The organism is Ruegeria sp. YKSF070 (assembly GCF_059612725.1).
Genome location: NZ_JBXWRD010000031.1, coordinates 1 through 54535 on the forward strand (window position 1 = coordinate 1; position 54535 = coordinate 54535).

50 protein-coding genes and 2 pseudogenes are annotated in these 54535 nt (G+C 59.9%); 21 read left to right on the forward strand and 31 right to left on the reverse strand.

Annotated features, from left to right (window positions below):
• The 5 genes from AC2FL1_RS15210 to AC2FL1_RS15230 form a co-directional block, all read right to left on the reverse strand.
• A partial coding sequence (locus tag AC2FL1_RS15210; RefSeq protein WP_496877510.1) for an IS110 family RNA-guided transposase occupies positions 1-532 on the reverse strand: 532 nt, incomplete at its 3' end.
• A gap of 130 nt (positions 533-662) precedes the next feature.
• The gene (locus AC2FL1_RS15215; RefSeq protein WP_496877552.1) at positions 663-1370 is read right to left on the reverse strand and encodes an IS6 family transposase; all 708 of its coding nucleotides are present in this window, start codon (positions 1368-1370) and stop codon (positions 663-665) included.
• A 9-nt stretch (positions 1371-1379) separates the two neighbouring features.
• Complete coding sequence (locus tag AC2FL1_RS15220) at positions 1380-1787, reverse strand: hypothetical protein (protein ID WP_496877511.1); 408 nt, start codon at positions 1785-1787, stop codon at positions 1380-1382.
• 118 nt (positions 1788-1905) lie between these two features.
• Positions 1906-2748, reverse strand: a complete 843-nt coding sequence (locus AC2FL1_RS15225; protein ID WP_496830947.1) for a transglutaminase-like domain-containing protein — start codon at positions 2746-2748, stop codon at positions 1906-1908.
• 34 nt (positions 2749-2782) lie between these two features.
• Complete coding sequence (locus AC2FL1_RS15230; protein ID WP_496877512.1) at positions 2783-3523, reverse strand: hypothetical protein; 741 nt, start codon at positions 3521-3523, stop codon at positions 2783-2785.
• Here AC2FL1_RS15230 and AC2FL1_RS15235 point away from each other — a divergent pair.
• On the forward strand, positions 3501-3773 hold the full coding sequence (locus AC2FL1_RS15235) for a hypothetical protein (RefSeq protein ID WP_496830941.1): 273 nt from the start codon (positions 3501-3503) through the stop codon (positions 3771-3773). The two genes, AC2FL1_RS15230 and AC2FL1_RS15235, sit on opposite strands and share 23 nt — an antisense overlap.
• A gap of 10 nt (positions 3774-3783) precedes the next feature.
• Here the strand turns inward: AC2FL1_RS15235 and AC2FL1_RS15240 are convergent, their stop codons facing one another.
• The 3 genes from AC2FL1_RS15240 to AC2FL1_RS15250 are packed head-to-tail and all read right to left on the reverse strand — an operon-like array spanning position 3784 to position 4951.
• The gene (locus tag AC2FL1_RS15240; RefSeq protein WP_496830939.1) at positions 3784-4257 is read right to left on the reverse strand and encodes a hypothetical protein; all 474 of its coding nucleotides are present in this window, start codon (positions 4255-4257) and stop codon (positions 3784-3786) included.
• Positions 4254-4640 carry a hypothetical protein gene (locus AC2FL1_RS15245; protein ID WP_496830937.1) on the reverse strand — a complete coding sequence of 129 codons (387 nt, stop codon included), beginning with the start codon at positions 4638-4640 and terminating at the stop codon, positions 4254-4256. Before AC2FL1_RS15245 ends, AC2FL1_RS15240 begins: the two co-directional genes overlap by 4 nt.
• Positions 4637-4951, reverse strand: a complete 315-nt coding sequence (locus AC2FL1_RS15250) for a hypothetical protein (protein WP_496877513.1) — start codon at positions 4949-4951, stop codon at positions 4637-4639. The genes AC2FL1_RS15245 and AC2FL1_RS15250 overlap by 4 nt, the downstream gene beginning before the upstream one ends.
• Positions 4952-5224: 273 nt before the next feature.
• On the opposite strand from AC2FL1_RS15250, the gene AC2FL1_RS15255 reads away from it, so the two are divergent.
• The 3 genes from AC2FL1_RS15255 (at position 5225) to AC2FL1_RS15265 (ending at position 6463) form a co-directional block, all read left to right on the forward strand.
• The gene (locus AC2FL1_RS15255) at positions 5225-5650 is read left to right on the forward strand and encodes a hypothetical protein (RefSeq protein ID WP_496877514.1); all 426 of its coding nucleotides are present in this window, start codon (positions 5225-5227) and stop codon (positions 5648-5650) included.
• A gap of 26 nt (positions 5651-5676) precedes the next feature.
• Positions 5677-6060 (forward strand): hypothetical protein, encoded by a 384-nt coding sequence (locus AC2FL1_RS15260; RefSeq protein ID WP_496877515.1) that lies wholly within the window; start codon positions 5677-5679, stop codon positions 6058-6060.
• Positions 6061-6274: 214 nt separating this feature from the next.
• Positions 6275-6463, forward strand: coding sequence for a hypothetical protein (locus AC2FL1_RS15265; protein ID WP_496877516.1), 189 nt, complete (start codon positions 6275-6277; stop codon positions 6461-6463).
• Positions 6464-6521: 58 nt separating this feature from the next.
• On the opposite strand, the gene AC2FL1_RS15270 is transcribed toward AC2FL1_RS15265, so the two are convergent.
• Complete coding sequence (locus tag AC2FL1_RS15270; RefSeq protein WP_496877517.1) at positions 6522-7256, reverse strand: Crp/Fnr family transcriptional regulator; 735 nt, start codon at positions 7254-7256, stop codon at positions 6522-6524.
• A 148-nt stretch (positions 7257-7404) separates the two neighbouring features.
• Between AC2FL1_RS15270 and AC2FL1_RS15275 the strand changes: the two genes are divergently transcribed.
• Entirely contained in the window at positions 7405-7641 is a 237-nt protein-coding gene (locus AC2FL1_RS15275; RefSeq protein WP_496830925.1) for a hypothetical protein, read from the forward strand.
• A gap of 148 nt (positions 7642-7789) precedes the next feature.
• Here AC2FL1_RS15275 and AC2FL1_RS15280 read toward each other — a convergent pair whose 3' ends face one another.
• Complete coding sequence (locus AC2FL1_RS15280) at positions 7790-8494, reverse strand: IS6 family transposase (protein ID WP_496877518.1); 705 nt, start codon at positions 8492-8494, stop codon at positions 7790-7792.
• 516 nt (positions 8495-9010) lie between these two features.
• On the opposite strand from AC2FL1_RS15280, the gene AC2FL1_RS15285 reads away from it, so the two are divergent.
• Genes AC2FL1_RS15285 through AC2FL1_RS15295 form a run of 3 tightly spaced genes read left to right on the forward strand, consistent with a single transcriptional unit; the run spans position 9011 to position 17230 of the window.
• Positions 9011-15892 (forward strand): GAF domain-containing protein, encoded by a 6882-nt coding sequence (locus AC2FL1_RS15285; protein WP_496877519.1) that lies wholly within the window; start codon positions 9011-9013, stop codon positions 15890-15892.
• The gene (locus AC2FL1_RS15290) at positions 15889-16212 is read left to right on the forward strand and encodes an Hpt domain-containing protein (protein WP_496877520.1); all 324 of its coding nucleotides are present in this window, start codon (positions 15889-15891) and stop codon (positions 16210-16212) included. Before AC2FL1_RS15285 ends, AC2FL1_RS15290 begins: the two co-directional genes overlap by 4 nt.
• Complete coding sequence (locus AC2FL1_RS15295; protein WP_496877521.1) at positions 16205-17230, forward strand: adenylate/guanylate cyclase domain-containing protein; 1026 nt, start codon at positions 16205-16207, stop codon at positions 17228-17230. The genes AC2FL1_RS15290 and AC2FL1_RS15295 overlap by 8 nt, the downstream gene beginning before the upstream one ends.
• 167 nt (positions 17231-17397) lie before the next feature.
• Here AC2FL1_RS15295 and AC2FL1_RS15300 read toward each other — a convergent pair whose 3' ends face one another.
• The 7 genes and pseudogenes from AC2FL1_RS15300 to AC2FL1_RS15330 form a co-directional block, all read right to left on the reverse strand.
• Complete coding sequence (locus tag AC2FL1_RS15300; RefSeq protein ID WP_496877522.1) at positions 17398-18102, reverse strand: IS6 family transposase; 705 nt, start codon at positions 18100-18102, stop codon at positions 17398-17400.
• Positions 18103-18167: 65 nt separating this feature from the next.
• Positions 18168-18401, reverse strand: a pseudogene (locus tag AC2FL1_RS15305) (NAD(P)-binding domain-containing protein); the annotation flags it as partial.
• A complete protein-coding gene (locus tag AC2FL1_RS15310) occupies positions 18401-19912 on the reverse strand; it encodes a sugar ABC transporter ATP-binding protein (RefSeq protein ID WP_496877523.1) in 1512 nt (503 codons plus the stop codon). The gene AC2FL1_RS15310 and the pseudogene AC2FL1_RS15305, both read right to left, overlap by 1 nt.
• Positions 19909-20910 carry an ABC transporter permease gene (locus tag AC2FL1_RS15315; RefSeq protein ID WP_496877524.1) on the reverse strand — a complete coding sequence of 334 codons (1002 nt, stop codon included), beginning with the start codon at positions 20908-20910 and terminating at the stop codon, positions 19909-19911. Before AC2FL1_RS15315 ends, AC2FL1_RS15310 begins: the two co-directional genes overlap by 4 nt.
• 13 nt (positions 20911-20923) lie before the next feature.
• Positions 20924-21898, reverse strand: a complete 975-nt coding sequence (locus tag AC2FL1_RS15320) for an ABC transporter permease (protein WP_496877525.1) — start codon at positions 21896-21898, stop codon at positions 20924-20926.
• Between the two features lie 31 nt (positions 21899-21929).
• Positions 21930-22727 (reverse strand): SDR family oxidoreductase, encoded by a 798-nt coding sequence (locus AC2FL1_RS15325; protein WP_496877526.1) that lies wholly within the window; start codon positions 22725-22727, stop codon positions 21930-21932.
• A gap of 80 nt (positions 22728-22807) precedes the next feature.
• Positions 22808-23764, reverse strand: coding sequence for a sugar ABC transporter substrate-binding protein (locus AC2FL1_RS15330; protein ID WP_496877527.1), 957 nt, complete (start codon positions 23762-23764; stop codon positions 22808-22810).
• A gap of 312 nt (positions 23765-24076) precedes the next feature.
• Between AC2FL1_RS15330 and AC2FL1_RS15335 the strand changes: the two genes are divergently transcribed.
• From AC2FL1_RS15335 to AC2FL1_RS15380, 10 genes are all read left to right on the forward strand, one after another.
• Entirely contained in the window at positions 24077-25807 is a 1731-nt protein-coding gene (locus AC2FL1_RS15335) for an ABC transporter substrate-binding protein (RefSeq protein WP_496877528.1), read from the forward strand.
• Between the two features lie 22 nt (positions 25808-25829).
• On the forward strand, positions 25830-26639 hold the full coding sequence (locus AC2FL1_RS15340; protein WP_496877529.1) for an SDR family NAD(P)-dependent oxidoreductase: 810 nt from the start codon (positions 25830-25832) through the stop codon (positions 26637-26639).
• Between the two features lie 67 nt (positions 26640-26706).
• Positions 26707-28005, forward strand: coding sequence for a M24 family metallopeptidase (locus tag AC2FL1_RS15345; protein WP_496877530.1), 1299 nt, complete (start codon positions 26707-26709; stop codon positions 28003-28005).
• Positions 28006-28079: 74 nt separating this feature from the next.
• The gene (locus AC2FL1_RS15350; protein ID WP_496877531.1) at positions 28080-29075 is read left to right on the forward strand and encodes a thiamine pyrophosphate-dependent dehydrogenase E1 component subunit alpha; all 996 of its coding nucleotides are present in this window, start codon (positions 28080-28082) and stop codon (positions 29073-29075) included.
• 11 nt (positions 29076-29086) lie between these two features.
• Positions 29087-30082, forward strand: a complete 996-nt coding sequence (locus AC2FL1_RS15355; protein ID WP_496877532.1) for an alpha-ketoacid dehydrogenase subunit beta — start codon at positions 29087-29089, stop codon at positions 30080-30082.
• On the forward strand, positions 30072-31349 hold the full coding sequence (locus AC2FL1_RS15360; protein WP_496877533.1) for a biotin/lipoyl-containing protein: 1278 nt from the start codon (positions 30072-30074) through the stop codon (positions 31347-31349). Before AC2FL1_RS15355 ends, AC2FL1_RS15360 begins: the two co-directional genes overlap by 11 nt.
• Before the next feature lie 15 nt (positions 31350-31364).
• Entirely contained in the window at positions 31365-32789 is a 1425-nt protein-coding gene (locus AC2FL1_RS15365) for an NAD-dependent succinate-semialdehyde dehydrogenase (RefSeq protein WP_496877534.1), read from the forward strand.
• A 10-nt stretch (positions 32790-32799) separates the two neighbouring features.
• A complete protein-coding gene (locus tag AC2FL1_RS15370; protein WP_496877535.1) occupies positions 32800-33678 on the forward strand; it encodes a 2-oxo acid dehydrogenase subunit E2 in 879 nt (292 codons plus the stop codon).
• Positions 33679-33688: 10 nt separating this feature from the next.
• On the forward strand, positions 33689-35068 hold the full coding sequence (gene lpdA, locus AC2FL1_RS15375) for a dihydrolipoyl dehydrogenase (protein ID WP_496877536.1): 1380 nt from the start codon (positions 33689-33691) through the stop codon (positions 35066-35068).
• Between the two features lies 1 nt (position 35069).
• The gene (locus AC2FL1_RS15380) at positions 35070-35831 is read left to right on the forward strand and encodes an SDR family oxidoreductase (RefSeq protein WP_496877537.1); all 762 of its coding nucleotides are present in this window, start codon (positions 35070-35072) and stop codon (positions 35829-35831) included.
• A gap of 289 nt (positions 35832-36120) precedes the next feature.
• On the opposite strand, the gene AC2FL1_RS15385 is transcribed toward AC2FL1_RS15380, so the two are convergent.
• Positions 36121-36753, reverse strand: coding sequence for a tyrosine-type recombinase/integrase (locus AC2FL1_RS15385; protein WP_496877538.1), 633 nt, complete (start codon positions 36751-36753; stop codon positions 36121-36123).
• 426 nt (positions 36754-37179) lie between these two features.
• Here AC2FL1_RS15385 and AC2FL1_RS15390 point away from each other — a divergent pair, with 426 nt between their 5' ends.
• Positions 37180-37620, forward strand: a complete 441-nt coding sequence (locus AC2FL1_RS15390; RefSeq protein WP_496877539.1) for a tetratricopeptide repeat protein — start codon at positions 37180-37182, stop codon at positions 37618-37620.
• A gap of 18 nt (positions 37621-37638) precedes the next feature.
• Positions 37639-38244, forward strand: a complete 606-nt coding sequence (locus tag AC2FL1_RS15395; protein ID WP_496877540.1) for a hypothetical protein — start codon at positions 37639-37641, stop codon at positions 38242-38244.
• A 497-nt stretch (positions 38245-38741) separates the two neighbouring features.
• Here AC2FL1_RS15395 and AC2FL1_RS15400 read toward each other — a convergent pair whose 3' ends face one another.
• The 13 genes from AC2FL1_RS15400 to AC2FL1_RS15460 form a co-directional block, all read right to left on the reverse strand.
• Positions 38742-39308 (reverse strand): DUF3833 family protein, encoded by a 567-nt coding sequence (locus AC2FL1_RS15400; RefSeq protein WP_496877541.1) that lies wholly within the window; start codon positions 39306-39308, stop codon positions 38742-38744.
• A 279-nt stretch (positions 39309-39587) separates the two neighbouring features.
• Positions 39588-40244 carry a DUF3299 domain-containing protein gene (locus tag AC2FL1_RS15405; protein WP_496877542.1) on the reverse strand — a complete coding sequence of 219 codons (657 nt, stop codon included), beginning with the start codon at positions 40242-40244 and terminating at the stop codon, positions 39588-39590.
• Positions 40245-40264: 20 nt separating this feature from the next.
• Positions 40265-41641 (reverse strand): ABC transporter permease, encoded by a 1377-nt coding sequence (locus AC2FL1_RS15410; RefSeq protein ID WP_496877543.1) that lies wholly within the window; start codon positions 41639-41641, stop codon positions 40265-40267.
• Positions 41641-42273 carry an ABC transporter ATP-binding protein gene (locus tag AC2FL1_RS15415; RefSeq protein ID WP_496877544.1) on the reverse strand — a complete coding sequence of 211 codons (633 nt, stop codon included), beginning with the start codon at positions 42271-42273 and terminating at the stop codon, positions 41641-41643. Before AC2FL1_RS15415 ends, AC2FL1_RS15410 begins: the two co-directional genes overlap by 1 nt.
• Positions 42274-42526: 253 nt before the next feature.
• A complete protein-coding gene (locus AC2FL1_RS15420; protein ID WP_496877545.1) occupies positions 42527-44161 on the reverse strand; it encodes a M81 family metallopeptidase in 1635 nt (544 codons plus the stop codon).
• A 72-nt stretch (positions 44162-44233) separates the two neighbouring features.
• A complete protein-coding gene (locus AC2FL1_RS15425; protein WP_496877546.1) occupies positions 44234-45556 on the reverse strand; it encodes a metal-dependent hydrolase family protein in 1323 nt (440 codons plus the stop codon).
• A gap of 112 nt (positions 45557-45668) precedes the next feature.
• Entirely contained in the window at positions 45669-47168 is a 1500-nt protein-coding gene (locus tag AC2FL1_RS15430) for a serine hydrolase domain-containing protein (protein WP_496877547.1), read from the reverse strand.
• Positions 47169-47298: 130 nt separating this feature from the next.
• Entirely contained in the window at positions 47299-48297 is a 999-nt protein-coding gene (bla, locus tag AC2FL1_RS15435) for a class A beta-lactamase (RefSeq protein ID WP_496877548.1), read from the reverse strand.
• Complete coding sequence (locus AC2FL1_RS15440; protein ID WP_496824389.1) at positions 48294-48425, reverse strand: hypothetical protein; 132 nt, start codon at positions 48423-48425, stop codon at positions 48294-48296. The genes bla and AC2FL1_RS15440 overlap by 4 nt, the downstream gene beginning before the upstream one ends.
• Positions 48426-48456: 31 nt before the next feature.
• On the reverse strand, positions 48457-50016 hold the full coding sequence (locus tag AC2FL1_RS15445) for an amidohydrolase family protein (RefSeq protein ID WP_496877549.1): 1560 nt from the start codon (positions 50014-50016) through the stop codon (positions 48457-48459).
• 229 nt (positions 50017-50245) lie between these two features.
• The gene (locus tag AC2FL1_RS15450) at positions 50246-50911 is read right to left on the reverse strand and encodes a DUF3299 domain-containing protein (protein ID WP_496877550.1); all 666 of its coding nucleotides are present in this window, start codon (positions 50909-50911) and stop codon (positions 50246-50248) included.
• Positions 50912-50942: 31 nt separating this feature from the next.
• On the reverse strand, positions 50943-52592 hold the full coding sequence (locus AC2FL1_RS15455; RefSeq protein WP_496824395.1) for an amidohydrolase family protein: 1650 nt from the start codon (positions 52590-52592) through the stop codon (positions 50943-50945).
• Between the two features lie 29 nt (positions 52593-52621).
• Positions 52622-54178 (reverse strand): amidohydrolase family protein, encoded by a 1557-nt coding sequence (locus AC2FL1_RS15460; RefSeq protein ID WP_496877551.1) that lies wholly within the window; start codon positions 54176-54178, stop codon positions 52622-52624.
• Between the two features lie 175 nt (positions 54179-54353).
• On the opposite strand from AC2FL1_RS15460, the pseudogene AC2FL1_RS15465 reads away from it, so the two are divergent.
• Positions 54354-54535: pseudogene (locus tag AC2FL1_RS15465) on the forward strand (AraC family transcriptional regulator); the annotation flags it as partial.

Below are 54535 nucleotides of genomic sequence, written 5' to 3' on the forward strand. Positions count from 1 at the left end.
GAGCGAGAGCTGGCAGGTCCAGCCCGTCGTCGGGATCGCTCAGGCGCCGGACGAGGTCGACAACCTTCCGTGGGCCCTGCGCGGTGATCATCCCGAACTCCGCCAGATGTGCTCGGAGTGCGTTGAGGATCATCGTGCGCTGCCGCATGAGCAGGTCGCGCGACCGGTGCAGCACCAACACGGCCTGCTGCTCCACGGTCTTGATCGGCACAAAGCGCATGTTCGGCCGGGTCGCCGCCTCGCAGATCGCTTCGGCGTCGGCCGCATCATTCTTTTGACGCTTCACGTAAGGCTTCACGTACGCGGGCGGGATCAGCCGCACGTCATGCCCGAGCGCCGCGATCTCCCGGGCCCAGAAGTGCGAGGTCGGACAGGCTTCCATGCCAATCAGGCACGGCTCAAACCTTGCGAGAAAGTCAAGCAGGGCCCCGCGACGCAGCTTCTTCTGCAACACCAATGCCCCGTTGGCATCCACGCCATGAAGCTGAAAGACGGACTTGGCGAGATCGATCCCGAGTGTTGTAATCTCCATGTGGTCGGCTCCTTCCTTTGTTGGCTGTCACACTGCACCAACATGGCACATTGCGATGCCGTCGGGGTGGAGCCGTCCACACCATCAGACGGATTCTAACCAGTCTCAGTTTCCCCGGAACCGCGAGAACTTAGGCGGCGCAAAGCTGGCGCCACTCGGCGAGAGCGGTGGCGCGGTTGAGCTTGAAATTCTGTCGGCTGGTGAGGCTGCGTTCCGAGTTGAAGAGGTTGTAAATCGAGGCATGGACGGCGGCGAATTTCTGTAAACTTCGCATGCGCCGAAAGCGTTGCATCGCCCGTTCTCGTCGTCGAAACGGCAGGTGCGAATTTTCCGCTCTGTTGTTCAGCCAGCGACCTGTCTCATGCCGGTCCGTAGCTCCGACCTCCTTCAGCGCGGCGCCGTAGGATCGAAGCTTGTCTGTTACGAAGACGTGCGGCCGACCGTAGCGCTTCATTGATATCCTTTTGAATTTCAACGCGGCTTTCTTGTCCCTCGTTTTCGTGACAAAGCTCTCCAGGACCTCGCCCTCGTGGTCGACGGCCCGCCAAAGGTAGTGCCGTTCTCCGTTGATCTTCACGAACATTTCGTCCAGGTGCCAACGCCACTGCGGCCAGGACCGAAGTCGATCCGCGCGCTTCTTGCGGATCTCGGATGCAAACATCGGACCGAACCTGTTCCACCAGAACCGGATCGTTTCGTGGCTGACGTCGACGCCGCGCTCGTGAAGCAGATCCTCGACATTGCGCAGCGACAGTGGAAATCTGACGTGCAGCATCACTGCCAGACGAATGATCTCCGAGCTGCTGTGGAGGTATTTGAACGGATCACGTTTCGGAATGTTCAGAGGCTACGAGACCACCCTGCCCGCCTCAACCGGAGTCCTTCTGACACCGCGGAGATCACGGAGCTCGGCCTCGTTCACCCCGTCCGCCTGCACGACAAGACGGATCATCGGGTCAGCCAGCATCTCCTCAAGGAAGTAGTCCTTAAGAGCCTTGCCGGTGAGCTTGTCTTTGGCCACTGCGCTCTCCAGTTCGGCAAGCGGCACGGTGAGCGTTCGGCCGAGCCCGGGGTGCGAGACGCGCGGATGGAGATGCACGAGAACGGACGACGTCCAGGTGCCCGGTTCGATCCAATCCACGGGCTCGAGCAACTGGGTCTCGATCTCGTATTCGCCGGGTGGCAGGGTCTCGTTGAAACTCGGAAGCTGGAAGGGTCGGAGAAATACGGCGGTCGTCTTGATCAAGGCGGTCATCTCAATTCTCCCAAATGGTTTCATGGTGCGAACTCGCTCACACACAGGCGGACCAACCATCCCGTCTGCGAGCCGAGGACGGGCAGACCGACAAGAACCGGCGTTGACGCGCGCGGCGCTAGTTTCGAGAACCGGAAGGCGCCACTTCGGGATCGTCCTCGGCATCCCATGTCCAGACGTCGAATTGTGTCAGTGTATTCGGCCCGAATGTCTGAGTCAGAGGCACATCAGCGGCGTCCCGTCCGCGCGCAATCAGAATCCTCCCCTTGCGCGGGCTGTTATTTCTTGGATCGAAGACCCACCATTGTCCGTCGAGAAAGACCTCCATCCAGGCCGCGAAGTCGTCCGGGGCGTGGGGCTCGGGTTCGCCGAACTCGCTCAGATAGCCGGTGCAGTAGCGTGCCGGAATGTTCATGCAACGGCACAACGCGATCGCGAGGTGGGCGAAATCCCGGCAGACCCCCTGTCGCCCGGCCAGCGTTTGAGAAGCCGTACGCGTCGCGCTTGCCTGCATATAGTCGAACGAGACGGTTGTGTGCACGAAATCGCAGATCGCCTGCACGCGCGCCCAGCCCGGCGATGTGGTCTCGAACTGGCGCCATGCCTCTTCCGACAGAAGATCCGTGTCGCAGTAACGACTGCCGAGAAGATAGACCAGCGTCTCGAAGGGCAGATCTTGGATAGCCGCTTGCGTGGCGTCGGGCGCGACCGGATCGGGCAATCCGCAATCCCGGAAAATTCCATCGGTGGACACGGTGAACTCGCCAGCTGGCGCCACCATTCGCGTGCACCAGTTTCCGAAACCGTCGCGATAGCTTTCGAGCGGCACACTGGGCGAGGTCACCAGATAATCGGCGCGCTCTAGGTCGCCGAAGCGCGAGTAATGCACGTTCAGCATGGCGATGAGAGGCGTCGGTTGTGTCAGTCGGTACTTGAGGCGGCATCCGATCCGCATCCGGATGCCGGGGGCGTCGCCGTGGTCTAATCGGGGCGCTCTATCGTCCAAGAACGCACGCCCCATCCGCAAGTTGAAAGCCAAGATCGCAGCGCCATGTGTTTCCGGATCGATCGAGATGCGCGTGTGCCGGAAGGTCGATCGCGACACAGGCGGTGTCGACGTTCTCAAATCCCCGCTCACAGCGCCATCCCGGCCCGTAGGACGCCGGGTCCAGAAAGGCGTTCGCGGGAAGCGCGACAGCATCGCAACGGCCATCGATTTCAAAGAATCCCCTCTCGCAAGCCCATTCGTCGCCGTAATCCGCATTGGTGAGATACCCGTTTTCAGGAACGGCTATCGGAACGCAGTCGCTTGAACTGGCCGTGAAACCGCGGTCGCAGGTCCATCCGGAACCTGAGGGGTCGTCGGTGAGATAGGCGTTTTCAGGCAGGACGATTGGAACGCAGGTCTCGCGATCTTGCCGGTACCCGCGATCGCACTGCCAGTCATAGCCGGAGGATCGCAGGAACGCATTGTCGGGCACCGAGATCGCTTCGCAGGAGGTCCCTCCCGCTTCTTCGTACCCGCGTCGACACGCCCAGCCCGAACCGTAGGACCGGCCGGTTGCATACGCATTCTCCGGGATGTCGATGGCGACACACTCCTCGCCCGCCACCCGGTATCCGAGCGCGCAATTCCAACCGCCGCCATAGCTCCGGGCTTCTGCGTTCTTGGGCATCGGACCGGTGCCGTCCTTCGCAATGACGGGGACGGCCATGGACGCGATCACACCGGCCACGGCTGCCATCCTCGCGATCAGCTTTGAAAGTGGGCGTGTCGTTGGTTCTCTGTGGTGTTTCATCGGCATGTCCTTTGCAGACTGGAATCCGTCGGTCGCCACGCGTGTTTTCGACAGCCCAAGCATGAGCGTTCCTGTGACCCGTCGGGTGGGCACGATTGGTGGCCTGGAGCCCTTGGAACCTGGTCCCGGCGGCATGCCTTCGTTCTCAGCCACCTGGATCGAGAAGTCCTGCGGAACTGTCGGATGAGTGCTACCGGTCATCGGGGCGACAACTTGTGCAAGGCCGCAGCGGCAAGAGCATGTTCCTTCTGGTGGTAGTCGCCGCGGAACTTGCCATCGACCCGCACCTCCCAGATGCCGTTTCTTTCGTGTACCTGAACCCCGCCTCGCTGCTTTGGCCGGTTCATGGAAGACTCCTGTGCTCCTTCGCGTCTCGGCGGCTCGGGCTGCTTGTCGGTCACTTTCGGCTCCTTCGCTTTGGGCGCGCGCACTTCTCCGAGGAGCATCACCGCGCGAATGAACTCTTCCGCGTAGTCATCGGTTTCGCGGTGATCGTGTTCATGCCGCGCCATGCTCATCGGTTCGACGAACCGTTCTCGTAGGTGGTCGATGAAACGTGGCTCGGTACGGGCCATGTAGGCGATCAGGGCCTGAAGCACCTTTTCGTGGGCGAGCACACGCCGTTCGAGATCGGTTGTCTCGGGTGACGCGATCGGCATGGCGCGGTTCATCCTTCATCGACCGCGCTTTCCGCGCGCTCCGGGGATCGATCGACATCAAGGGCTGCCAGGCAGGCTCGCGCAATGTCTCGGTCTGGGGCATCGGTTCCTGGCATCGTCGCCCAGCCTGCCGCCATTAGTGCGTCGCGCCTCTGGTAGGTCGAGGCGGCCCGGATCGTGGCCAGCCTGGCCGCCCGTGCCGGGTCGGAGCGCGCCATGTCGAGGCAGACGGGCACCATGGAGGCGACGACATCAGTTCGGGACATCGCCATCGCCCTGTCATTTGCGGTTCCGCCTGTCACCCAGCCGCCCCACGAAAATCCCACGACGCCGACGAAGGCAGCGCCGATCACGGCACCATAGACAGCGGGTTTGAGCCATTCGGGAGTGTTCATTTCAAGTCCTCCTGCGGGGAAAGCGCCGCTTCGCTATGATTGTTCGTTTCGGTTGTAGCCGCATCCCGGCTCAGCGCCTCCTTCAGGTCGTTTTCGGAAATGGCCCTCAACTCGGTACGTCCGGCATCACTGTCCCTGCCTCGCACCGTCAAGTAGGTCGCCGTCCGTCGGTAAGCCTCGAAGCTCAGCGCCTGCAGCAGCTCCTCCTCCACGAGAACTTCGTAGTCGCCCGCGGGTAAATCGCCCGGGTATCCTGACAAGGTGAACGGCTTAGAAAACGTCACCGTCGATCTGGTCGACCGCATGGTCATCTCTGGTCTCCGCAATGTTGGCAGATCCGTCGCTCGCCACTGTTGACGGCACCTTGGAGTCCGGGCCTGACCAGTCGAACGATTTCTCCTTTTGTATATCATGATCGTTAGCCTGACGCTGACACATGTTAGTCCCTGGGGCCGCGCCAGTTGTGAACTCCCCGGGAACAGTCGCCGGCACTGACCTGTGTAAGGGCGCTGGGACCTACCCGCGCTTAAACTTGGGAAAAGAGGGGGCGATTTGCTTTCCTGCAACCAAGGGATGGAATGACAATGGCCGACCCCAATGTACTCAACCCGCACCCGCCCGAGTTTGATCGGTTTCTCTATGCGTCGGTCGGCGAGGATCGAAAAGGATATGTCGTGACCGTTCTCTCCACGTTCGCGCGGCTCGGCCTCGATCCATGGAATGAAACCGCTGAGCTGGTCGCGCTGGGGCGCGATGCCGCGCGATCACGGCTGGGAAAGCTGCTTGCTCGATTTCCGGATGTTCCCACGCTCGAAAGCGATCACCGCAGGGTCGCACGGGACTTGAGCCAACTGCTCCCAGATTGTCCGATGCCGGGCACCCTGAAGCAAGCTGCCTCGACGGTGGCCGTTGGCCGCCCAGGCACAAGCGGCGCGATCGGGGCCGTGCTCGCGATCATCTTTTTGCTGTTTCAGATGTTTACGGTTGGCGGGTCGGGGTCTGTCGAATGATCGTTTCCACTCATACATCAACGCCAATGGGTCATTCTGCGCACAAGACCGGGACGCTTTCGCCGCGCGAACAGGGCGTTCTCTGGGACATGGAGCAACATTTCTGGACCGGTGGCGCCGACAGCGCACGGGCGACAACAGCAACGAATGCCGTCATGATCTTCCCCTATCCGCCGGGCATCCTCCAGGGTGACCAGATCTGGACCCATCTAAAGCAGAGCACCGGCTGGCGCTCCGTCGTGATGGCTGAACGTCGCGTCACGCGGTGTCGCGACATCGCCATTCTCACCTATCGCGTCTCGGCAGAGAAACCCGATGTGCCGATCTACAAGGCGCTCTGCGCCTCAACCTACCTATACGATGATGACACATGGCTGAGGGTTTCCCACCAGCAAACCGTAGTGACGTGAGTGCCATGACGTCAATCGACCTGCGACAGGCGCCGGGACTAACCTGCGTCAGTGCGGAGGTGCGTTGATATCGGCTAGGTGAGATGTGCCCGCCGAATATTTGGTGGGGCATTTTTTCCGAGTACCTGAGAAGCGTGTGGGCGTGCCGAACCCCAAAAGGTCGGCATGTTGGCACGCTTCTTATTCTCGGAACGTCCATGAAAGAACATTCCCAATGACTCCCGAACAAGCAAAAACCGCCGACAAGATGAAATCCGTCAAGGCCACGTGGGACAAGGCGCCCGCTGGTCCGAAGAAGGACGCCGCTCTGAAGCATTACCAGGCGGCCGAGAAGGCGCACACGGCGAAGAACGACGCCGAGACCAACAAGGAACTCGATGCGGCGACCCACGCCCTCGCGTGACCTCCGGCGTCTGACCTGATCACCGGGGCCGCCTGCCAAACAAGGGAGGGCGGCCCTCTCATATCAGGAGCGGTCCGGTCTGGTCCAGATATGCCGGATCGAACTCGGCAAGGTCCACCAGCCCGCCATAGTCGTGAAATGTCACAAGTCCGTCCCGAAAGGTCACCAGTCCACTCTCGCGAAGCTGGCGCAGGACGCGGTTTACATGGACCGCGCTCAACCCCAGCGTATCGGCGAGATGATACTGCGTCAGCGGGCAGTCGTAGCCGTCCCTGCTGCCCATCCCCACCAGCGCCAGCCTCGATCCCAGCTCCAGTAGGAAATGCGCCATGCGGGCGTCCGCATCACGCCGACCAATCCCGACGAGGTGCTCCACGACCATCGCTTCGTCCCTTGACGCCGCCCAGAGCACGGCGGTCGCCAGGCGTGGGGTCTGCGCGAACGCATCGAGAAGATCGCTCGTCAGCACTTCGGCAGCCTCGATATCCACGATGGGTTCGAAACTGTGGTCCGAGGTGCGCAAGAGAACGCTCCGCAACCCCAGAAAATCCCCCGGCACCTGGAAATCCACGATCTGCCGCGTCCCGTCGGCCTGTAGCTTGTAGGAACAGACCCAACCCGCGGAAAGAATATATGCGGCCTGAGCCGTCTGGCCCTGATGCACCATATCGCGCCCCGCGACAAAGGATCGGCGGCGCTGGTGCAGTCGTGCAAGCACGGCCAACTCGACATCAGACAGGGCGACGAAGGCCGAGAGCTTGCGTGTAAGGGGGCTGTGTTCAACTGATGTCATGGGGCCTCCCGGCGTGTCGTGACCCAAGAGCGGAAATCGGCCCGGACACTGCTCTGGATCAGTCCAGCATAAGGCACTTCCTGCGAGAAGTACGGATGTATTTGAACCTCATCTTTCCCGGTTCACGATGCCAAGAAAGGAACCCCGGATGTCCACGGCGAGCGAACATGCAGGCGAGGCCGCCCTATCGATCTGCGAGGCGCTCCTGCTTGCCTTGAAAGATCGCGCGCTGCTGCCGGAGCACGAGATCCTGGGGGTTCTGCGCGACGCCGCAGCGACGCATGAGAACGCGGTCGGGACCGACCTCGAAACGGAAAGGCACCGAGCCGTCGCAAACTTGATCAACGCGATCATTGCTGGCGGCAACTCTGTTCGGCGCTTGTGACGTCAAGCTCCAACAGTGGGCGGGAGCATTTATGGATATGCACTCATGGAACGCAAAAAAGATATTCTTTGAGGCGCTATTGCAGAACCCCTGCTGGTGCTGCCAGACGAATGCGAACCAGTCTCTCCAAGGGCAGTATGGCTGTCCCTTATGCCGCGCAAAGACCGCGCCACTCGGCGAGAGCGGCGGCGCGGTTCAGCTTGAAAGTCGTTCGGGAGGTGAGGCTGCGCTCCGAGTTGAAATGGTTGCAGACCGAGGCGTGGACGGCGGCGAATTTCTGCAAACTTCGCATCCGCCTGAAGCGCAGCATTGCCCGTTCTCGTCGTCGGAATGGCAGGTGCGAGTTCTCGGCCCGATTGTTCAACCAGCGACCCGTTTCTTGGCGATGACTGGCACCGATTTCCCTTAGAGCGGCACCGTAGGACCTGAGCCTGTCGGTTATGATCGCTTCCGGGCGACCATGCTTACGCATTGCTTTCCTTAGAAATTTCAGCCCGGCTTTCTTGTCCCGCTTCTTCGTGACGAAGCTCTCAAGGACTTCGCCCTCGTGATCCACAGCCCGCCAAAGGTAGTGGCGTTCGCCATTGATCTTCATGAACATCTCGTCGAGATGCCAGCACCATCGGCTGGATTTCATACCCTCGACCCGCCGCTTTCGGATCTCTGCAGCGAACATCGGGCCGAAGCGATGCCACCAAAATCGAACCGCCTCGTGGCTCACGTCGATGCCGCGTTCTTGGAGCAGGTCTTCCACATTTCGAAGCGACAGCGGAAACCGAACATACAGCATCACCGCCAGGCGGATGATTTCCGGGCTGGTCTTGAAATAGCGAAACGGGGATCTTTTGGTCATGCTGGACGCTACAGAACCGCCCTACCCGCCTCAAGCCAGTTTGCTTTGACAGCGCCGTTCATAGAGATGGCGCGTGGTTTGACGGGCCATGAAAATGCGGAAGCCAGGCTCGAGGCGTCTGCGGCTTCAAGAACAGCTCAGATAGAACGGTAGCATAGTTCCAAAGTCGGCTTATGCTATGAATACACTGCGCTCTTTCGTATCTGTTTTGCTGCCCGATTGCATGCGCTGTTTGCAAACGCGGCAGAGATATGAAGTAGATTGAACTGTCTGGTATTCACTGTCCGAAGCGACGCACTGACGGTTACGGTCGGCGTGAAAACCGGCCTTACTGCTTCCCAAGGAAACCAGCTCATGTTAATCCTAAAACTATTGAAAACTGTGGACTTCTGCGTCGTCTATCTGGGGTTTGCTGTCTTTGTTGATTGAAAGCCAAGCGCCTTGAGCACACCGAAAGTAAACTCTGCAGAGCAAAGCAAATCAAAGCCTCGGCAAAGCAGTGCGATGGCGGGCGGGATGGCTGCACAACTGGCGGCGGTGACTGAAGTCATGCGGGTCCTGGGCCGATCGCGGGACGACGACGGCCCCGTTTTCCAGACGATTTTGGCCAACGCCGTTGCTCTGTGCAACGCCCAGATGGCGGGTCTGATCCTCGCAACGACGCAGGACAACGCCCAGACGCTTGCCGCGCATATCGGCATGGCTCCAACGGCGGTTGAGCTTTTCGAAACGGGCGGCATGAAGATGGACCCGGACTTGTCTTACGCGGCGAGGTCTATTGTCGAGGCCCGACTGATCGCGTTCGAAGACATGGGGAAAAGCGAACTTTATTCCGCCGGCAGCCCGGTTGTGCGGTCCATGGTGGATGACAGCGGCATTCGCAGCGTTCTCTTTGTCCCATTGGTCGGGAGCCAGGGGGCAATCGGCGCAATCACGCTGTTCCGAGAAAGACGCGCGCCGTTCTCGTCAAACGAGATTGCGCTCGTGGAGGCCTTTGCGCTGCAAGCGGTGATCGCCATCGAAAACGTGCGGCAGTTTCGCGAGGTGCAGGAGCGGCTGGAACGCGAAGCGGCCACCTCGGAAATCCTGTCGGTCATCAGCCAAAGCCGCGATGACGCCGCGGCCGTGTTTCAAACCGTTCTGGAACAGGCAACCGAAGTGTGCGGCGCAGATCAGGCGGCGTTGGCGTTATACGTGCCAGGCAGTAAGAATTACCGTCTTGCGGCCAATTGGGGCCACGCCAATCAGGTAAGCAAACCCGGCGATGAATGGCCGCTGAGCAGTCCGCATTCTGCGGCCACGGCGATTAGGACGGGCGAGGTCATCCAGATCCACGATCTCGCTGATACGGACGCCTACCGCAGCGGCGATCCCACAACCGTGTCGATGGTTGATCGAGAAGGCATCCGCTCTCGGGTTGCCGTGCCTTTGATGCGAGACGGGCGGGCAATCGGGGCCTTTGCGCTAAGCCGCCGCGATGTGCGCCCGTTCTCGTCTGCTGATATCGCGCTGATCGAAAGCTTTGCAAAGCACGCCGTAATCGCCATCGACAACACCCGCCAGTTCACGGAGACGCAAGAGGCGCTGGCACAGCAGACGGTCACAGCGGACATCCTGAGTGTCATCAACCAAAACCCGGGCGATTTGCAGCCCGTGTTCGACAGCATCGCAATCTCGGCGTTGGAGCTTTGCGGCGCCAAATCTTGCTTTCTTTGGCGCGTCGAAGATGGGATGCAGCATCACTGCGCGACAGCTGGTTTTGAAGGTGCTGACCTTGACGAGTATTTGGCGCAATTTCCTCGGCCCGCAGGTCCAGATACCCTCTCGGCGCAAGTGGTTGCGTCTGGCGAGGTGCAGCGCATCGCCGATGCACAGGACCCAAGCTATAAAGATCATAAATTGGCAATAGAATACGGATTTCGCGAAATCGTAGGCGTTCCGATTGTGGTAGGTGGCACGAGTTGGGGCACCATCATTCTGGCCTGGCCAGAAAGCACCGCCCCAACGGACACCCATATCAAACTGACCCAGACCTTCGCCGAACAGGCAGCCATCGCCATAGAGAACGTGCGGCTTTTCAATGAGACGCAAGAAGCCCTTGAGCTGCAGACCGCCACGGCGGAGGTTTTGAAAACGATCAGTCAGGATGCGTTCGATCTGCCTACGGTATTGCAGGCGCTGATCGATACGGCGGCGCGTCTGTGCGATGCGTCGATCTGCATTCTGTTCGAAAACCGGGGTGGCGCGATGCACATGGGCGCCAATTTCGGCTGCACGCCGGAAATGCTTGATTGGCACGCGGTTAATCCAAACCCGATTGACCGCGGGAACGTTGCGGGGCGCGCTACCCTGGATCGCGTGACGATTCACATACCCGACATACTGTCGGACCCGGAATATGCAATCCCACAATCCGTGAGCCTCGGTGGCTGGCGCTCGATTATCGCGGTTCCGTTGATACTTGATAACGAAGTGATTGGCGTTCTGGACCTTGCACGTCCCACGGTCGGCCCCTTTAGCCCCCGCCAGATTGAACTGGTGGAAACCTTCGCCGATCAAGCGGTGATAGCGATCAAGAACGCCAAACTCTTTGAGCAGGTTCAGCATCGCACGAGTGAGGTCGAGGAGGCTCTTGAGCGGCAGAAAGTCACCTCGGAAATCCTGCGCGCGATCAGCCAGTCGCCCACAGATGTACAGCCGGTGATGGAGACGATTGTCAGCAACGCAACCCAATTGATCCACGCCGATATGGCGATCTTTCACCTGCGCTACGAAGACCATTATTACCCATCGGCCGGCTCGGGGCCGAAAGGCGTATTGATCACCGACAGGATACTGGAAGGTGCGCGCAAACTGGCGCATAAATTCACACCTGACGGCTTGCCGTTGCACCCTCTGGCCCCGGACGACAATTTCCCCTCCCGCGCGATGGTCACGGGTGAAGTGCAGCACATCATCGATTGGCCGAACACAGAAATTCCTTCGCACGAGGTTGAGCGCGGCAAACAGCTGGGGCTAAAGTCCGCGATCTATGTTCCGCTGGTGCAGGGGGGCATCAGCATTGGCTCTCTGGCCATAGGGTCGACGGAACAGACCGCGTTCTCGGAGCAGGATATCGCCTTGGCGCAGTCCTTCTGTGATCAGGCGGTCATCGCGCTGCGCAACACGCAGCTGTTCATCCAGACGCAGCAATCGCTGGAACAGCAGACAGCAAGCAACGAAATTCTCAGTGTGATCAGCCAGTCGGTCGAAGACACACAGCCGGTCTTTGATCTGGTGGTACAGAAGGCAGCGGAGCTTTGCGGGGCATCGTTCTGTGTGCTCGACCGGTTTGACGGAGACGCTTATCATTTCTGTGCGCAGTATGGTTTCCCGCCGGACCTCGCCGCCGAGTTGATGTCCGACTACCCGTTTGCCAGAGCCGAAGGCCACATGTCGGTAAAGGTGGTCGAAAGCGGGGACGTGGCACATATCGAGGACGCACAGGACGGGTCAGTCTACTACGCACCCGACTTGGCAAAGGCCGTTGGATGGCGGCGTATGCTGGGGGTGCCGATCCGGGATGAGGACCAGATCTGGGGTGCCGTCGTTGTGGCTTGGCCGCATACCGAACCACCGTCTACCTCCACAATCGAACTGATCCAAAGCTTTACCGCCCAAGCCAGCATCGCCATTAAGAATGCACGGTTGATGCAAGAGACCAAGGCCCGCACAGCGGAGGTGGAGGAGGCGCTCAAGCGGCAAACCGCGACCTCCGAGGTGCTTGAGGTTATCTCCAACTCGGTCGAAGACGCAGATCCGGCGTTTCAGGCCATCCTTGCCCGAGCGGCGGCGATTTGCGATGCGCCTTTGGTGAGCCTCAATATACTCTCCCCTGATCGAAAAACGGCGAAGCTGGTCGCGCATTGGGGCGATAATCTGAACTATTTGAAGGTGGGCGAAACGGTTTGGGATGTGGAAAACCCGAGCGCCACGACCCTTGTGTTCCATACCAAAAAGCCGAACCATGTGCACGATCTGAAGGACACCGACCGTTACCGCGCAGGCGATATGCTGCGTCGTCGCGTCGTAGACGACGAAGGGGTGCGAACGTTTCTGGCCGTCCCGCTCATCCACAACGGCGAGGTGACCGGCAACATTGCGGTTTACAAGCGCGAGGTCAAACCGTTCTCGGATAGAGATATCGAATTGCTGGAAACCTTTGCAGATCAGGCTGTGATCGCGATCCAGAATGCGCGGCTGGTCAACGAAACCCAGACGGCTTTGGCACGGCAGACGGCGAGTGCGGATATTCTACGCGTCATCAGCGGTTCGCCCGATGATGTGACCCCGGTTTTCGAGCAAATCGTGAGATTGGCCGTGTCTTTGGTGTCCTGCGACATGGCCATCGTGATCGAAACGGACGGGCAAGAGCTTTGGAACGCGGCCGTCGCCGATAAGGACGGCGTCAAAGAGATCGTTCATACAACACGTCATCCGGTTGATCCCGAGGACAATCTGCCCTCGCATGTCATCCTGTCCAAACAGATGTCGCACTTGACTGACTGGACGACTGCCGACCTGCCTGCAAAAGACCGTCGCGAGTTGGAAAAGCCCGACGGTCCGCGGGCCACCTTGGCGCTGCCGCTGCTTCGCGGCGATAAATGTGTCGGCGTCCTGTTGTTCATGCGCAAAACGCCCGGTGCGTTTACCGCCGATGAGCTGGCCATGGCGCAGACATTCAGTGATCAGGCTGTGATTGCCATCGAGAACACAAGGCTGTTCAACGATACGCAGACCTCGCTGGCCCGCCAAACTGCCAGCGCTGACATCCTGCGGGTGATCAGCAGCGCACAAGCGGATGCGAGCCCGGTGTTCGAGGCCATTGCGCAAACGGGCATCCGGCTGCTGTCCTGCGAGGGGGCGGCAGTCATGATCCGCAAAGGCGATTGCTTTATCCCGGAAGGTGGCTATCAAACCACGGGACGCATCGCCAATCTTGACCCCAATGCTGTACCCGTTGATCCCGCGCTCAACTATCCGTCGCGGGTGTTCCAAACCGGGAAGATGGTCCACGTTCCGGATCTGAGCGTCGTCGATTTGCCGGTACACGAACGTGACACTGTTCAAAAGTTCGGCATGAAATCAGCGATCTATCTGCCAATGACCCGCGACGGGGTCACTTTGGGCGTGCTGGTCTTTACCCGTGTGAGCCAAGCGCGGGCGTTCACAGCTGAAGAGATCGAGTTGGCCGAAAGCTTCTGTGATCAGGCGCTTATCGCAATTGAAAACACACGGCTCTTCAACGAAACGCAGACGTCATTGGCCCGGCAAACTGCGACGGCCGACGTCCTGCGGGTCATCAGTCAGTCGCCGGGCGATGTTACGCCGGTCTTTGAAGCCATCTGCCAGTCCGCGACATCCCTTCTGGCGAGCGACATGGCCTTTGTCATGACCACGAATGGCGAGACCTATTCGCCTGTCGCCGGCGCAACGCCTGCCGGCATCATGGACGATCATGGGCCACAGAATAACCCTGTTGATGCTTCGGCCAACTTTCCGTCCCGCGCCATTCTGTCGCGTGAAATGCTGCACCTGCCGGATTGGTCGACGATTGAGCGACCACCGCATGAGGACTTCATCCATCAAAGGTTCGACGTAAATGCGGCGCTCTATGTACCTCTCAACTTGAAAGACGGGCTTTTCGGGCTGTTGGTTCTGGCGCGGAGTGCCAAGCAGGCCTATAGCGACGACGAGATTGCCTTGGCGAACTCGTTCTGCGACCAGGCGGTCATTGCAATTGAAAACGTCCGCCTTTTCAAGGCAGCACAAGACGCCCGCGAAGAGGCCGAAAAGGCCAATGAGGCCAAATCGGCCTTCCTTGCCACTATGTCCCACGAAATCCGCACGCCTATGAACGCAGTCATCGGGATGAGCGGGCTGATCATGGACACTGACTTGAACGAAGAGCAGGCAGATTATGCCCGCACGATCCGGGACAGCGGCGACGCTCTGTTGGGCATCATCAACGAAATCCTCGACTTCTCCAAGATCGAAGCAGGGCAAATGGATATTGAGGATCACCCCTTTGACCTCCGACACTGCATCGAGTCCGCACTGGATCTGATCAGCGGGCGCGCTGCGGAAAAGCAGCTGGATCTGGCCTATGTCTACGATGACACGGTGCCCGAGGGGATCAGTGCCGATCTTACGCGGTTGAGGCAAATTCTGCTCAATCTTCTGTCGAACGCGGTCAAGTTCACTGAGGCCGGTGAAGTGATTCTTTCCGTGTCCACAGCTGCGACGGATCGCGGGGGTGCCACGCTGCAATTCAGCGTTCGCGACACTGGCATCGGTTTAACCGACGAGGGTATGAGCCGTCTTTTTCAGTCGTTCAGTCAGGCCGACAGCTCCACCACCCGCAAGTACGGCGGCACCGGCCTTGGTCTTGCCATCTCCAAACGGCTGGCCGAACTGATGGGCGGGACGATGTGGGCGACCAGTGACGGCGCGGGCAAGGGATCGACCTTTCACTTCACCATAGAGGCGAAGGCCGCCACGCTGCCGGAGACCGAAGCGCGAAGCCTTATCGGAGAACAGTCCGAGCTGCGCGGCAAGCGCCTCATGGTGGTGGATGACAACGCCACAAACTTGAAGATCCTGACCTTGCAGACCCAAAAATGGGGCATGCAGACTCGGGCCTACGCGACACCCGCGCAGGCATTGGAGGCGATCGACGGTGGACACGTCTTTGATCTGGCCATCCTTGACATGCATATGCCCGATATGGACGGGCTGGAACTGGCGCGCGCAATTGCCCAACGTGCGCCAGACCTGCCCAAGGTGCTCTTCAGTTCCCTTGGTTTGCGCGACACGGATGCGGACAAGGCCCTCTTTGCCGCCGCGCTCGCCAAACCGTTGCGGCAGTCGCAGCTCTTTGACACGTTGGTCACGCTCTTTGCCCCGGATGCCGTGACCAAAGTCACCCCGAAAACGGTGCCGAAACCGCCCTCCGATCCGGATATGGCCAAACGTCACCCCCTCCGTATCCTGCTGGCCGAGGACAATCTGGTGAACCAGAAACTCGCCACCCGCCTGTTGGAGCAGATGGGCTACCGCATAGATCTGGCGGGCAATGGGATCGAGGCCTGTGAGAGCGTCGCACGGCAAACCTACGATGTGGTTCTGATGGACGTGCAAATGCCAGAGATGGACGGCCTTGAGGCCACGCGCCGGATCATCGATGAGCACCCGAACACGCGTCCCCGCATCATCGCGATGACCGCAAACGCGATGCAGGGCGACCGCGACATGTGTCTGGATGCAGGCATGGACGACTACATCGCCAAACCGATCCGCGTTGATCGCTTGACCGAGGCGCTTTTGAACGTGCCCTCACCGCAAAAGGATCAGGCATGAGCCCAAACATCGTCGACACCGAGACCTACGCCGAGTTCCGCGCTTCCATGGGTGAGGAGTTCGCTGCTGAACTCGTTGCCACCTTTCTGCAAGAGGCACCGCTGATGCTTTCAGCGCTCAAGGCCGCTGACGCGTCGCAGGATCCGGATGGGTTCAGGCGCGCCGCCCACTCGCTCAAGTCAAACGCCGAGATTTTTGGTGCCACCGCACTCGCCGACATTGCCCGCCACATGGAAACATCCGGCTCGCCCACAATCGACGACCTTGAGGCGACCCTGTCGCAGACAGAAAACGCTTTGCGGGCCCTGATCGATGCGTGACATGCCCGGACATGTGCTGGTTGTCGATGACAACAAGGTCAACCGCCTCCTCATGTCGCGCAGCATCGAGATGCTGGGCCATCGCGTGTCCGTGGCGGAAAACGGGCGGATCGCAATGCATATGTTGAAGTCCGACAGTTACGACATCCTGCTGCTGGACATCGAAATGCCGGAAATGGATGGCTTTGAAGTGCTCGAAGCGCTCAAGGCGGACCCCGGATTGCGCCAGCTGCCCGTGATCGTGACCTCTTCGGTCGAAGGTCTGGACAACATCGTGCGCTGCATCGAATTGGGGGCGGATGATTACATACCCAAACCGGTGAACAAGGTGCTGCTGGGGGCCCGTGTCAGCGCCAGCCTCGTGCGCAAGCGCCTCCAGGACGAGCAAAAGCAGCTGCTCAACCGCTTTGCCACCCCGGAGGTCGCAGAGCACCTCTCGGTAAGCGGCTTTGCCATCGGCGGAGAACGCCGGGTTGCCACGGTATTGTTCTGCGACATCAGGGATTTCACCGCCATATCCGAGCACATGACGCCAGAGGCGACAATCGACCTGATCAATACTTACTACACCCTCATGTTCGAGGCCGTTTCCAGCCAGGGCGGGATCATCAGCCTCATGGTGGGTGATGGGCTGATGGCGCTCTTCGGCGCACCGAACGCGCTCGAGAATTCAGCGCAAGCAGCTGTTTCTGCTGCGCGGGAAATGCTGGCCATGACGGCGGCGTTGAATGAGGAACGCGAGGCGGCAAATGACGCACCGCTGCAGATCGGTTTCGGTATCGCAACCGGCGAAGTTGTCGCCGGTTATACAGGCACGCATCACCGCGCGACCTATACCTGCATTGGCAAAACAGTGAACCTCGCGGCGAGATTGGAAGCGCACACAAAGGTTGCAGGCTGTGAAGTCCTCTTGGACCAGGCGACCCGCGCAAACCTGACAGACATCTCGGATATTCGCAAGATCAATGACGTCCATCTGAAAGGGTTCGCTGAGGCCGTAAACGTGTTCGTTCTTTGAAAGGTCGCCTTTTTTGCGGTTCAAACACACAAACGAACGACGTACATCGGCTAAGGTTGCTCTCAACGCGCGCTTTAGCGACAACCGCCGCTTGGCGGCAAAGAGGCCGCTGCAGGTGCTGCCAGACGAATGCGAACCAGTCTCTCCAAGGGCAGTATGGCTGTCCCTTATGCCGCGCAAAGACCGCGCCACTCGGCGAGAGCGGCGGCGCGGTTCAGCTTGAAAGTCGTTCGGGAAGTGAGGCTGCGCTCCGAGTTGAAATGGTTGCAGACCGAGGCGTGGACGGCGGCGAATTTCTGCAAACTTCGCATCCGCCTGAAGCGCAGCATCGCCCGTTCTCGTCGTCGGAATGGCAGGTGCGAGTTCTCGGCCCGATTGTTCAACCAGCGACCCGTTTCTTGGCGATGGCTGGCACCGATTTCCCTTAGAGCGGCACCGTAGGACCTGAGCCTGTCGGTTATGATCGCTTCCGGGCGACCATGCTTACGCATTGCTTTCCTTAGAAATTTCAGCCCGGCTTTCTTGTCCCGCTTCTTCGTGACGAAGCTCTCAAGGACTTCGCCCTCGTGATCCACAGCCCGCCAAAGGTAGTGGCGTTCGCCATTGATCTTCACGAAAATCTCGTCCAAATGCCACCGCCAGCGGCTCGACTTCATCCCCTCAACGCGCCGTTTCCTGATCTCGTTGGCGAACATCGGCCCGAACCTGTGCCACCAGAACCGGACGGCCTCGTGGCTCACATCAATGCCGCGTTCGTGCAGAAGATCTTCCACGTCCCGCAGTGAAAGCGGAAACCTGATGTACAGCATAGCTGCCAGGCGGATGATCTCCGGACTGGTCTTGAAATAGCGAAACGGGGATCTCGTAGCCATGCTGCAAGGCTACGAAACCGCCCTGCCCGGCTCAAGCTGGTTTCCTTTGACAGCACCAGACCATCGGCACCGAAGTGAACCGCGTCGGAGGACGGATCATCCGCGAGCATCGTAATCACCACATTCGCAGCGTTTGAAAGCGCGCTCGGGCTCGGCGCAGCTGTACAGCCCAGTTCTGCCGCCAACGCGTCTGACTTCTCGGGCGAGCGGTTCCAGAGCGTGAGCTCGAAACCAGCATGCGACAGGTTGCGCGCCATATGTGTGCCCATCCTGCCCAGACCGGCAAAGCCGACCCGCATCACGCCACCTTTTCGGTTTCCAGACCAGATATGGCCGCGATGAGGTTTTCTTCCGTCACCTCTTCAGAGGCGAATGTGCGCATGACACGGCCCGAATACATGGCGACGATCCGGTCGCTGACGTGCAGAACTTCGGGCATTTCCGAGCTGATGACGATCACGGCGTAACCCTGTGCGGCCAATTCACGGATCAGGTTGTGGATCTCGGCCTTGGAGCCAACGTCGATGCCGCGCGTCGGCTCGTCGACAATTAGCACGCTGGGGTGCATCGAAAGCCATTTACCGATCACGATCTTCTGCTGGTTGCCCCCCGAAAGATTGCCGACGAGCTGTTTCCAACCGGGCGTGCGTATGTCGAGCCGGTCGCGGTATTGGTCGAAGATAGCAATCTCCGAGCCTTCGGCCACAAACGGCCCCGCCGTCAGGTCATTCACTTGCGGCAGGGTCATGTTGTCCCGACAATTCATGCCAAGCACGAGGCCCTGACCCTTTCGGTCTTCGGGTACGAGAGAGATGCCGCGTTCGATGGCATCATGCGGAGACTGGATGCGCACCTCTTCGCCATCAAGCAGGATCACCCCGGCCGATGGGTCGCGCAACCCGAAGAGCGTTTCGGCGATCTCGGTGCGCCCGGCCCCCACGAGGCCGTAAAAGCCGACCACTTCGCCGCGGCGAACCTCGAAGCTGACATTGTTATACAAATCGCCGCAGCTGAGCCCCCGCACTTCAAGGGCGACATCGCCCAACTCGTGGTGTGTTTCGTTGCGCGACAGATCGAGCTTACGTCCAATCATCATCTGCGTGACACCTTCTTCGTCGGTGTCGGCGGTGTTCACCGTGCCCTGATATTGGCCGTCACGCAGTACGCTGATCCTGTCGGTGATCTTGAAGATCTCCTCCATCCGATGCGAAATATAGGCGATGCCGACACCTTGTGCCTGCAGATCGGCGATCACTTCAAAAAGCACGATTTTCTCGGCGTCGGTCAGCGAAGCCGTCGGCTCATCAAAAATCACCGCCTTGGCATCGACCGTCAGGGCGCGCGCGATCTCGACCATCTGCTGGTTGGCAATCGACAGATCCCCGACGAGCGTCTTGGCCGAGAAGCCGACTTTCAACCGATTAAGGATCGCGCTCGTCTTGGCCTCAAGCTCGGTCCAGTCCACAAGGCCGAAGCGCTTGCGGGGCAGCTCGCCGAGGTAGATGTTCTCGGCCACGCTCAGCTCATCGGCCAAGCTCAGTTCCTGGTGAATGAAGACAATGCCCTTGGCCTTCGCATCTAGCGGGCCGGACATGACCACGGGTTCTTCGCCCACGATGATCTGGCCCTCGTCGGGCTGATGGATGCCTCCGAGCACCTTCATCAGGGTGGATTTGCCGGCGCCATTCTCGCCCATGAGGGCGTGAACCTCGCCTGGCAGGATCGTCAGCGAGACGCCATCGAGCGCGCGCACACCGGGGAAGGTCTTGACGATGCCCTCCAGCCGCAGGACAGGGGTTTTCTCGGTCATACCTTCAACTCCTCTTTGCCTTTTACGTTCAGTTGCCGATCCAGGAAGATGACGGCGATCAGGATAAGACCGATCACGAGGTTGACCGTTGATGTGTCGGCCCCCAGATGGGCGAGACCCTTGCGTAGAAGCTGGATCGCCAGAACGCCGCCGAATGTCGAGATGATCGAGCCTGCGCCGCCCGTGAGCTTGGTGCCGCCCAGAACGACTGCGGTGATCACCCACAGTTCGTAAAGCTCGCCGTCGTTGGGGTTGACTGAACCGGATTCGGAATAGAACACCACCGCAGACAGCGCGGCGAGGAACCCGATGATCATGAAGTTGATCATCATGTGTGGGCCGACGCGGATGCCGGCATTGACGGCCGCCTCGCGGTTGTTGCCGATGGCATAGGCGTTGCGCCCATGCACTGTGCGGTTCATCAGGAACCATATCGCGGCGGTCACTATGAGCAGGAACCATGTGGCCGTGTGCAGCCCGAGAAACTGCGCCTCCGCAAAATCCACCAATGTCCAGTTGAGGTGGCTGGTCGGCTGCTCCCCATTGTACATGAAAACAAGCCCGCGATAGCCCAGCATAGAGCCCAGCGTGACGATGAAGGCATCGACCCCTGTCTTCCAGACAATGAGCCCGTTGAGCGCACCCAGAACGATGCCGGTCATCAGGGCCAATGCCCAGGCTACGGGGATCACCCCGTCTCCGAGCCCGGCGAAGATCGGCCAGGTCATGCTGTCGAGAAGCACAATTGCGCAGATCGCATAGGTGGCCCCGACACTGAGGTCGATATTGCCGTTGACCATGATGATGGTCATGCCCATGGCAATAATGCCGATCGGAGCGGATTGCTTGAACAAGAGCAGCATGTTGCCCGCATCCATGAAGGCCTTGTCACTGACCGAGAGAAACTCGCCCGCGATCGAGAAGAAGATCAACTCGAAGACGATGAAGCCCCAGATGGCGCCGCGCTTGAGAAAGCTTGATAGAGTTCCGGCTTGCATGATCTCTCCTCCTTTACGCGATCGGGGACCAAAGCTTGCCGCGCTTGGCTGCGATATCGAGCCAGACTGCAAGGATGATGATGACCCAGGTCACAACGAACTGAACGTAGAATTGGAGCCCGACGAGCAAGAGACCGTTCTGGATGAAGCCGAGGATCAGAACGCCGATCACCGTCTTGAAGATCGTGCCCGAGCCGCCCAGCAGTGATGCTCCGCCCAAGATGACGGCGGCCAGCACCTCCAGTTCAAGCCCTTGCCCAACGGTGTTCTGTGAGCCAAGGCTGCGGCTGGCCTGGATGAGACCCGCCGTTGCCACGCAGACTGCGCTGAGCAGATAGCAGGTAAAGACCACGCGCGCGCGGCGGATGCCTGAAAACGTGGCGGCCGTTCCGTTGCCGCCCACGGCATAGACCTTTCGGCCGAACGGTGTCTTGGCCAGCATTGTCCCCAGCACCACGGCAAGCAGCGCAAAGAGTAGGATCGGCACGGGGATGCCAAGCGCGTCGCCCTGGCCGAATACGCTGAACCACGTGCCTTCCTTGTCGGCAATGTCCATGTTCTTGCCGCCCGAATAGGTCAGTGTCAGACCATGAATGGCCGACAGCATGCCCAGCGTCACGATCAGCGAGTTGAGCTTCAGATATCCGACGAGAAAGCCGATGAACGCGCCTAGGCAGAGCGTCATGGCAAACATTACCGGGATGGCCAGAGTGGGGCCGATCTTGTCGTGCAGATCGAGCACCACGATGGTTGAAAATGACATCATGGAGCCGACCGAAAGATCGAGATTGCCGCTGATGACAACGAAGGTCACGCCAAGGGCCATAACGCCCAGGATGGCCGAAGAGCGAACCACGCCCATGATGTTGTCGGGATCGAGAAAGCGCCCGTTTGCAAGCGCAAACCCGATCATGAAGATCACGAAGGCAACAAGAATGCCCTGTCGGGCCAGAAAGCCGCCAATCTCTTTTTTCGTCAGCCCTGCCATGGCTTCCTCCCATTTCTCGCCAAAGTGGCGATCATACCAGCGTCATGCCGCCGTCGATCATCACGATCTGACCGGTCATGTAATCGCTTTCTTTCGACGCCAGAAACGTTGTTGTTCCTGTGATGTCCTCAGGCTTGGCCACTCGGCCTTTCAGGATCGCTGAGGAAAATTCCTCCATCGCCTGTCCCGGGCGCTCGGCGGCACCGATTGCCATCAGATCCTGATCGACCTGTTCCCACATCTCGGTGGCCACGACGCCGGGGGCGAACCCTGTCACCGTGATATTATGTTTCGCCAGATCGCGCGCGCCGGATTGTGTCAGCGCCACAACGCCAAACTTTGACGCGCAATAGGGCGAAACGTTGTCAAATCCCTGCCGGCTGGCAATCGAGGCGGTGTTGATGATCTTGCCGAACGTGCCCTGGCGTATGAATTGCTTTGCCGCTTCCTGCATTCCGATCAGGCAACCGAGGCCGTTCACATCGTTAATGAAGCGCCAGTTCTCCTCGGTCACGTCGAGGAAGTTCATCGGCTTGTTTACGCCAGCATTGTTGAACTTGACGTCCAGCTTCCCAAAGGTCTCGACCACATGGCCGATCATCGCGCGGACTTGGGCACGGTCGGTCACATCAACCGCGGCATGGGTGACTTTGCCGCCCCCATGCGCCGCACGCTTTTCGTTGGCGGCGGCCACTTCGGCGACTTTTGCGCCGTTGATATCGGCAAAGCAGACGTCAGCGCCTTCATCCAGAAGAGCCTCCCCTATAGCGCGCCCGATACCCTGGGCGGCGCCGGTCACGATGCAAGATCGACCGGAAACACGGGCCATGATCTACTCTCCCGAAAAGAACTTGTGATGTCAGGTAATTTGCGGGCGCAGCCGAAGCCGCGCCCGCGAAAGCCAAGGTCTTAGAAGACAGGCTTTGTGAAGTCGCCCATGTTGTCCTGGGTGATCTTCGGTGTGTCGAAGTAGTTCAGGAACGGCAGCTCCTTGCCTTCGAGCGTTTCGATGGCAGTTTTCAGAGCTGCTTCGGCATCATCAACCGGAGACTGGTAGATCGAACCCCAGTACTCACCTCGCTCCATGGCCTCATAGCCGACGGCAAAATTTGTCGCGCCGACGAAGATGATGCCGTTGCGGCCCGCAGCCTTGGCGGCGTTCAGAGCGCCAACGCCCATGTTGTCGTCGCCAGCATAAACGCCGTCAATGTCATCATACTTGACGAGGAAGGCTTCCATGACTTTTTGCGATTTCTCGCGGTTCCAGTCGCCTGGTTGCGTCTCGACAAGTGTCACGTTCGGGCAGACTTCGGGAAGGCGGTCATCAAAGCCTTTTTGGCGCTCGATCGCTGTCGTGTAACCGGGCTGGCCGGAAATCTGCACGACGCGTGCCTCGTTTTCGATGCCCATCGCCTTGAACTTGTCGCACATGATCTCGGCCGAGCGCGAACCTTGGGTGATGTTGTCCGGGCCCGAGAAAGACGCCACGAAGTCGAAGCCCTGCTCGGCGATGTTCGAGTTGGTGACGACCACGGGTATGCCCGCCTTATGCGCCTTGCGCACCGCGGGGATCACGGCTTCGCCGTTTGTCGGCCAAATGATGATGGCATCGACTTCCTGCTGGATCAGGTCTTCCATCTGCGCGATCTGGCGGGCCACATCGCCGCCTGCGTCGAGGACGATGGCTTCGACATTCTCGTTTGCTTCGGCCGCCGCGATGAAGGCCTTCTCATATGTGGTCTGGTAGCTGTCGACGCCCACGTTGTTTTGCGTGATGCCGATTTTCATCGTTTCGGCGACTGCTGCGCCGGCCACCATCAGAGCGGCTGCTGCGGTGGTTGCTGCCAGTGCGTTGCGATAGTTCATTTGGGTCTCCTCCCAGAGTATCCATGGTTTAGGTCCGGCTCATCCTCGTCTCCTTCCGAGGAATCATCACCCGTCTGTCCAGGCGATTGCGACTACGGTGACGTGTCTCAAGCCCTCAGAATGCATGATAAATATCCATATTGGATGTTTTTGTATCCAATATGGATTTCTAGGCGATACGATTTGGATGTCATTTTGAACAATTTGAACGGGAGAGAACCAGTGTTGAATCACGATTCGTCCAAAATGGATGAAAAGCGCAGACCCACAACGCGCACGCCCTTACAAAGACGGTCAAAGCCAGTGAACGCGATGAAAGGACAAGATGAAAGCTACATCGTATCGCCGCAGGCGAGAAGCGAGATGTTGCGCATTTTGTCCTTTCTGGAGGATTTCGGCGAGGAGCTGGAAACAGCGGTCGAGCTCTTTGCCCCCAACCCCTACTTCCGCATGACATTGCATCTGGTGCGCGGCCATCTGGAAGCGAAAACAGTGACGCCCACCTCGCTGATCGGCGCCAGCCAGGTACCCTACGCCACGGCGACGCGGCGCCTGAAGGAAATGGTGTCCTCAGGCCTCATTGAGCAACGCCCCCGCACACGCTCGGGAAAGAGCTTTTCGCTGCACCCCAGCGAGAAGTTGCTCGAACAGTGGATGCAGCTTTCGGGCCGCGTCGCGCGCCTTGCGGAGACGCGCTTTGGCGGGCGCGAACGTGGGGCTGATAGCAAGGATTATTATTTCGGTGGCTCTTACATGTCGGCCCGGTCGATCCCACCGCTCAAGGTTCTTCCCGAACCGCTCAAAGTTTCGGGCGGCCTTCGCGTTCTGGTGCACGGTGATCCGACCTTCATGGTTATGGACAACCTCAAGCGCCAGTTCGAGCAGGTGATCGGCACGCAGATTCATCAACGCGCCTTCTCAATCGACCGATTGCGCGAGGAGGCAATGCGTAACGCCGAGCGCAAAAACAGCCGCTATGACATCATCGCGCTCGATCTTCCCTGGGTTGGGGGATATGCGGAAAAAGGCCTGCTCATGCCGCTGGACGAGGCGATGGACATCGCACGGATCGATCCGGCTGACTTTCACACCGCAGGCTGGCAAGCCGCCCATTGGGGTGGGCGGGCCTACGGCGTACCAGCGCAAACAACACCCGAACTTCTCTTTTATCGCAGGGATCTCTTCGCCGAGGCGGGGCTTGAGCCCCCTGCGACAACCGACATGCTGCTCGACGCGGCCAAGGCGCTGCACGACCCCTCCCGTAGCCGCTACGGGATCGCCTGGAACGCTGCCCGCGGCACCGCGCTGGGCCACACCGTTTTAATGACAATGGCCGATTTCGGTCAGCCGATCCTTGATCTGCCCGTCATCGCGGGGGGCTTCAAGACCGACGACCTTGCGACACGCAGCTATCGCCCGACGATTGACACCGATGCGGGGCTACAAGCCGCAGAGTTTCTTCTGGAAATGCTGCGCTATTCGCCCCCCGACATTCTGTCCATGTCGTGGTACGAGCGCATTCGCCCCTACGCGGCTGGCAAGATCGCCATGGCATATGGCTACACGCTTCTGGCCCCCTATTTCGAACTTGATGACAGCTCACCTGCCTACGGCCAAACAGGTTATCTGCCTCACCCATCCGGCGCTGGCGCAAGCCCTGTGGCGCCCGTGGGCGGCTATATCATGGGGATCCCTGGCAATCTCGCGCCAGAGCGGGTCAAGGCAGCCGTCGAGGCGCTCATGGTCTTTACCTCGCCCGAGGCGCAGAAGCTTTATGTGCAAAACGGCAGCCGAACCAATCCGCGCTATTCCGTTGGCGCAGACCCCGAGGTGCGCCGCGCCTCGCCGATTTTCGAGGCCGTTGATGGCATGTCGTGGCGCGATGAGCTTCAGTTCTGGCCGCGCCCGCCCGTGCCCGAGATCTGCGACATCATCCAGATCTGCGGCGAAGAGTTTCACGACATGCTACGCGGGATCGTCACCCCTCGTGAAGCCTTGAAAGCGGCGCAAACCCGCGCCGATGCCCTGATTTTACCAGACTAACGTCATCTGAGGAGGAGAGACCATGGACCCCAATCGTCTGAAAGGTAAGAATATTCTGATCACCGGAGCCGCGCGCGGCATGGGTGCGGCCAACGCCGAGAGTTTTGCGGCACAAGGCGCCAATGTCTGCCTTGCCGATCTTGACGGCGATGAAGCCCAGGTTGTTGCAGACCGCATCAACGCCGCTGGAAACGGCAAGGCGGTTGCGGTCAAATGCGATGTGACCAAGCGCGAAGACAATGCCGCCGCAGTGGCCGCCACGGTCGAGGCCTTCGGCTCGATCAACGTCGGCCTCTTCAACGCCGGCCTCAACAAGCCCCGCTTCTTCATGGATATCGATGAAGACAACTGGGACATGATCATGAACGTCAACACCAAGGCGATGTGGCTCGGCATGCAGGAAACGGCCCGCCAGATGATCGCCCAGGGCCCGATGGAGGACCATCCCTACAAGCTGATCAACGTCGGCTCCATCGCCAGCCGCAAGCCGCTGGTTGACGTGACGGTCTATTGCACCTCGAAATACGGCTGCCTCGCGCTGACGGAATGCGGCGCGCTCGGCCTTGCCGAACACAATATCACAGTGAACGGCTATGCGCCGGGCGTTGTGGTCACACCGCTCTGGGAGCAACTCGACAAGGACCTCGTCGAGATCGGGTTCAAAGACCGAGCGGGGCAAGCTTACGATGACATCGTCGAGAACAACCTCGTGATCAAGCGGGTGTCTTACCCCGATGACATCACCGGCACGGCCTCGTTCCTGGCCTCGAACGAAAGCGACTACATGACCGGGCAGATGATCTCGATCGACGGTGGCTGGGTCACCAAGTAACACCCTGTAATAACATCACTTTCAACAACTTGACGGGTGCAGATACGGGCACCCGAAGGAGAACTCCATGTCTCGTGCACTGACACCGAACGTCCTGACCCCGCAAGACCTCGAGCCAAACTGGCGCTGGGAAGGCAAGATCCCCGCCTGGGGGCACAACTCTGTCGATTTCGAGCGCCGGATCGACCACGACCGCCTGCGCCGCTACCGTCTGGCCCGCACCCAGAAGGCGCTGAAGGAAAGCAACGCAGGCTCGCTGCTGCTGTTTGACGTCAACAACATTCGCTATACCACCGCCACGAAGATCGGCGAGTGGGAGCGCGACAAGATGTGCCGCTTTGCCCTGATCACGGGCGATGACGCGCCGCATGTCTGGGATTTCGGCTCAGCCGCCGTGCACCACCGCAAGTATTCCGATTGGCTCGTGCCCGAAAACTGCCACGCCGGCGTTGTCGGCATGCGCGGCACGATTCCGCCCAGCTTTGGCCTGATGAAGAAATATGCCCAGGACATTGCAGGCCTGATCGAAGATGCCGGTATGAAGGGCATGCCCGTCGGCGTCGACTATGCCGAAACGGCGATGTTCGAGGCGCTCAAGGAGGCGGGCCTCAACGTGGTCGACGGCCAGCAGATCATGCTTTCGGCCCGCGAGATCAAGAACTGGGACGAGATCCAGCTTCTCACGCAGGCAGCCTCGATGGTCGATGGCGTCTATCACATGATCTACGAAGAGCTGAAACCCGGCGTACGCGAGAACGAGATCGTCGCGATGTCGAACAAGCTCCTTTACGAATGGGGCTCGGACGATGTGGAAGCGATCAACGCCATCTCCGGCGAGCGCTGCAACCCGCACCCGCACAACTTCACCGACCGTCAGTTCCGCCCCGGCGACCAGGCGTTCTTCGACATCCTGCAAAGCTATCAAGGCTACCGCACCTGCTATTACCGGACGTTCAACATCGGCATGTCGACACCGTCGCAGCAGGACGCCTACGTGAAAGCGCGCGAATGGATTGATGCGTCGATTGCGGCCATCAAGCCGGGCGTGACCACGGATCAGGTTGCCAAGCTTTGGCCAAAGGCCGAAGAGTTCGGCTTCCCAGATGAGCTGTCCGCCTTTGGCCTTCAGTTCGGCCATGGCCTCGGCCTTGCGCTGCACGAGCGTCCGATCATCAGCCGCGCGGTCTCGCTCGACAACCCGATGGAGATCCAGACCGGCATGGTCTTTGCGCTGGAGACCTACTGCCCAGCCTCTGATGGATATTCTGCCGCGCGGATCGAGGAAGAAGTCGTTGTGACCGACACAGGTTGCGAAGTGATCTCGCTCTTCCCCGCGCAAGAGCTTCCGATCGCCAACCGCTACTAAAAAGGCGGTCGCGCCCTGCTCTGCACACACTCCCGGTGCAGGGCGGGGTCCACCCTATCGCCCAAGAGGACATCATGGCCAAGACAAAAACAAACACCGAAGACTATCTGCGCATGTACGCCCAAATGGTGCGCATCCGCACCTTCGAGGACAACGCCAACCAACTTTACCTCTCGGCCAAGATGCCGGGTCTGACCCATATGTATTCGGGTGAAGAGGCCGTTGCCGTGGGCATTTGCGAGGCGCTGAAAGTGACCGACAAGATCACCTCGACGCACCGTGGCCACGGCCATTGTGTGGCTAAGGGCGCTGAGTTCAAGGAAATGTTCTGCGAACTGCTGGGTAAGGAAGAGGGCTATTGCCGCGGCAAGGGCGGCTCGATGCATATTGCCGACCAGTCCAACGGCAACCTTGGCGCCAACGCAATCGTTGGCGGCTCCATGGGCATCGCCACGGGCTCGGCCTATACCGCCAAGCTTCTCGGCAAAGATGATGTAACGGTCTGCTTCTTCGGTGATGGTGCGACGGCTCAGGGTCTCATGTATGAGGTCATGAACATGGCCGCGCTGTGGAACCTGCCGGTGATCTACGCCTGCGAAAACAACGGCTATTCGGAATACACCCGCACCGACGAGATCGCCGCCGGTTCGATTATCGCCCGTGCCGAGGCTTTCGGCATCGAGGCGCACCAGGTCGACGGGCAGGATGTTCTGGCGGTCAATGAGCTGACTCAGAAGCTGGTCGCGCGGGCACGCAAGGGCGAAGGCCCGTTCTTCATGGAGCTGATGACCTATCGGTATCACGGCCACCACGTGGGCGATATCAACCGCGAATATTACCGCTCGAAAGAAGAAGAGCAGGATTGGAAAGACAATCGCGATCCGATCACCCGTTTCCGCGGCTGGTTGGTTGAGCAAGGCATCGCCAGCGAAGACGAGATCGAGGCAATGAACGCCGAGATCAAGCAGGACGCGGCACAGGCTGTCGAATACGCGCTGGCCGCCAAATACCCCGATCAAACCGAAGTGGACTTGCATGTCTACACCGACGTGAAACACGCGCTGGCCTGAGGAGAGACACCATGAGAGAGATCACCCTGTCACAGGCCGTGAACGAAGCCTTGGCCGAGGAAATGCGCCGCGACGAAACGGTATTCATCATCGGTGAGGACGTGGCCGAAGCGGGTACGCCCTTCAAGGTTCTGTCCGGTCTTGTCGAGGAATTCGGCACCGACCGTGTTGTCGACACGCCCATCGCAGAGCCCGGCTTCATGGGCCTTGCCGTGGGCGCGGCGATGACGGGCACGCGCCCTGTTGTCGACCTGATGTTCGGCGATTTCATCTACCTGATCATGGACCAGCTCTGCAATCAGGCCGCCAAGACGCACTATATGTCAGGCGGCAAGATGAGCGCGCCGCTGGTCGTGCGCACCAACCTTGGCGCCACGCGCCGCTCGGCCGCGCAGCACAGCCAGAGCCTGCACGCGCTTGTGGCCCATATCCCTGGACTTAAGGTTGCCTTGCCGTCGTCGGCTTATGAAGCAAAAGGCCTGATGAAGACCGCGATCCGCGACAACAACCCGGTCGTGATCTTCGAAGACAAGCTGATGTATAACGACAAGGCGCCGGTGCCCGAGGAAGAGTTCCTCATCCCCTTCGGCGAGGCCAACATAAAACGCGAGGGGCATGACATCACGCTCATCGCCACCTCTTCGATGGTACAGGTCTGCGAGGCGGCTGCCGAGATCCTTGCAAAGGAAGGCATCGACGCCGAAGTGATCGACCCGCGCACCATCGTGCCGCTGGATGAAGACACGCTGATCGCTTCGGCCAAGAAGACCAGCCGTGTCATCGTCGTAGATGAAGGCCACCAGAGCTTTGGCATAACCGGCGAGATCGCGGGGCGCATCAACGAGAAAGCTTTCTACCATCTCGATGCCCCTGTGCTCCGCATGGGCGCGATGGATGTGCCTGTGCCGTTTTCGCCTGCCTTGGAAGACATCACTGTGCCCACACCCGAGGCCGTGGCCGAGAACGCGCGCAAACTCATGTCAGGGGAGATGATCCATGCCGCATGAGGTCATCATGCCCGCCCTCGGGATGGCGCAGGATACTGGTCTGATTGTCTCCTGGCACAAATCCGAGGGCGACGCCGTCAAGGCAGGCGATGTGCTGTTCGAGGTTGAAACCGACAAGGCAACAATGGAAGTGGAGGCGCAAGCCGATGGCTTCCTGAGCGGCGTGCGCGCGCAGGCGGGCGAGGAAGTGCCCGTCGGCAATGTGATCGCCGAGATCGGAGCGGAAGCGGGAGCACCCGAAGCATCCGCCGCCCCAGCCGCGGCACCATCACCCGCGCTTCCAGAAGGCGCAAGCGTGATCATGCCCGCGCTCGGCATGGCGCAGGACACCGGCCTCATCGTCGCCTGGCACAAGGGACTCGGAGAGGCTGTGGCGGCGTCCGACATTCTCTTCGAAGTGGAAACCGACAAGGCAACCATGGAAGTCGAGGCAGGCGCCGATGGCTTCGTGGCCGCGCTTTTGGCCGAAGCGGGCGAAGAAGCCCCCGTCGGCGCGCCAATTGCCGTCATCTCGGCCGATGCGCCGTCGAACCCTGTCCAACTGAGCCAATCCAGCGCCGCGAGCGCACCCAAGGCCAAGGCGGCTCCTGCGAAAGAACCTGCGGTCAAACCCGCCGAAACAGCAAAACCCGTCTCCAAGGCGCCCGCTGCGCCCCGCGCCGACGGGCGCATCCTCGCCTCTCCCAAGGCGCGCCGTCTTGCGCTTGAGCTGGGGCTTGACCTGAGCCGGCTGGTTGACGCCGGTCACCCACAGCCATTTCATGTCGCTGATCTCGAAATTCTCAAGTCCTTGCCGGCCACTGCGCAGCAAACAGCGTCTGCTCAATCGCGCCGTCTCACTGCAGAACTGGCTCAGGATGGGTTTGCAGATTTCGCGCACTGGGCCGCGGAAACGGCAGGGCTGGACGATGCGAACGCCCTGCTGGCCGGGCTGGCCGCCACCAGCCTTGGAGACAGCGACGCCATCGTTACGGTAGAAGCCGCCGGGCGATCCCTGCGTTATGCCGCCTCGGGCTGTTTGAGCAATGTCGCCCCCGCCGGGGAGGATGCCCAGCCAGATATCCTTTTGCGCGATCTGCGCATGAGCCGAGTCACCACTGTCGAACTGGGCGCCGAGGCTTGCCCGGTGCTGACGCTCTCGCGCTCAGGGCCGGGGCTTCTCATCACGCTCGAATGCGCTGCAGATCACCTCACTGCAAGCAAGGCTGTCAGCCTCTTGTCCGAATTTGCGGGCCGAGTGGAGCAGCCGCTCCGCCACCTGCTCTAAGCAATGGAGTCCGAAATGGAATTCACCGATCTCTACATCAACGGCGAATGGCGCAAGACGTCAGAGCGCTTTGACGTCATCAACCCGGCCACCGAAGAGGTACTGGCCTCGGTCGCCTCTGCCGAGATTGCCGATGCAGACGCCGCTCTGGATGCGGCCGAAGCAGCCATGGCCGACTGGGCGGCGCGCACCCCGCGCGAGCGCTCCGAAGTGCTGCGCCGCGCGTGGGAGCTGATGACAGCGCGACTTGAGGAGTTTGCACATCTCATCACGCTGGAAAACGGTAAGGCCCGCGCCGACGCCATGGGCGAGGCAGGCTATGCCGCCGAGTTTTTCCGGTGGTTTGCGGAAGAAGCCGTGCGCGCCGACGGGATGATCACCCATGCGCCCGCCTCGGGCGCGCGCATTGTTGTGCAGCACAAGCCCGCGGGGCTGGCTGTCTTGGTCACGCCTTGGAACTACCCCGCCGCCATGGGCACCCGCAAGATCGCGCCGGCGCTGGCCGCTGGTTGCGCCGTGATCATCAAGCCTGCGTCCGAGACACCGCTGACCATGCTGGCGTTGATGCCGCTTCTCGAAGAGGCTGGCGTTCCGCCGGGACTCGTCAATGTTCTGCCCTCACGCCGCACAGGTGCACTGGTCGATCATATGCTGCATGATCCGCGCGTGCGGGTCGTCTCCTTCACAGGGTCCACGGGCGTTGGCCGCAAGTTGCTAAAGGGCGCGGCAGACCAGGTCCTGAAACCGGCGATGGAGCTGGGCGGGAACGCCCCCGTTGTTGTCTTTGAAGACGCCGATATGGACACAGCCATCGAAGGCACCATGCTGGCCAAGATGCGCAACCTCGGGGAAGCCTGCACCGCGGCCAACCGTATCTATGTGCACGAAAGCATCGCCGAAGAGTTCACCCGCCGCTTGAGCGAGGCAATGTCTGCGCTCAAGGTGGGCGACGGGACAGACCCGAGCGTCGATGTCGGCCCGCTGGTCAATGCCGACACGCGCGACAAGGTGGCCGAGTTCGTCGCCGATGCGGTCGCCAAAGGCGCAAAAGTCGAATGCGCAGGCACCCTGCCAAACGGGAAGGGTTATTACTACCCGCCCACAGTGCTCTCGAACGTGCCTGAAAATGCTGAATGCGTGCGCGACGAGATCTTCGGCCCTGTCGCAGCGATCCAGACTTTCACCGATCAGGAAGAGGTCATCGCGCGTGCCAATGATACCGAGTATGGCCTTGTCGCCTATGTCTTCTCCGAAGATTTCAAGCGCGCGCTACAGGTCTGCGAGCGGCTGGAATACGGCATGGTCGGCCTCAACCGCGGTCTCGTGAGTGACCCTGCCGCGCCGTTTGGCGGCGTCAAACATTCGGGCCTCGGGCGCGAAGGCGGGCATGAGGGCATGCTCGAATTCATGGAAACCCAGTATATTTCAGCCAGCTGGTAAGGGGACAAACATGAGCGATGTGATAGCAGCGCCCTCGGTTCGGGCTCTGGCCCGCGAGAAAGGCATCGATTTGGCTGAGCGCGCCCGCGCGCTTGGCCGCACGACCCTCACAAAGGACGATTTGGACGTCAGCGCGGCCCAAACTGGGCCGGCAGGCGATACCTCCTATTGGGATATGGATCATGCCGCTTATGGCCCTGTCGCCGAGGAGCCGATGAGCCGCTTTGCCCAGATCGCAAGCGCCAATCTTTCGGCGGCAAATGCGCTGATCCCGCAGGTGACCCATCATGACCGCGCCGATGTCACGGCAGTTGAGGAGTTGCGCCGCGAGCTGAAGCTCGAAGCGAAGGCGCGCGGGGTCAAGCTTACGGCGCTTGCCTTTCAGGCCAAGGCTCTGGCGCGGGCGCTCAGGGAGTTTCCCCGCTTCAACGCCTCGCTGAGCGCTGATGGCAAGACTCTGATCCTCAAGGATTATGTCCATATCGGCATCGCCGTGGACACGGCGCATGGGCTGATGGTGCCTGTCCTACGCGATGTGGACCGCAAGGGCCTGTGGCAAATCGCGGCGGAGATCACCGATCTTGCCACCCGCGCCCAGAGCCGCAAGATCGCCCCTGATGAAATGGGCGGCGCCTCGATGTCGGTCTCCAACCTGGGTGGCATCGGCGGGCTGGGTTTTACCCCCATCGTCAATCCGCCCGAAGTGGCGATCCTCGGGATCACCCGCACCGAAACCGTGACCGTCTGGGATGGCGATACGCCGCGCCCCGTGCCCATGGTACCGCTTGATCTGAGCTATGATCACCGGGTCATCAATGGCGCCGATGCGGCCCGCTTCATGACATATTTGGCAGGGTTGATCGCTGATCCCCGCCGGATGATGGTCTGAGGGGGCGAAGATGGCTGACAATCATGCCGATCTGATCGTTCTGGGCGCGGGTCCCGGCGGCTATGCCTGCGCCTTTCGAGCGGCTGATCTTGGTCGCAAGGTCGTCCTCGTCGATCCGCGCGCCACATTGGGGGGCGTGTGCCTCAACGAGGGTTGCATCCCGTCGAAGGCGCTCTTGCATGCTGCCGAGGTTATCCGTGAAGCGCGCCATGGCAGCGACTGGGGAATTTCGACTGGCGACGTCAAGGTCGATCTGGACACTCTCAGAAACAAGAAAGACGGGATCGTAGCGACGCTGACAGGCGGCCTCACCGGCCTCGCCAAGCGGCGCAAAGCTCAAACGCTGCGCGGCACGGCAAAGTTCACCGGCGCGCGCAGCCTCGACATTGACGGCGCGGCATGGAGCTTTGATCAGGCGGTGATCGCTGTTGGCTCGACACCGGTGCAATTGCCAGGCTGGCCAGAAGACGACCGCATCTGGGACAGCACCGCCGCGCTGGAGCTGCGCGAGGTGCCCAAGGCGCTCGCCATCGTCGGCGGCGGTATCATCGGGCTGGAAATGGCCACGGTCTACGCGGCCCTGGGCGCAAAGGTGACCGTAATCGAATTCATGGATCAGATCGCCCCTGGCGCCGACGCCGAGGCGGCCCGCATCCTGCACGCCGCGCTTGAGGCCGAAGGCGTGACGATCCACACGGGCACCAAGGTGATCAAGGTCAAGGCCGCGAAGGCCGCACTCAGCCTGATTTGCGAAGGCGGATTTGAAGGCACGCTCAAGGCCGGTGCCATCATTCAGGCCGTTGGCCGCCGCGCGAACGGTGCCTTGGTCGCACCCGAAGTCGCGGGCATCGAGATGGACGAACGTGGCGTCATCGCCGTGGACCCCTCCTGCCGCACAAACGTTGAGGGGATTTTCGCCATCGGCGATGTCACGGGCAACCCGATGCTGGCCCACCGTGCCACGCATCAGGGCCACGTCGCCGCCGAAGTTGCCAGCGGGCACGCGGCGGCGCTTGATACCCAACTGATCCCATCGGTAGCCTATACCAGCCCCGAGCTGGCCTGGGCCGGGCTGACCCAGGCGCAAGCCAAAGAGCGCGGCATTGCCCATAAGGTTGCCAGCTTCCCCTGGGCCGCGAGCGGACGTAACCTCAGCTCGGGCGGCGGCGACGGGCTGACCAAGCTTGTCTACTGCCCCGAGACGAACCGCCTGCTTGGTGCAACCATCATGGGTCGAAACGCAGGAGAGCTCTTGGCCGAATGCGTTCTGGCGATGGAGGTGGGCGCAACGCTCGAAGACATCGCCCTGACGGTGCATGCTCACCCGACACTCTCTGAGACCGTCGCATTCACGGCTGAACGCGCGCTCGGCACGTTGACGGATCTCTGACATGACAGGGCCCACGATCGACCTGAGCGGTAAAACGGCCCTCGTCACCGGAGCGAGCCGGGGCATCGGACTGTCGATCGCACAGGCGCTTGCACGCTCTGGCGCCGATGTGATCGGGCTCGGAACGTCGATCACGGCGCAGGCGTTGGAGGGGACCTTTGCGGGCTTGCCCGGTGTTTTCACGCCAATGGATTGCGACCTCTCCGAAAGGGATCAGATCAAGACGTTGCTCGCGCAGCTGGATGACGCAGGAGCCGAAATCGACATCCTGGTGAATAACGCGGGAATCATCCGACGCAGCCCCGCAGCCGAGCACAGCGTGGAGGAGTGGGACGCCGTTATGGCGGTCAACCTCGATGCGGTTTTCCTGCTCAGCCGTTCGCTTGGTGCGCGCATGCTGGAACGCGGCGGTGGCAAGATCATCAACATCGCCTCGGTCCTGTCATTTCAGGGAGGGATCCTTGTGCCCGGCTACGCCGCGTCCAAGGGCGCAATTGTCCAACTGACCCGCGCACTGGCCAATGAATGGGCGCAAGGCGGTGTCAACGTGAACGCCGTCGCGCCGGGTTATGTCGCGACGGACAACACCGCCGCGCTTCAAGCAGACAAAACCCGCACAGCCGCCCTGATGGGTCGTATACCTGTCGGCCGCTGGGGACGACCCGAAGAGATCGCTTGGCCGGTTGCCTTCCTGGCAAGCAATCTGGCCGATTTCATACATGGCACAGTTCTGCCAGTCGACGGCGGCTGGCTGTCTCGCTAGGCGTGTGAGCCTATTCAAGCGCCCAGCTGACGAAAGCTCAGATTGCGGGTTTGAATGACCGCTTCGGCGACGGGTGCAGGACGGTAGCAGGTCAAGTGCCGCACATGCGGACAAGCGCTGCCTCGGCAAAAGCTGCACCTGTAAAAGGCGGCTTTGTCCGCTCTGCCGACCTTAAGTCTTCGAAAATGCTGCAAGATGGAGGAACGGCCGGTCTGATGAAGCTGCGGCGCGGCGCTGACGACTACCGCAGATGGCCGCAATGGGCCGTCAGTGAAGACGGCCCACGCCCTTAGATTTCGATAGCTTCGGCGATGGCCAGCGCATCTTCAAGCTCAACGCCAAGGTACCTGACTGTGCTGTCCATCTTGGTATGGCCCAACAACAGCTGAACTGCCCGAAGGTTGCCGGTCTTCTTGTAGATTTGCGTCACCTTAGTGCGCCGCATCGAGTGCGTGCCATAGGCGCTGGCCTCCAGACCAATGGATGTCACCCATTCTCGTACAATACGCGCGTACTGTCGGGTCGAAATGTGGAGCCGTTCGTGAAAACGCCCAGGCCATAGATATTCGGATCCAACCATGAGCGGCTCCCGCATCCACTTCTCAACAGATGCACGGGTCCCTTCGGAAATTTCAAAGCGCACCGGTTTCTGAGTTTTGCTTTGCAGGACAGAGGCACGTTCTTTGATCTGCCCCGAGGCCATCACGTCGACGACTTTCATCTTCACGAGATCACAGCCGCGCAGCTTACTATCGATCGCCATGTCGAATAGCGCGAGGTCGCGGTAGTTTTCTGCCCGTTCAAGTCGGACACGGATTGCCCAGACATGCTTTGGCTTCAGCGGCCGTTTCTGACCGACGATGCGGTCCTTGTTCCATGCAGGGCGAAGTGCTCGAATGGCTGGCAAGTTTGGTGTTTCCATGACTGATCCTCCGATCCGCCATTCGCTCCCACAACGACAACCCGACGTTGACGAGGCACCATATCACGGGATTGCTGCGCTGCCTCCGAGGTCTGCAACGAGCCCAAATTGACCGATGCTGCGGCAAGCATGAGCGTCCGATCTTCGACCGACGGCAAAAAAAGTGTCAAAATCAAAGAAAATTTTGCTGAGTGTTTGCGGCACAAGGTTTGTCAACGAGTTCGGCGACAGCGACGACTGTGACCAAAACGACCGTTTTCGCACATTGCGATGCGCCCTAGAACAACCCTATGGCGAATTTGCGGTGGTCGGATCAGTAGATTCTGGGGCCCGCGATCGCTGCGAGCATCGCCAGCTCCCCAGTTTGGCCCAGATCAATGCGAAACGCCAAGACGGCCGATAAACGCATCAATGGGAGGGCGAGAAATGCGAAAAATCCTTTCATCTTTGGTGGTAGCGATGTCTATGACGGCTACCGCTTCTGCGTCTGCAGAAGGGTGCAACGCCGAAACACCCATCGAGTCTCGCATAGAAGAGTGCACGAAGGTCATTGAAGAGGCCTCGACAGACAACACTGAATTGGCGATAGCCTTGGCCGTGCGTGGCATCACCTATCGGGATTTGGGCAATCTCCAAGAGGCAATTGACGATTTCGACCGGGCGGTCGATCTGCTGCCGCAAGAGCCCGAAATCAGGTATCATCGCGCGGTCGCATTAAGTTCAGCAAGAGACTTTTCATCGGCAATAAGTGACCTGGACTGGATAATCGGTCAGTATCCGGGGGCGTTCGGAGCATACCTCTCACGGTGTTATGCAAAGATGGAATCCGGCGACCAGTGGGGTGCGATCCACGACTGCGAAAGTTAGCTTCGTATCGAACCAAACTTGGCCGCCGCGTACAACAATTTGGCATTGGCCCTTTATAGGGCCGGCGCCGTACCCCAAGCGCTCAACGATATCGACGTAGCCCTTAGTGGAGCGCCAGAGTATTGGGGCTTCCTGGATACGCGAGCGCATATTCTTGTCGCACTTGATCGGAAAGAAGAAGCGATCCACGAGTTTCAACGGGCGGCGGAGAACGGCGCTGCGGAAGCTGTGGCCCTGTACCAAGCGGCACTACGGGAAAAGGGCTACTACGACGGCCCCAAGGACGGACGATGGTCTGACAGTTTGCAGGATGCCATCAAGACATGCGTGCTTGACGGATGCGGCCTACTCGCGGAGGCCGGAACTCTGCCGGTGTTGGAAGAGGCAGATGCGCAAGGCGGTTTTGATCCGATTTGGGGTTGCTTCTTTGGCGCAGGTCTCGGAGAGGACTCGGTTATGTTGTCCGGCGAAACGGCGAAGACGCTTATCACGCCGGAAGGCGCGACAATCATCGTGATCGTAGACGAAACTGGTGACTCTCACATCATCGCGCGCACCGCTGCTGGACTCTTTACCCCTGAACTCACCGATGCCGCAAACGAGGCATTGGAGGGGTGCGAATAAAGGGTGATCGCGTCACCCTACTAGTCGCAGATCGGCCTTGGGTTGAAGGTTGGAGTTTTGTCAAAATCCACCGTTTTTGACACGGCCGAAACTTTCAAAGCCGACCTTGGCGCAGCCGCAGCGAAATGACGCTTCGTCCCGCGATGTGTGAATTCGACGAAGCCCAGAGTTCGCGCTTGCAGCGAATGACCGGAAAGCGGGCTGCGACCGCAGCATCTTGACCGGCAGGTGAACGGCAGGAATGGGCCGAAACCGTCTTGACGCCGGTCAGGGGTGCGGTGCCCTCTGTTGCATCGCCGCATGACGGCTTCGAGCCCATCGCGTCGCTTGCTGCGCCCTGCTCGAACTGGTGCAATGCGCAATCAGCTGACGGCCTCGTTTCACGAACGTGGCCCAACCATGTGCTCTCGCCCGATCAGATCGCTGCACCGCCGCATTTGCATGCCTGCCGTTCGTGCCTTTTCAAGAACTTGTGCAATGACAATTACTTGGCCCGTTCATCCGCTCGTGCGCCCCCAAAGCGGTTGCATCTCAAAGCGCACGCGCCCGACCGGAATGCCAAAACGTGTCACAATTGCATCGTTGATGACCCTGCCATCGGGATCGAAATAGATGACATCCTCGAAGCCCAGTCTGGTCACGTCATCTCCTGACCGGAAGTCGGCCAAATACGAAAGCCGGATTTCGTTTTCAGTCTCCACGACATTCGCCACCCCTACCGTGTCTTCCCGCCGCCCCGTCCACTTACCAGGCCCTGCTCGGTCAAACACCCATGTCAGGCGGACTTGCTCGCCATCGTCATAGAAGAAATCTTCCACGACCGTGAGGCGATCGCCATCCACTCGACCGTCAAGTCGCGCCTTGAATCTTCGCTCTGCGCCCGTCAGGTCAACTCTAAAGACACCCGCGCCGATTGATTTTCCCGCGAATGCCTGATCGAGTGTGATCGGATCGCGCGGCCCTTTGCATCGTCTTCCGTTGACGCCAGCGCTGCTTCTTTCGCTTTCTGGGTCAGGTTCAAGGCGGCAAGGCGCACAGAAGGGGGCACGCCACAACGCTCCCAAGAAATTCTATTTAATGTCAAAATCTTAAGGGTATAAAGTGGCGGAGGGGATGGGCCTGGCGTCGAACCCTCTCTATCACTTAAGCCATTGATTTTAATATATTTATAAGACTGCTTCTCAAGCAGCGGGTGTTGCGGACGTACTCGTCTGGCACCGCAGGTTGCCTTCTTGGGGGGCATTATCCGACCCATCTCAATCCGATGTCTCGTGGATGCGACGCTTTCGCCGCCACGTGTCGTCCGCCATGCCAAGACACCGATCGGCCCAATGCATCGGCGTTCATCCGCCGTACCTCTCGACCAGCACCGGTTGCATAGAATAGCTCACGGAGACCGGGGCCTGTCCGTCGACATACCCAACGTCCTGAACCGAACTCTGTGCGACCATGGTTCCGGTGATCCAAACGGGGGTGAAGAGTCCGTTTACCTCGATTCCCTCAGGATAGACCACATGGACGACCTGGTTGGCGGGTGGCGGCGGGGTGTGGATGCAGGCCCCGACCGTCGGCACGAGAAGGAACTCGACGGCTTTGCGGTCCTTGAATTGCAGGGGCAGCACATATCCAGGCAGGCGCACACTCGTGCCGACGAGGTCCTCGTTCACTCTGGTGGCCGCAGCTTCGCGTTGTTTCATGATCGCGAGGCGCGCGGCGAACAACCCGTCGACATCGAGGCCGTCCTTGGCCAGTTGTTTGCGTAACGCTTGCGCTTCGGCGCGAGCTTCAGCGTAATCACTCCGCTCCGCCCGTGCTTCGAACCGCAGGATCTGGCGCAAGCTGTCCATCTGGTCATCGGTGAGGTTCTCGAACGGGTTCTCAATCACGGTGGCCGGAGGTGCAAGCGTATCCCACGAGATTTCCTGAGGTTCAGTCGCCTGTGCGAGACCCGGAGAAACGGCAAGCGAGAATATCAAGACGAAGCGGGCGAACATGGTCATGGAGGAATCCCCTTGATTTGTCATAGCCGAACCGACAGCCCGTCGGCCAGCGTCATGCGATAGACCCGGACTGCCGGGATGAGCGAGGCGAGGAGCCCGGCCCAGAAGATGACGAAAAGGGTGGCCAATTCGCGCGCACCGAAGACATTCAATCCCAACCTCAGACCGAAACGAGCGGACAGGATCGGGTCGGTCACGAACGTGGCCAGCGTGAGCAGAACAAGGCCAAGGATCAGTCCCGCCGCGGTGAGGACGGCGGCTTCCGTGACGATCAACGTGAAGATACGCGTTGGTGTGGCCCCAACAGACCGCAGGATCGCGAATTCTCGGCGGCGGGTGTCGAGGGTCGCAGAGAGCATCACCACCATGCCGATCATTCCTGCCAAGGCCACGGCCCACGCCATCAGTCGCATCGCGCGCTCCGCCGTCCCGGTGATCCCCCAAAGCTCGGCGAGCGCGACCGCCGGGAGGACGGCGCTCAACGCGTCGGAGGGGCGTTCGTTGACGGCCCGCTGCAGGCCGAGGACATTCGTCCGATCGATCAGCCCAACGTAGACGGCATTGATCCGGTCCGGTTCGTGACTGTGTTTGACCTCCGTGCCTTCGTGGTCGTCATGCGCTGCATGGTCGTCATGCGCTTCGTGGTCGTCATGCGCTTCGTGGTCGTCGTGCGCTTCATGGTCGTCGTGCGAGTCATCCTCACCATGACCATCGGCGGGCATCGCCGCCGGGTCAAGGGGGTCGGCCAGCGGCGCATCTTCCTGCGCATGCAGAGCGTCGAACCCTTCGAGCGTGACGAAGACCATACGGTCGACGGCGGTACCGGTCGGCGCGAGCACGCCCGAAATGGTGAAGGGCGCGTCGTCGTGCAGGTCGAAGGAAACCTCGCCCGAGCCGTGGGCGTTGACGATCACCGCACCGGGGGCATAGCCGAACCGCGCCGCCACCTCGGCCCCGACCACGGCGGCATCCGCCCCGTCACCGGTAAGGATCGTGCCTGCGGCAAGGGAGAGAGGCTGACCGCCAGAGTGCCGGAAATGCTCGAAATACGATGCATCCGTCCCGATCACCGGATAGCCGCGATGATTATCGCCCATCTGGATCGGGACCGCCCAGGCGACCTCGGGCCGCTCTTCCAGCCACTCGAAGCTCTCCCAGGTCATGCCCGTCCCGGTGCCGCCGACGCCGAAGACGGTGGCCATCAGGATCTGCACCGAATTGCCGCGCGGCGCCACGATCAGATCGATTCCCGAAGCGGAGTTGGCGAAACTGTCGCGCGCGCCGTCCCGGAGCCGTTCAACACCGAGGATCAGCGCGACGCTGAGGCTGATGGCCAGCACGGTCAGGCCGGCGACGAACCGGCGGTTCCACAGGCTGCGCAGGCTGAACCCCAGCATCAGGCTGCGCCCCCGTTAAGGGCGAGGAAATCAACACTACGGTCGAAATGACGCTCCAGGCTGCGGTCGTGACTGACGAAGAGCAGAGCGGTGCCCGCTTCGGCGCATTCCCTTGCCAGCAGGTCGACGAAGGCCGCCTTGGCCGCCTCATCGAGCGCCGAGGTCGGCTCGTCAGCGAGTATCAGGTCCGGCTTGCCGATCAACGCACGCGCGGCGGCAACCCGTTGTTGTTGCCCGACACTGAGCTCGTGGGCCTGCTTCGATGCCAGCGCAGGATCGGACAAACCCAATTCGTCAAGCAGACGTCGGGCTGTTGCCACAGGATCGTCACCCGCGCGCGCTCGGCGGCGCTGTGAGAATGTACAGGGCAGAATGACGTTCTCGAGCGCGCTCAGCCATGGAACGAGATTGAACACCTGAAAGATCATGCCGATGTGATCGACCCGGAACCGATCCCGCGCACCCCCATTTACCGCGCCTACATCCTTGTCCGCGACCAGGATTGCCCCCTTAGAAACATCCACCACGCCTGCAATAGCCGAGAGGAGCGTGGATTTTCCGCTGCCGCTGGGGCCAAACAAGAAAATCCGCTCACCCTGAGCAAGCGACAGGTTTGGTATGCGCAGCGTCACATTTTGTGAGCCTGGCCAATTAAAAGTCAGGTTTTGGACGTGCAATGCCCTCATTCGATACACTCAACTTGGCTACCTTGACACAGCCCTCTTAGTCCAATGGGCCAAAACCCAACTACATGTATGAAGCAGCTGGAGCCAAGGGCCGAAGCCACGTTAAGGCAGGCCACCTTCGCTTTGAGTTGATCAACAACGCCGGCTCGAAGCATTATGAAACAGTATCCTATGGTGGCGTGTACCTTTAGAACTTTTGCTAATTCGCAACAGAAAAAGTTGTGCTCTTGTCGAGAGGGTAGATGGGCTCCGTCAACTGCGTGTGCTCGAAAAGAGTAATATCGCGACTGGTCGCTCCGGGAACATCAACGATCAGCACCTTGTCAGTGAAGTTCTCATAGAACGCTCGGAAGTGATTCCCGCTTTTGACACCTATGACGTCATATTCCTGGATGGCGATGCCATGTGGCCTCGCCTGTGAATCGTCATAAGCCTGCACCAGGCCGGATATGACGATGACATCCACCGTATCCGAGATGACCAGCCTGACTGAGGGACCAAACGTGTAAGGGATACCGTAAGCGGTTCCCCCGCGAACGAACTCGTAGCCATCCGAAATTGACTTGACATAGGCCTTGGTTTTGATTGGTTCGCCCGCAATTGGCTCAAACTTGCCCCCGAGGTTCACATAGATTGTCGCTCCGACACCGGCAGCGACTGCGGCCTGTGCGGTTTCCGGATCGTGTATGGAAATGAAGGCGACCTTACCCAAGCCTTCTGTTTCCAAAAGGGCCCGCAGCAGATGCGTCCCCGAGCCGCCCGCCCCGCCACCGGGATTATCCGCAGCGTCCCCAATCACGATCGGGGTATGGTCGATGATATCGCCCTTCGTCGGCTGTTTGCGTTCGTAGCGGCCGTCTCTGTCGAGCATGGCCAGTACGCTTGTCATAGTTGTGTCTAGATCATTCAGTGGATAAAAGGCGTCCTCCCTATGATCCCATATCCACTGCGACAGCTCGTCCACAAGTTCTTGCGCCAGCTGAGCGTTGTGTTCGGTGGTGACCATCGGGTACACGCCGCAAAAATCGGTGTCCTGGTATGGGAAACCATGCATGACAGAGCAGTTGAGAACACCGGGACGATTTTCGATCTCAATACACTTTTCTTTGAGCTGATTTCCGAAAATGCCTTCCTCTTCGGTATTACTGAGCGGCATCATCAGCGGCACTTTGCGATAGGCCGGGGTGGGATCCGACTCTCCTGCCAGGATCGCAGCCGCACGATACATCGCATCCCTGGCAGCTTCATTCATATCCAGATGAGGATATTTTTTGCAGGCACTGAAGAAATTCATATTATTCTTCATTTTGTCCGTGATCTTGCCATGCAGGTCGCCGGACCAGACGATCATCGTGTCCTTTCCCACAAGTTCTCGGACGGATTCCGCCAGATCTCCTTCAAGATCGGGAGTTTTATCGACAACACCTGCACCGTGTAGAGCGAGGTAAACGATGTCCAATGGCATCTGTGCTTTAAGCGTGTCGAGCATTTCTTTTTTCGCATCACTCCAGAATTGCGCATTCACCAGACCAAAGCTCGAATCTGGTCCGTATATGAGACCCGGTAGTAAGTCCCAGCCGTTTTCCTCGCACACATCTACTGCCCCACCCAAGGCTGTTCCTCTGAGTGCCTTGATTTCATCACCCCGAAAAATACGCATGTTGTCCAGCGTAGTTTCGCCCATGCCTTCTGTGAGGTAGGTGTTTGTTTCATGAAAAAATCCGACACAACAAACTCGTAGTTTTCCGCTTTTTTTCGTTGACCCAAGCGAAGGTGACGATACTGCGGCAATAGCGGCAGAGGCCGCCAGAGTATTGAATGTTCTACGTTTCATGTTTCGTCCTGTTCTCTCAGAATCCTCAAAAAATACTGCAGGCATTTTGGCCAAACGCCCGTAGCAAAAAGGTCACTCGATGGTGTTCTTGTAGATCACGCCGTCTTTCATGATGATTTTCAGGTTATCTACGTTGGTTACCGCTTTGAGGTCTTCAAGCGGATTGCCGTCGACCAGCAGAAGGTCAGCGTAACCGCCCACTGCAACCGTGCCAAGAGTGCCTTCCTGATAGGGGTTGCGCATATCGCCGCTCAGCTCGAACAACTCGCCTGCAGTGCTTGTCGCCATGCGCAGGATCTCGACAGGCTCGAACCAGGGCAGCAAACGCTCCATCTGCTGCGTTTGTTTGGCGAGCTCTTCTTCGGGAAGGAAGAACAGGTCGGTCCCGTATGTCACCTTCAGATCGGGGAAATTCTTGATGGCTTTGTAGACCCGTTCTGTACCCTGACAGACCAGCGCAAGCTTGGAGTTCGAGAAATCATCCAACTGCGGCTCGCTGCAGACTGTGAAGGGCTGGGTACTTAGGAAAACGCCTTCGTCGGACATCCGCTGCAAGGTCGCGTCATCAAGGAGCTGGCCGTGCCCAACGTCCTTGATCCCCGCGTCAATCGCCCGGTTGATGGCGGAAGGGTGATACCCGTGAACGGTGACATAGGTGCCCCAATCGCCAGACGTATCCACGGCCGCCTTGATTTCATCAAAGGTGAATTGATTGCCCAGAAGAGGGTCCGCAGGGGACGCGTATCCCCCGCCGATCGCCAGTTTGACATGGGATGCGCCGTTTTTCAGGTTTTCGCGCACTGCTGCGAGCACCTGATCCACGCCATCCACATTATAGGCATGGCCCTGCCTTTCCCAATCGGGCGTCGTGCCGCCGAATTGAACATGGGGCTCGTTGCCGAACCGGAAGTCGAAATGCCCGGCGGTCTGGCCGATCAAAGCCCCCGGCGTATAGATCCTCGGGCCGGGAATAAGGCCTTCGTCAATGGCGGCCTTCAGACCGAAGACATTGCCGCCCATATCGCGAACGCTTGTGATGCCACGCATCAACATGCCTTCGGCGTCCACAGTCGCGCGGATGTAGCCATAGGAAGCGTGACCCGTCAGCATTCGCATCTGAGAGATAGAGGAATAGGCCAGATGGGTATGTGTGTCGGACAGGCCCGGCATCAGCGTGCGTCCGCTTCCGTCGATCACCGTGCCACCCGCAATCGCCAACGGTTCGGTCGACACTGCGGTGATCAGGTTGTCCGTCACCACCACATTGGCGTTTTCGATCAGGGCTTCGTTCACGCCGTCAAAGACGTTGACGTTGGTGAACAGGATCGGCCCGGAGGCGTCCTGAGCAACCACCGGCAGGGCGACGCTGACGGCAACGGCAAGCGTCGCGGTCAAGGTCTTTGGGTTTAGTTTCCTCATCGGACTTCTCCTGTTGCCGATGCAACGGGTTCGGTGGAGAGTTCAATCTGCGCTGTGCAGGATCGCCCCTCCACCGAACCCGTGGCTCTTACTCAGCCGGTTTGTCGAATGCAGTTCCGGAGAGCGAGAATTCGTCGACCGCCCCGTCGCCCCGAATGAAGATCCGGTGGTTGAATCGCACGTAGTTGAGTTCGCCAGACGGATCTTCGAGCAATTCACCAAGGGCGCCCTCGTTCGGGCCTTCGGTGATGATGAAATAGCCCTCGGCCGTGTTGGCCACATTGGCAGGCGCGGGATCCGCTCCGCTGGTCAATGCGGAGAACTGGACAAACACATATTTGTCGCCCTCTTTGCGGATCTCGATGTTTTGGGAATTCCCCTTGAAGACGCCGACGAAGGGATCGAGCACAGACGGATCAACGCCCGCTGCGACCGGAGAGTCGGCCTCGATTCCCGTGAAGGCTTTGACCATTTTGTCCGCAATCTTGCTGTAGGCTTCGACTCCGCGATCGCTGTGGACCATGATCACTACGGCAAAGTCGTGTTCCGGGATCAGCTTCAGAAAAGACCGCGTGCCGGGCCAATTCCCTCCGTGGAAGGGGCTGGTGACGCCGTCGTAGTCGTGGACGAACCATGTCAGTCCGGTAAACTCGCCGGCCGCAGCTTCGACTGCCGGCGCATGGGCATAGTCCAGCGATTCCATGGACAACAGCTGGTTCCCGGTGGCGTCCTTGCCGTCCAGCTGAAAGCGGGCGTATTTCAGCATGTCGGTAACCGTAGACCGGATTCCGCCGGAGGCAGCGGACTCTCTTATCAACGGAATGTAGTACGGCTTGAGATCACTGATGCTGCCTTCGCCGTAGATCGGCGGATGACCCCATGCATAATCTTTGGCCGGCGGGGTAGCGTCGTAGTTGAAGGATGTCGACTCCATGCCGAGCGGGGTGAGCAGGTTCTCTTCGATCAGGTCCTCGATCGGCTTTCCGCCGGCATGCGACACCACATGGGTCGCGAAGGTGATGCTGGTGTTGTTGTACATCCAGGTTTGATCGAACGGATAGAGCTGCTCGACGTAAGCCGCCTGGAGCATGACCTTCTCGCTGATCGACCCACCCGGAGGAACAGGAAGGAACCCATGGTCGCCATACCAGCCAGCGTGATGGTGGAACAGGTCGACGACCCGCGCTTTCGACGTCGCGTCGGGATCCGCGACCCTCCACCACGGCAGGAGGTCGACGACACGCGCGTTCAAATCCAGTTTGCCCTCTTCGGACAGCTTCATGGCCGTTGTCGAAAGGAAGGTTTTTGTCACCGAGCCGATTTGGAATTGCGTATCAGTGGTAACAAGCTCTCCGGTAGTTACGTTCGTGACACCGAGTCCGGCGCCGTAGGCGTTGGGCCCATGGATGACCCCGATACCAAGTCCCGGGATTTTCAGTTCCTTGATCAGTTCAGAGGCTTCGGCGAGGACCGCATCAAAGGTCGCCTGGCCCTCTTCCTGTGTCATGGCCTGCTGTGCGAGTGCCGGTGTGGCGCACAGTAGCGACGAAACAAGCAGGGCAGGTATTGGTTTCATTCGGTTCTTCACTGGTTTTTTCCTTTGCATTGGAGTCTTCGCCAGATTTCTCCTGGCGGGATAACGATGGCTCTTCCTGGAAGGTTCTGTCTTCGCAGTGCAGGATCGCACAGGCAGAGCGTGCACGGCGAAGTTTCCCCTTTTACTGCTTCGCCATCTGCCCGAGGTAGAAGTAGTCGAACAGCGACCGGGCGACCTCGGCGATGGCACGATCCCTGTCCGCCTCGGATGTCTCGCTGCTCTTGGTGAACACGGCGATGGCAAACCGACGACCGTCGGGGAGCGTGATATAGCCGACGTCATTGGCCACGCCCCCGATGGTCCCGGTCTTGTGCGCCACGGGCGTTCCTCTCGGCAGCAGCCCCTTGAGCCGGCCAGCGCCGGTGCGCGTGCGCGACATGACATCAATCAGGAAGTCGCGGCTCTCGGCGCTCATCGCCATGCCACTGTCGATGGCAAGCAGGAGTTGCAGCATCGCAAGCGGCGTTGCGTGGTCGCGGGGATCCGCCTCGAAGTCCAGATTGCGGTCACTGACGATTGTTGCAAGCTCCGGGTTGGTCTTGAAGGCCTCTATGGCGACTTTCATCGTGGCCGGTCCCGGCAGGCCATAGAATTCGCCGATGATCTCGCCAGTCGTCCGATCGACCCTGAAATCGGTGATCCCGAGCCTGCGCAGGTTTTCGGTCACGGCCGCGGCGCCGCCAGCCAGCCCGATCAAGGTGTCGGTCGCCGTGTTGTCGCTCTCGGTGATCATGATCTCCATCAAGTTCGCCACCGAAAGCTGAAGGCCGGGATGCACGAATGTGTCGCTCAGCGCAGCGTCCCCGATCATCATCATGTCGGGTGTGATATCGACCATCTGGTCGAGGCTCAGTTCCCCCTTGTCCACGCGGTCCATAATCGCAGTGGCGATCGCCACCTTATAGGTGCTGGCCATGGCGAAGGTTTCATCGCCATTCAACGCGATAACCTCGTCGCCGCCGATTTCCTGCGCCGCAAAGCCGAGGCGCCCGACATGCTTCGCCGCGAATTGCTCGATCGCGGCGGCAACGGGCTGCCCGTCTGATGTCTGGGCATAAGCCTGGCCGAGGGTCGCCGCTGCAGAAACCGCGAGAGCCATGATGGTGTTGCCAAGTTTCATTTCAGATATCTCCTTTCTGAGAGATTGGTATCGGAATTGTCCCGTTCTGCGTTGATACCCAGAATCACGCAGCCTGCGCGCAAGACCTGGGCGGGGGACAGCCAGGAGTCGGAGATCAAAAACAGCATGATCCCGTCTCCTCGCCTGGATGCGCCGCGATCAATTGCCACCGTCCGCCGGGATGCCCGTGAAGTCGCTGGGCATCCCGGTCGAGAATTCGGCATTCCAGGCCTCTACCGAGACCGGCACGAAGCGCGGCTTGTCTTCAGGGTCAAACCGGATCGGCTGACCGGCGAAAACAGGCAGCACCTTGTCGTCACGCAACGCGACCTGACCGTTAACGATCACGGCTTTCATGCCCGTTGACGGCACGGCACCCTTCTCGTAGGTCGAATTGTCCGTGAAGCGTTCGGGATCGAACACCACGATATCGGCGACCATGCCGGTCTGGATGCGGCCACGTTCCTGCATCGCCTTCAGACCCGTATCGCCCAGATGCTTGGCCGCGTTGTAGCTGAGGATCGATATCAGCTGCATCATCGGGATGTTGTTTTCCCGACCGAGCCGGATCGTTGCGCCCCGGGCGCCCGCCGCGCGGGGATGGGTGTTGCCGAGCTGGTCCAGCGAGATATCCCACGGGCCGAAGTACGGTTCGGGCGGAAGCGCGTCGCTGCCCACGGTGACGCCCTTCAGCGTTAGCCATTTCGGCGCATCTTCCGCGGGCATCTTGAACACGACAATCGGCTTGGTCGGATTGGCGGCCATGTCGGTCTTGAATGACTCCAGGGTGTAGTACTCGTTCGTGACCGGATCCAGCACGGTATCCTCATAGCGGTTGCCCAACTGCTCGACCCAGCTGTCCGGCTGCAGGAACGACGCATTCAACGTAGTGGATCCGGCAGCGTAGGGATAGATTTCACCCCAGATGTTGTGGCCCTGTTCCTGAAGCTCAACAATCATTTGCTGGGCAAGCCGCCAGCCGGGGTTGTTGAAGTGAAGAACGATCGCCGGGGCACCCAGTGTCAGGGCATTGGCGATGAGTTCCTGCGCACCGTTGTTCTCGGTCGTGTCGGTGCCAAGCGTATAGCGTGTATGCGCGCCAGTCGGGCGGCCATAACGGGCGCCAACCTTCTGCACCTCGAACATCTCGCGGGAAGAGACGCCCTCCCGCATATAGCCCACGGTGCTGCCGATGCCGGGCGCGCCCGCCATCAGACCCTTGTCGATCTCTTCGAGAATGGCGTTGCCCTGTTCCAGGGTCGGGCGCGTCACGCTCCAACCCGGTTTCTTGCGGGTTTCCAAGGCGGCAATCGGACCCTCTATCAGGAAATCGCCCTCTGCCCCGTCGAGCACCACCGCGCGGGCCAGTTCGTGGCTGACCGCGCAGCCATAGTTGGCGTGGGCCACACCGGCACGCGCCTCGTACCAGTCAGCAATATATGATCCTGCACAGCCAGCCTCGAAATCCATGCTGCTGGTCAATCCGTCGCGCAACCCGACCCGGTAGCCGATTGGTGTCTGCCAATGAAAATGGGTATCGATGAAGCCCGGCGCCACGATATGGCCAGTGGCATCCACCGTCTCGGTGCCCGTCAGGGGTTCCTTGCTGATCGCAACGATGCGCCCGTCCTTCACGCCGACATTGGCGAAGTCATCGAACAGGGTTTCGGGATCCATGACCCGACCGTTGTTGATCACCAGATCATAGTCTTGTGCCAAGGCCGGAACGGCACACATGACGCTTAGCAAGAAGGTCCCGGTCAATAGGTGTCTTTGCGTCTTCATTTGTGACTCCATCTCGATTTCGGTTTCTATTGATGGCTTTATTACCAGCCGGGCGATCGTCTTGAATGCGCCCTTGGCGAATTCCTGTTTCCCGGACGCCGCGCCGCCCGGCTTCGCCAACAGTTCCTACATTCCAAAGAAAAAGGGCCGGGCCATTCCCATCTCATCGCTCCGGCAACTCGACGAATTCAGCCTCCAAGGTCCAGCCGCTCAGCATGCGCGACTCGCCGTCGAGGATGAAAATAGTATCATCGCTTGGCTCGACGCGCAGCAGCCCCGACACCCGAACCGGCAGATACAGCGACCCGATCTGTTGATCCGCGCGTAGTCTGACCCTGACGAGTTGGTTCGGCGGTGGCGGCGGAAGGTGGCTGCACATTCCGACCTGCGGCACCAGATAGCCGAACCCGCTGCCATCCGCGTCTGGCGGTGCAGGGATGATATAGCCCGAGATCGAGACCTCGACGCCGTCGAAAATGGGGTTCGTGGCAATGCGGGCGATCTGCCGCTTCTTGGCGACGTCCCATCGCTGCTCAAGCAGCGCTTCCACATCGTGACCGTTCGCTTCAAGCACTTCCCGCGCGGCGGTGCGGCGGGCTTCCAGACGCGTGCGGGTCTCAGCATCAAGATCAGTGCCGGCGAGCTTCTCGTCCGACTGAACCAACAGTTTCAATTTGTTCATCATTTCGACCCCCAACGCTGCGTAAGGGTCGTCAAAGGCCACCGCCAACGGATCAGCCAGGTCGGAAAACTCGATCGATTCCGGCTCTGCCGTGACTTGAGTGGCGGCCAATAAGGCCGCCACAAAGACAGAGATCAAAAACCGCATGTTTCCGCCTCTTTGCTTGGATGCGTCATGATCAGTTGCCACCGTCCGCGGGGAAGGCGCCCGTGAAGTCACTGGGCATCCCGGTCGAGAATTCGGCATTCCACGCTTCTAACGAGACCGGCACGAAGCGTGGCTTGTCTTCGGGTTCAAACTGTATCGGCTGACCGGCGAAGACAGGAAGCAGCACATCGTCCCGCACGGTAACCTGACCGTTAACGATCACGGCTTTCATGCCCGTCGACGGGATGGCACCCTGCTCATAGGTGGAATTGTCCGTGAAGGTTTCGGGGTCAAAGACCACGATATCGGCGACCATCCCGGTCTGGATGCGACCGCGTTCCTGCATCGCCTTCAGGCCGGTATCGCCCAGATGCTTGGCGGCGTTGTAGCTGAGGATCGACATCAGCTGCATCATCGGGATGTTGTTTTCCCGACCGAGTCGGATCGTGGCTCCTCGGGATCCGGCGGTTCGGGGGTGTGTGCCGCCCAGCTGGTCCATCGGGAAATCCCACGGGGCGTCGTACGGCTTTGCACCAACCCCATCGCTGGCCATGGTCACGCCCTTCAGCGTCAGCCATTTTGCCTGGTCTTCGGCGGGCATCTTGAATACGACGACCGGCCTGGTCGGTTCGGATGCGATGGTCGCCTTGTAGGTCTCGAGGGTATAGTACTCATTCGTGACCGGATCCAGAATGGTTTCCTCATAGCGGTTGCCCAGATCGTCGACCCAGCTTTGGGGCTCCAGAAACTCCGCATTGATCGTGGTGGAGCCTGCAGCATAGGGATAGATTTCCCCCCAGATGTTGAAGCCCCTTTCCTGCAACCCTGAAATCAATTCGTGTGTCACGCGCCAACCGGGGTTGTTGAAGTGCAGGACAATCGCAGGCGCGCCGAGCGCGATTGCGTTTGCGATCAGTTCCTGCGCGCCGTTGACCTCGGTCGTGTCGTTGCCAAGCGTATAGCGTGTATGTGAGCCAGTCGGGCGGCCATAGCGTGCGCCAACCTTCTGCACCTCGAACAACTCGCGGGAAGAGATGCCCGCTCTCATATAGCCCGTGGTGCTGCCAATGCCGGGTGCGCCCGCCATCAGACCCTTGTCAATCTCTTCGAGAATCGCGTTGCCCTGTTCCAGGGTCGGGCGCGTCACGCTCCAGCCTGTTTTCGCCCGAGTTGTGTAAGAGGCTACGGGACCGTTTATCAGGTACTCGGCGCCGTCTGACCCGTCGAGCACCATCGCCCGGGCGAATTCGTGGCTGACCGCGCAGCCATAGTTGGCCTGGGTCACACCCGCACGCGCCTCATACCAGGCGGCGACATAGGATCCCGCACAGCCCATCTCGAAATCCATGCTGCTGGTCAACCCGTCGCGCAACCCGAGGGAATATCCGATCGGCATCTGAAAGTGGAAATGCGTGTCGATGAAGCCCGGCGCCACGATATGGCCGGTCGCATCAATGGTCTCGGCACCCGTCAGCGGGTCCTTGCTGATCGCAACGATGCGCCCGTCCTTCACGCCGACATTGGCGATGTCGTCGAACAGCGTTTCCGGGTCGATGACCCGGCCGTTGTTGACAACCAGATCATAGTCTTGCGCGAAGGCCGCTGAAACGGTCAGCAGCCCGGCAATAAGTGTTGTTGTCAAAATGGTTGTTTTTGCTTTCATGGAGTGTTCCTCATCCACAGGTTGCTTTCTATCCGTTTGGAAGAGTTTCAGTTCACCACCGTATTACGGATCGCCCTGCCATTGGGAGCGTCCAGCACCAGCTCGCCATCGCGCACCGAGAAGCCGCCGTTCACGATCACGGTTTGCACGCCCACGGTCGGTCGATTGGCGTTCTCGAAGGTAGCCAGGTCAGAGACCGTGGCGGGATCGAAGACAACGATATCAGCGTCCATGCCCACTTGAAGCCGACCCTTGGTGCGCATTTGCGGCACGCTGTCTTCCAGTGTCTGCGCGGGCAGCAGCGACATCTTGCGGATCGCTTCGGAAAGCGACAATACCCCGCGTTCGCGCACATAGGACCGCAGGATCTTGGTATACGTGCCGGTTGACCGCGGATGGCTGAACACATTGTCGGGCAACGGCCATTCATCGCCTTCGTATAGCAGAATGTTGCCGTTTTCATCGAAATAGGACCAGAGCACGGAATCCGAGGCGATCGCTGTCGCGGGATTCGTCACCGAAACGTCCAGCAAAGAGAGGGCCGCGGGATCTTCCTCGTCCAGGAAATGCCAGACGATGAAGGTGCCGGGCTTGTTGGCCTGATAGTCAGCCAGTTCGTCCTCGGTCATCCGATCCGCGCCAAGCTGGAAGTTGTTGGCGGTCGAGTCCATCCGGTCGCGCCAATCCGGGCCGCTGAACATGGCCGCGCCAACCACGGTGCTGGCTGCGCCGTAAGGATAGGCCTCGGTCGTGACGTTGATGCCCTGGGCCTGCGCCTTTTCCACCAGCGCCATCGTGGCCTTGATGTCCGACAGCGAGGTCGAATTGATGTGGCACAGATGCATGTGCGCGCCGGTGATGGCGGCGAGGCTGATCAGCTCCTGGATCGCCTCGAACGAGCTTTGCGGCTCGGTGTTGCTGGCATAGCGCACATGGGTATAGGTCGGGACATTGTATTTCTTGGCCAGTTCGGCCAGCGCGTAATACTCTTTGTGTCCAAAACCCGGCGCATAGCCAGCGTTGACGCCGATACCGAGCGCACCGTCCTTCAGGCCCTGTTCGAGCAGGGACATGATGCGCACGGATTGTTCCGGGCTGGCGATGTCCTGCTTCCAGTCGGTGCGGCCCTGCGCATCCGTGAAAAACGCCGCCGTGGCCAAGGGATCGGTATCGCTGAAGGTCGCAATCCGGCTGTGGGTCCAGCCTGCGGACGCGCCATAGTTCATCGGCAGTTTCTTCGTGGCCTGATCCTCATACCAGTCGCTGACCGGCACAATGCCGGATTCAAGCTCCAGCGCCGTGGTGACGCCCTCGATGACCTGCATCCGGTAGTCGCCGATGTTCTGGCCATGGGAATGCAGATCGATGAAGCCCGGAGATACGACGTGGCCGGTGGCGTCGATCACCACATCACCCGCCAGCGGAAATTCACTGATCGCCACGATCCTGTCGCCCTCGATGGCGACGTTGCGAATGGCATCGAGACCGGTTTCAGGGTCGATGACGCGACCGCCCGCTATGACGATGTCATTCGCCAGCACGGCCGTAGTCGACAACAGCAGAGCCACCATCGTGGCGGCTCCCAAAGTCCTTGTTCGTAGCATTGACAGGCTCCTGGGCTGACGGAGGTCACGGGCGCCGAGCACGTGACGCCAGAATCTGTTCGTGACTAGCCTGAAAGCTACACTGCCCGCGAGGTCAGGTCTTTGCATCTCATGCCAGCGGTGGCACAATCCGGTCGTCTGGGGTTAACCCCTGAAAGCTGAGGGAAGAGTCCGGATGAGCAAGCGATCTGCCCCGAAATTTACCCGAGCAATGTTGGTTTTGTTCCCGCTCGCCAAGGCATTCGCCTCGCGCGGCGGCGATACCGAAGCTTTGCTTGCCCGCAACAGGATTCCGCTCGGCGCGCTGACCGATCCTGCAATGCTGGTTGAGGCGAGCGCCTGTTATGCTGCCATGGA

What these genes read in the sequence shown, in the direction of transcription:
- AC2FL1_RS15220 (WP_496877511.1), bottom strand. Translation starts at nt 1,787, where the DNA reads ATGACCGCCTTGATCAAGACGACCGCCGTATTTCTCCGACCCTTCCAG.
- AC2FL1_RS15235 (WP_496830941.1), top strand. Translation starts at nt 3,501, where the DNA reads ATGGACGCGATCACACCGGCCACGGCTGCCATCCTCGCGATCAGCTTT.
- AC2FL1_RS15240 (WP_496830939.1), bottom strand. Translation starts at nt 4,257, where the DNA reads ATGAACCGCGCCATGCCGATCGCGTCACCCGAGACAACCGATCTCGAA.
- AC2FL1_RS15245 (WP_496830937.1), bottom strand. Translation starts at nt 4,640, where the DNA reads ATGAACACTCCCGAATGGCTCAAACCCGCTGTCTATGGTGCCGTGATC.
- AC2FL1_RS15250 (WP_496877513.1), bottom strand. Translation starts at nt 4,951, where the DNA reads ATGACCATGCGGTCGACCAGATCGACGGTGACGTTTTCTAAGCCGTTC.
- AC2FL1_RS15255 (WP_496877514.1), top strand. Translation starts at nt 5,225, where the DNA reads ATGGCCGACCCCAATGTACTCAACCCGCACCCGCCCGAGTTTGATCGG.
- AC2FL1_RS15260 (WP_496877515.1), top strand. Translation starts at nt 5,677, where the DNA reads ATGGGTCATTCTGCGCACAAGACCGGGACGCTTTCGCCGCGCGAACAG.
- AC2FL1_RS15265 (WP_496877516.1), top strand. Translation starts at nt 6,275, where the DNA reads ATGACTCCCGAACAAGCAAAAACCGCCGACAAGATGAAATCCGTCAAG.
- AC2FL1_RS15270 (WP_496877517.1), bottom strand. Translation starts at nt 7,256, where the DNA reads ATGACATCAGTTGAACACAGCCCCCTTACACGCAAGCTCTCGGCCTTC.
- AC2FL1_RS15275 (WP_496830925.1), top strand. Translation starts at nt 7,405, where the DNA reads ATGTCCACGGCGAGCGAACATGCAGGCGAGGCCGCCCTATCGATCTGC.
- AC2FL1_RS15280 (WP_496877518.1), bottom strand. Translation starts at nt 8,494, where the DNA reads ATGACCAAAAGATCCCCGTTTCGCTATTTCAAGACCAGCCCGGAAATC.
- AC2FL1_RS15285 (WP_496877519.1), top strand. Translation starts at nt 9,011, where the DNA reads ATGGCTGCACAACTGGCGGCGGTGACTGAAGTCATGCGGGTCCTGGGC.
- AC2FL1_RS15290 (WP_496877520.1), top strand. Translation starts at nt 15,889, where the DNA reads ATGAGCCCAAACATCGTCGACACCGAGACCTACGCCGAGTTCCGCGCT.
- AC2FL1_RS15295 (WP_496877521.1), top strand. Translation starts at nt 16,205, where the DNA reads ATGCGTGACATGCCCGGACATGTGCTGGTTGTCGATGACAACAAGGTC.
- AC2FL1_RS15300 (WP_496877522.1), bottom strand. Translation starts at nt 18,102, where the DNA reads ATGGCTACGAGATCCCCGTTTCGCTATTTCAAGACCAGTCCGGAGATC.
- AC2FL1_RS15310 (WP_496877523.1), bottom strand. Translation starts at nt 19,912, where the DNA reads ATGACCGAGAAAACCCCTGTCCTGCGGCTGGAGGGCATCGTCAAGACC.
- AC2FL1_RS15315 (WP_496877524.1), bottom strand. Translation starts at nt 20,910, where the DNA reads ATGCAAGCCGGAACTCTATCAAGCTTTCTCAAGCGCGGCGCCATCTGG.
- AC2FL1_RS15320 (WP_496877525.1), bottom strand. Translation starts at nt 21,898, where the DNA reads ATGGCAGGGCTGACGAAAAAAGAGATTGGCGGCTTTCTGGCCCGACAG.
- AC2FL1_RS15325 (WP_496877526.1), bottom strand. Translation starts at nt 22,727, where the DNA reads ATGGCCCGTGTTTCCGGTCGATCTTGCATCGTGACCGGCGCCGCCCAG.
- AC2FL1_RS15330 (WP_496877527.1), bottom strand. Translation starts at nt 23,764, where the DNA reads ATGAACTATCGCAACGCACTGGCAGCAACCACCGCAGCAGCCGCTCTG.
- AC2FL1_RS15335 (WP_496877528.1), top strand. Translation starts at nt 24,077, where the DNA reads ATGAAAGGACAAGATGAAAGCTACATCGTATCGCCGCAGGCGAGAAGC.
- AC2FL1_RS15340 (WP_496877529.1), top strand. Translation starts at nt 25,830, where the DNA reads ATGGACCCCAATCGTCTGAAAGGTAAGAATATTCTGATCACCGGAGCC.
- AC2FL1_RS15345 (WP_496877530.1), top strand. Translation starts at nt 26,707, where the DNA reads ATGTCTCGTGCACTGACACCGAACGTCCTGACCCCGCAAGACCTCGAG.
- AC2FL1_RS15350 (WP_496877531.1), top strand. Translation starts at nt 28,080, where the DNA reads ATGGCCAAGACAAAAACAAACACCGAAGACTATCTGCGCATGTACGCC.
- AC2FL1_RS15355 (WP_496877532.1), top strand. Translation starts at nt 29,087, where the DNA reads ATGAGAGAGATCACCCTGTCACAGGCCGTGAACGAAGCCTTGGCCGAG.
- AC2FL1_RS15360 (WP_496877533.1), top strand. Translation starts at nt 30,072, where the DNA reads ATGCCGCATGAGGTCATCATGCCCGCCCTCGGGATGGCGCAGGATACT.
- AC2FL1_RS15365 (WP_496877534.1), top strand. Translation starts at nt 31,365, where the DNA reads ATGGAATTCACCGATCTCTACATCAACGGCGAATGGCGCAAGACGTCA.
- AC2FL1_RS15370 (WP_496877535.1), top strand. Translation starts at nt 32,800, where the DNA reads ATGAGCGATGTGATAGCAGCGCCCTCGGTTCGGGCTCTGGCCCGCGAG.
- lpdA (WP_496877536.1), top strand. Translation starts at nt 33,689, where the DNA reads ATGGCTGACAATCATGCCGATCTGATCGTTCTGGGCGCGGGTCCCGGC.
- AC2FL1_RS15380 (WP_496877537.1), top strand. Translation starts at nt 35,070, where the DNA reads ATGACAGGGCCCACGATCGACCTGAGCGGTAAAACGGCCCTCGTCACC.
- AC2FL1_RS15385 (WP_496877538.1), bottom strand. Translation starts at nt 36,753, where the DNA reads ATGGAAACACCAAACTTGCCAGCCATTCGAGCACTTCGCCCTGCATGG.
- AC2FL1_RS15390 (WP_496877539.1), top strand. Translation starts at nt 37,180, where the DNA reads ATGCGAAAAATCCTTTCATCTTTGGTGGTAGCGATGTCTATGACGGCT.
- AC2FL1_RS15405 (WP_496877542.1), bottom strand. Translation starts at nt 40,244, where the DNA reads ATGACCATGTTCGCCCGCTTCGTCTTGATATTCTCGCTTGCCGTTTCT.
- AC2FL1_RS15410 (WP_496877543.1), bottom strand. Translation starts at nt 41,641, where the DNA reads ATGCTGGGGTTCAGCCTGCGCAGCCTGTGGAACCGCCGGTTCGTCGCC.
- AC2FL1_RS15420 (WP_496877545.1), bottom strand. Translation starts at nt 44,161, where the DNA reads ATGAAACGTAGAACATTCAATACTCTGGCGGCCTCTGCCGCTATTGCC.
- bla (WP_496877548.1), bottom strand. Translation starts at nt 48,297, where the DNA reads ATGAAACTTGGCAACACCATCATGGCTCTCGCGGTTTCTGCAGCGGCG.
- AC2FL1_RS15440 (WP_496824389.1), bottom strand. Translation starts at nt 48,425, where the DNA reads ATGCTGTTTTTGATCTCCGACTCCTGGCTGTCCCCCGCCCAGGTCTTG.
- AC2FL1_RS15450 (WP_496877550.1), bottom strand. Translation starts at nt 50,911, where the DNA reads ATGCGGTTTTTGATCTCTGTCTTTGTGGCGGCCTTATTGGCCGCCACT.
- AC2FL1_RS15460 (WP_496877551.1), bottom strand. Translation starts at nt 54,178, where the DNA reads ATGCTACGAACAAGGACTTTGGGAGCCGCCACGATGGTGGCTCTGCTG.